This is a genomic window from Marvinbryantia formatexigens DSM 14469 (genome assembly GCF_025148285.1).
Lineage (GTDB): Bacteria > Bacillota > Clostridia > Lachnospirales > Lachnospiraceae > Marvinbryantia > Marvinbryantia formatexigens.
In genome coordinates, this window is the sequence record NZ_CP102268.1 from 2370847 (window position 1) to 2428194 (window position 57348).

At 49.6% G+C, this 57348-nt stretch carries 55 protein-coding genes (2 of these 55 cut by a window edge); 43 read left to right on the forward strand and 12 right to left on the reverse strand.

All coding sequences use genetic code 11. From position 1 onward, the window contains the following. The 11 genes from NQ534_RS11280 to NQ534_RS11330 form a co-directional block, all read left to right on the forward strand. A protein-coding gene (locus tag NQ534_RS11280) for a hypothetical protein (protein ID WP_006859820.1) crosses the window boundary here: on the forward strand, nt 1–38 show its final stretch. 202 nt of this gene lie to the left of the window's left edge; the window shows 38 of its 240 coding nt (coding positions 203–240); its start codon lies off the left edge, out of view; the stop codon is at nt 36–38. Between the two features lie 97 nt (nt 39–135). Beyond that, complete coding sequence (acpP, locus tag NQ534_RS11285; protein WP_006859821.1) at nt 136–369, forward strand: acyl carrier protein; 234 nt, start codon at nt 136–138, stop codon at nt 367–369. After that, nucleotides 369–1295, forward strand: coding sequence for an enoyl-[acyl-carrier-protein] reductase FabK (gene fabK / locus NQ534_RS11290; RefSeq protein WP_006859822.1), 927 nt, complete (start codon nt 369–371; stop codon nt 1293–1295). The genes acpP and fabK overlap by 1 nt, the downstream gene beginning before the upstream one ends. Further along, on the forward strand, nt 1288–2211 hold the full coding sequence (fabD, locus tag NQ534_RS11295) for an ACP S-malonyltransferase (RefSeq protein ID WP_006859823.1): 924 nt from the start codon (nt 1288–1290) through the stop codon (nt 2209–2211). Before fabK ends, fabD begins: the two co-directional genes overlap by 8 nt. Nucleotides 2212–2349: 138 nt before the next feature. Further along, a complete protein-coding gene (fabG, locus tag NQ534_RS11300) occupies nt 2350–3090 on the forward strand; it encodes a 3-oxoacyl-[acyl-carrier-protein] reductase (protein WP_006859824.1) in 741 nt (246 codons plus the stop codon). Next, nucleotides 3090–4322, forward strand: a complete 1233-nt coding sequence (fabF, locus tag NQ534_RS11305; RefSeq protein WP_006859825.1) for a beta-ketoacyl-ACP synthase II — start codon at nt 3090–3092, stop codon at nt 4320–4322. Before fabG ends, fabF begins: the two co-directional genes overlap by 1 nt. Before the next feature lie 113 nt (nt 4323–4435). Continuing rightward, nucleotides 4436–5023 (forward strand): acetyl-CoA carboxylase biotin carboxyl carrier protein, encoded by a 588-nt coding sequence (gene accB / locus NQ534_RS11310; RefSeq protein ID WP_006859826.1) that lies wholly within the window; start codon nt 4436–4438, stop codon nt 5021–5023. Nucleotides 5024–5182: 159 nt separating this feature from the next. Further along, nucleotides 5183–5605, forward strand: coding sequence for a 3-hydroxyacyl-ACP dehydratase FabZ (gene fabZ, locus NQ534_RS11315; RefSeq protein ID WP_040781341.1), 423 nt, complete (start codon nt 5183–5185; stop codon nt 5603–5605). 45 nt (nt 5606–5650) lie between these two features. Then, nucleotides 5651–7006 carry an acetyl-CoA carboxylase biotin carboxylase subunit gene (gene accC / locus NQ534_RS11320; RefSeq protein WP_006859828.1) on the forward strand — a complete coding sequence of 452 codons (1356 nt, stop codon included), beginning with the start codon at nt 5651–5653 and terminating at the stop codon, nt 7004–7006. A gap of 70 nt (nt 7007–7076) precedes the next feature. After that, nucleotides 7077–7961 carry an acetyl-CoA carboxylase, carboxyltransferase subunit beta gene (accD, locus tag NQ534_RS11325; protein WP_006859829.1) on the forward strand — a complete coding sequence of 295 codons (885 nt, stop codon included), beginning with the start codon at nt 7077–7079 and terminating at the stop codon, nt 7959–7961. After that, nucleotides 7942–8736 carry an acetyl-CoA carboxylase carboxyltransferase subunit alpha gene (locus NQ534_RS11330; protein ID WP_006859830.1) on the forward strand — a complete coding sequence of 265 codons (795 nt, stop codon included), beginning with the start codon at nt 7942–7944 and terminating at the stop codon, nt 8734–8736. Before accD ends, NQ534_RS11330 begins: the two co-directional genes overlap by 20 nt. Before the next feature lie 51 nt (nt 8737–8787). Here NQ534_RS11330 and NQ534_RS11335 read toward each other — a convergent pair whose 3' ends face one another. Next, entirely contained in the window at nt 8788–9594 is an 807-nt protein-coding gene (locus NQ534_RS11335; RefSeq protein ID WP_050778252.1) for an acyltransferase domain-containing protein, read from the reverse strand. Nucleotides 9595–9658: 64 nt separating this feature from the next. After that, nucleotides 9659–10534, reverse strand: coding sequence for a helix-turn-helix transcriptional regulator (locus NQ534_RS11340; protein ID WP_006859833.1), 876 nt, complete (start codon nt 10532–10534; stop codon nt 9659–9661). A 194-nt stretch (nt 10535–10728) separates the two neighbouring features. Between NQ534_RS11340 and NQ534_RS11345 the strand changes: the two genes are divergently transcribed. The 6 genes from NQ534_RS11345 to NQ534_RS11370 all read left to right on the forward strand — a co-directional run bounded on the left by NQ534_RS11345 (nt 10729) and on the right by NQ534_RS11370 (nt 18311). Continuing rightward, nucleotides 10729–12036, forward strand: coding sequence for an ABC transporter substrate-binding protein (locus NQ534_RS11345; RefSeq protein WP_242655292.1), 1308 nt, complete (start codon nt 10729–10731; stop codon nt 12034–12036). Nucleotides 12037–12063: 27 nt separating this feature from the next. Further along, the gene (locus tag NQ534_RS11350; protein WP_006859835.1) at nt 12064–13554 is read left to right on the forward strand and encodes a serine hydrolase; all 1491 of its coding nucleotides are present in this window, start codon (nt 12064–12066) and stop codon (nt 13552–13554) included. A gap of 413 nt (nt 13555–13967) precedes the next feature. Beyond that, nucleotides 13968–14765: a hypothetical protein gene (locus NQ534_RS11355; RefSeq protein WP_040781214.1), complete on the forward strand. Its 798-nt coding sequence runs from the start codon at nt 13968–13970 to the stop codon at nt 14763–14765. A gap of 181 nt (nt 14766–14946) precedes the next feature. Then, entirely contained in the window at nt 14947–16296 is a 1350-nt protein-coding gene (locus tag NQ534_RS11360; RefSeq protein WP_006859840.1) for a glucose-6-phosphate isomerase, read from the forward strand. Between the two features lie 13 nt (nt 16297–16309). Beyond that, entirely contained in the window at nt 16310–17266 is a 957-nt protein-coding gene (locus tag NQ534_RS11365) for a D-2-hydroxyacid dehydrogenase (RefSeq protein ID WP_006859841.1), read from the forward strand. Nucleotides 17267–17456: 190 nt separating this feature from the next. Then, entirely contained in the window at nt 17457–18311 is an 855-nt protein-coding gene (locus tag NQ534_RS11370) for a DegV family protein (protein WP_006859843.1), read from the forward strand. Nucleotides 18312–18367: 56 nt separating this feature from the next. Here NQ534_RS11370 and NQ534_RS11375 read toward each other — a convergent pair whose 3' ends face one another. Then, nucleotides 18368–20077, reverse strand: a complete 1710-nt coding sequence (locus tag NQ534_RS11375) for an AAA family ATPase (protein ID WP_006859844.1) — start codon at nt 20075–20077, stop codon at nt 18368–18370. A gap of 180 nt (nt 20078–20257) precedes the next feature. On the opposite strand from NQ534_RS11375, the gene NQ534_RS11380 reads away from it, so the two are divergent. Further along, nucleotides 20258–20848, forward strand: coding sequence for a helix-turn-helix domain-containing protein (locus NQ534_RS11380; protein WP_006859845.1), 591 nt, complete (start codon nt 20258–20260; stop codon nt 20846–20848). Then, nucleotides 20841–21551: a DUF6036 family nucleotidyltransferase gene (locus NQ534_RS11385; RefSeq protein WP_006859846.1), complete on the forward strand. Its 711-nt coding sequence runs from the start codon at nt 20841–20843 to the stop codon at nt 21549–21551. Before NQ534_RS11380 ends, NQ534_RS11385 begins: the two co-directional genes overlap by 8 nt. A gap of 60 nt (nt 21552–21611) precedes the next feature. Here the strand turns inward: NQ534_RS11385 and NQ534_RS11390 are convergent, their stop codons facing one another. Next, entirely contained in the window at nt 21612–22445 is an 834-nt protein-coding gene (locus tag NQ534_RS11390) for an AraC family transcriptional regulator (protein WP_006859847.1), read from the reverse strand. A gap of 393 nt (nt 22446–22838) precedes the next feature. On the opposite strand from NQ534_RS11390, the gene glpK reads away from it, so the two are divergent. Continuing rightward, on the forward strand, nt 22839–24335 hold the full coding sequence (gene glpK, locus NQ534_RS11395) for a glycerol kinase GlpK (protein ID WP_006859849.1): 1497 nt from the start codon (nt 22839–22841) through the stop codon (nt 24333–24335). A 38-nt stretch (nt 24336–24373) separates the two neighbouring features. Here the strand turns inward: glpK and NQ534_RS11400 are convergent, their stop codons facing one another. Continuing rightward, entirely contained in the window at nt 24374–25276 is a 903-nt protein-coding gene (locus NQ534_RS11400) for a helix-turn-helix transcriptional regulator (protein ID WP_006859850.1), read from the reverse strand. 120 nt (nt 25277–25396) lie between these two features. Between NQ534_RS11400 and NQ534_RS11405 the strand changes: the two genes are divergently transcribed. From NQ534_RS11405 to NQ534_RS11430, 6 genes are all read left to right on the forward strand, one after another. Then, complete coding sequence (locus NQ534_RS11405; protein WP_040781221.1) at nt 25397–26788, forward strand: MATE family efflux transporter; 1392 nt, start codon at nt 25397–25399, stop codon at nt 26786–26788. Between the two features lie 63 nt (nt 26789–26851). Continuing rightward, complete coding sequence (locus tag NQ534_RS11410) at nt 26852–27484, forward strand: sugar O-acetyltransferase (RefSeq protein WP_006859852.1); 633 nt, start codon at nt 26852–26854, stop codon at nt 27482–27484. Nucleotides 27485–27497: 13 nt separating this feature from the next. Further along, nucleotides 27498–28124 (forward strand): DapH/DapD/GlmU-related protein, encoded by a 627-nt coding sequence (locus tag NQ534_RS11415; RefSeq protein ID WP_006859853.1) that lies wholly within the window; start codon nt 27498–27500, stop codon nt 28122–28124. 78 nt (nt 28125–28202) lie between these two features. Beyond that, nucleotides 28203–29045 carry a tyrosine-type recombinase/integrase gene (locus NQ534_RS11420; protein WP_006859854.1) on the forward strand — a complete coding sequence of 281 codons (843 nt, stop codon included), beginning with the start codon at nt 28203–28205 and terminating at the stop codon, nt 29043–29045. A 472-nt stretch (nt 29046–29517) separates the two neighbouring features. Continuing rightward, entirely contained in the window at nt 29518–33138 is a 3621-nt protein-coding gene (locus tag NQ534_RS11425) for a CLIPPER-2 domain-containing protein (RefSeq protein WP_006859855.1), read from the forward strand. Nucleotide 33139: 1 nt separating this feature from the next. Next, complete coding sequence (locus tag NQ534_RS11430) at nt 33140–34087, forward strand: hypothetical protein (RefSeq protein ID WP_006859856.1); 948 nt, start codon at nt 33140–33142, stop codon at nt 34085–34087. 30 nt (nt 34088–34117) lie between these two features. On the opposite strand, the gene NQ534_RS11435 is transcribed toward NQ534_RS11430, so the two are convergent. The 5 genes from NQ534_RS11435 to NQ534_RS11455 form a co-directional block, all read right to left on the reverse strand. After that, a complete protein-coding gene (locus tag NQ534_RS11435; protein ID WP_006859857.1) occupies nt 34118–34381 on the reverse strand; it encodes a hypothetical protein in 264 nt (87 codons plus the stop codon). 17 nt (nt 34382–34398) lie between these two features. Continuing rightward, nucleotides 34399–35832: a serine hydrolase gene (locus NQ534_RS11440; RefSeq protein WP_006859858.1), complete on the reverse strand. Its 1434-nt coding sequence runs from the start codon at nt 35830–35832 to the stop codon at nt 34399–34401. A 90-nt stretch (nt 35833–35922) separates the two neighbouring features. Further along, nucleotides 35923–37134 (reverse strand): PucR family transcriptional regulator, encoded by a 1212-nt coding sequence (locus tag NQ534_RS11445; protein ID WP_006859859.1) that lies wholly within the window; start codon nt 37132–37134, stop codon nt 35923–35925. Nucleotides 37135–37159: 25 nt separating this feature from the next. After that, a complete protein-coding gene (locus tag NQ534_RS11450) occupies nt 37160–38044 on the reverse strand; it encodes a LysR family transcriptional regulator (protein WP_006859860.1) in 885 nt (294 codons plus the stop codon). A 39-nt stretch (nt 38045–38083) separates the two neighbouring features. Then, a complete protein-coding gene (locus NQ534_RS11455) occupies nt 38084–38962 on the reverse strand; it encodes a LysR family transcriptional regulator (protein WP_006859861.1) in 879 nt (292 codons plus the stop codon). Nucleotides 38963–39168: 206 nt separating this feature from the next. Between NQ534_RS11455 and NQ534_RS11460 the strand changes: the two genes are divergently transcribed. The 3 genes from NQ534_RS11460 to NQ534_RS11470 all read left to right on the forward strand — a co-directional run bounded on the left by NQ534_RS11460 (nt 39169) and on the right by NQ534_RS11470 (nt 40264). Then, nucleotides 39169–39627 carry a MarR family winged helix-turn-helix transcriptional regulator gene (locus tag NQ534_RS11460; RefSeq protein ID WP_006859863.1) on the forward strand — a complete coding sequence of 153 codons (459 nt, stop codon included), beginning with the start codon at nt 39169–39171 and terminating at the stop codon, nt 39625–39627. An 87-nt stretch (nt 39628–39714) separates the two neighbouring features. Continuing rightward, nucleotides 39715–39867, forward strand: a complete 153-nt coding sequence (locus tag NQ534_RS11465; RefSeq protein ID WP_006859864.1) for a hypothetical protein — start codon at nt 39715–39717, stop codon at nt 39865–39867. Nucleotides 39868–39931: 64 nt separating this feature from the next. Beyond that, complete coding sequence (locus NQ534_RS11470; protein WP_006859865.1) at nt 39932–40264, forward strand: HEAT repeat domain-containing protein; 333 nt, start codon at nt 39932–39934, stop codon at nt 40262–40264. Nucleotides 40265–40341: 77 nt separating this feature from the next. Here the strand turns inward: NQ534_RS11470 and NQ534_RS11475 are convergent, their stop codons facing one another. Then, a complete protein-coding gene (locus NQ534_RS11475) occupies nt 40342–40488 on the reverse strand; it encodes a hypothetical protein (RefSeq protein ID WP_157200706.1) in 147 nt (48 codons plus the stop codon). A gap of 186 nt (nt 40489–40674) precedes the next feature. On the opposite strand from NQ534_RS11475, the gene NQ534_RS11480 reads away from it, so the two are divergent. From NQ534_RS11480 to NQ534_RS11515, 8 genes are all read left to right on the forward strand, one after another. Further along, entirely contained in the window at nt 40675–41232 is a 558-nt protein-coding gene (locus NQ534_RS11480; protein WP_006859867.1) for a cob(I)yrinic acid a,c-diamide adenosyltransferase, read from the forward strand. Nucleotides 41233–41411: 179 nt separating this feature from the next. Then, on the forward strand, nt 41412–42629 hold the full coding sequence (gene pepT, locus NQ534_RS11485) for a peptidase T (RefSeq protein ID WP_040781353.1): 1218 nt from the start codon (nt 41412–41414) through the stop codon (nt 42627–42629). Nucleotides 42630–42720: 91 nt separating this feature from the next. After that, a complete protein-coding gene (gene tadA / locus NQ534_RS11490; protein ID WP_006859871.1) occupies nt 42721–43221 on the forward strand; it encodes a tRNA adenosine(34) deaminase TadA in 501 nt (166 codons plus the stop codon). A 124-nt stretch (nt 43222–43345) separates the two neighbouring features. Then, nucleotides 43346–44233, forward strand: a complete 888-nt coding sequence (locus NQ534_RS11495) for a C39 family peptidase (protein ID WP_006859872.1) — start codon at nt 43346–43348, stop codon at nt 44231–44233. Continuing rightward, the gene (locus NQ534_RS11500; RefSeq protein WP_006859873.1) at nt 44223–44990 is read left to right on the forward strand and encodes a C39 family peptidase; all 768 of its coding nucleotides are present in this window, start codon (nt 44223–44225) and stop codon (nt 44988–44990) included. Before NQ534_RS11495 ends, NQ534_RS11500 begins: the two co-directional genes overlap by 11 nt. Nucleotides 44991–45097: 107 nt before the next feature. Then, nucleotides 45098–46036 (forward strand): AAA family ATPase, encoded by a 939-nt coding sequence (locus NQ534_RS11505; protein ID WP_006859874.1) that lies wholly within the window; start codon nt 45098–45100, stop codon nt 46034–46036. Between the two features lie 68 nt (nt 46037–46104). Further along, nucleotides 46105–47256 carry a DUF58 domain-containing protein gene (locus NQ534_RS11510; protein ID WP_006859875.1) on the forward strand — a complete coding sequence of 384 codons (1152 nt, stop codon included), beginning with the start codon at nt 46105–46107 and terminating at the stop codon, nt 47254–47256. A 21-nt stretch (nt 47257–47277) separates the two neighbouring features. After that, nucleotides 47278–48504 carry a hypothetical protein gene (locus NQ534_RS11515; protein ID WP_006859876.1) on the forward strand — a complete coding sequence of 409 codons (1227 nt, stop codon included), beginning with the start codon at nt 47278–47280 and terminating at the stop codon, nt 48502–48504. Between the two features lie 9 nt (nt 48505–48513). Here the strand turns inward: NQ534_RS11515 and NQ534_RS11520 are convergent, their stop codons facing one another. After that, a complete protein-coding gene (locus NQ534_RS11520; protein WP_006859877.1) occupies nt 48514–50364 on the reverse strand; it encodes a sensor histidine kinase in 1851 nt (616 codons plus the stop codon). Nucleotides 50365–50553: 189 nt separating this feature from the next. Here NQ534_RS11520 and NQ534_RS11525 point away from each other — a divergent pair, with 189 nt between their 5' ends. The 6 genes in view from NQ534_RS11525 to NQ534_RS11550 are tightly spaced (at most 45 nt apart) and all read left to right on the forward strand, a layout consistent with a single transcriptional unit that may run on beyond the window. Next, nucleotides 50554–51495 (forward strand): uroporphyrinogen decarboxylase family protein, encoded by a 942-nt coding sequence (locus tag NQ534_RS11525; RefSeq protein WP_006859878.1) that lies wholly within the window; start codon nt 50554–50556, stop codon nt 51493–51495. 27 nt (nt 51496–51522) lie between these two features. Next, nucleotides 51523–52761: an ABC transporter substrate-binding protein gene (locus NQ534_RS11530; RefSeq protein ID WP_006859879.1), complete on the forward strand. Its 1239-nt coding sequence runs from the start codon at nt 51523–51525 to the stop codon at nt 52759–52761. Nucleotides 52762–52786: 25 nt separating this feature from the next. Next, the gene (locus NQ534_RS11535; RefSeq protein ID WP_006859880.1) at nt 52787–53683 is read left to right on the forward strand and encodes a carbohydrate ABC transporter permease; all 897 of its coding nucleotides are present in this window, start codon (nt 52787–52789) and stop codon (nt 53681–53683) included. Next, nucleotides 53680–54519, forward strand: a complete 840-nt coding sequence (locus NQ534_RS11540; RefSeq protein ID WP_006859881.1) for a carbohydrate ABC transporter permease — start codon at nt 53680–53682, stop codon at nt 54517–54519. The genes NQ534_RS11535 and NQ534_RS11540 overlap by 4 nt, the downstream gene beginning before the upstream one ends. A gap of 45 nt (nt 54520–54564) precedes the next feature. Then, nucleotides 54565–56151, forward strand: coding sequence for a response regulator (locus NQ534_RS11545; protein ID WP_040781228.1), 1587 nt, complete (start codon nt 54565–54567; stop codon nt 56149–56151). After that, a protein-coding gene (locus tag NQ534_RS11550) for a M20/M25/M40 family metallo-hydrolase (protein ID WP_074679980.1) crosses the window boundary here: on the forward strand, nt 56075–57348 show its 5' portion. 121 nt of this gene lie beyond the right edge of the window; 1274 of the gene's 1395 nt are visible here — the first part of the coding sequence; it begins with the start codon at nt 56075–56077; its stop codon lies off the right edge, out of view. Before NQ534_RS11545 ends, NQ534_RS11550 begins: the two co-directional genes overlap by 77 nt.

Here is a 57348-nt window from a genome sequence, read left to right on the forward strand (position 1 = left end):
TTGTATGCAAAAAACATGCACGTATGGGGTCCATGTAATCAGAATGCTGTGCAGGTGCAGACCTGTACAGACAGAAAATGTTGACGAATCAGAGCGGGCGGCATAAAAGAACGCGCGCGGATAAAGGAGAGAACAATGTTAGAAAAATTAATATCAATCGTGGCGGAGCAGTTAAATGTAGAAGAGGAGCTGGTGAATCCGGAAACGGATTTCCGGAAGGACCTCGGAGCGGATTCCCTGGATTTATTTGAGCTGGTTTCCGCACTGGAAGAAGAGTACGAAGTGGAAATACCGTCGGAAGAACTGGAAAAGCTGAACACAGTACAGGCTGTGGCAGATTACCTGGAGGAAAAGGGGAGCTGGAAATAATGAGAGGAACGGCAATTACAGAATTGCTTTGTATACAGTATCCAATTCTCCAGGGCGGCATGGCATGGGTAGCGGAAAGCACCCTTGCGGCCGCCGTTTCTAATGCCGGAGGTCTGGGAATTATCGCGGCGGCAAACGCGCCCTGCGAATACGTGAGGGAGCAGATAAGAAAGGTAAGGGAGCTGACGGACAGACCGTTCGGTGTGAACATTATGCTGCTCAGTCCCTATGCGGAGGAGATTGCGCATCTTGTGGCAGAGGAGCATGTTTCGGCAGTGACGACTGGAGCGGGCAATCCGGGAACCTATATGGCGATATGGAAGGAAGCGGGAATCCGTGTGATACCGGTGGTCGCGTCGGTGGCGATGGCGAAGATGATGCAGCGCAGCGGCGCGGACGCCGTGATTGCGGAGGGCTGCGAATCCGGCGGACATATTGGAGAGACTACCACGATGGCGCTGGTGCCGCAGGTTGTTGACGCAGTACAGATACCGGTGATTGCGGCGGGCGGAATCGGCGACGGACGCGGCTTTGCGGCGGCGATGATGCTCGGAGCACAGGGCGTCCAGATGGGAACACGCTTTCTGGCGGCAAAGGAGTGCATCATTCACCCGAATTATAAGGAACGCGTCCTGCGTGCGAAGGACATTGATACGGCGGTGACGGGACGCACGGGAGGTCATCCGGTGCGCGCGCTCCGCAATAAAATGACGCGGGAATATCTGCGGATGGAGAAGGAAGGCTGCGGCTTTGAGGAGCTGGAAGCGCTGACTATCGGCGGACTGCGCAGAGCGGTGCAGGATGGCGACACCGATAACGGCTCCATGATGGCGGGACAGATTGCCGGACTTGTGAAAAAGGAGCAGACCTGCCGGGAGATAATAGAGGAAATTATGGGACAGGCAAAGGAGCTGCTGCATGAGTAAAACGGCATTTTTATTTCCGGGTCAGGGTGCGCAGTATGTGGGAATGGCACGGGAATTTTATGAGGAATACGAAGAGAGCCGCCGCATGTTTGCGCTGGCGTCGCAGGCGGCGGGCTTTTCCATAGAGGATATCTGCTTTACAGAAAATGAAAAAATCAATGAAACACAATATACACAGCCCTCTCTTCTGACGGCGTGCTGCGCGATACTGAGCGCGGTGAAGAAGGAGGGAATCCGCGCGGATGCCGCCGCCGGACTGAGCCTTGGAGAATATTGCGCGCTGACAGCGGCAGGCAGTTTTTCTTTTTCGGACGCCGTGCATACTGTATGCAGACGCGGCGTCTATATGCAGACGGCGGTACCGGAGGGGGAGGGCTGCATGTGTGCGGTACTCTCCAGAAAACCGCTGCCGGTAGAAGAAATCTGCGCGGAGATAAATGGCGTGGTCAGTCTGGCGAACGATAACTGTCCGGGACAGCAGGTTATTACCGGGGAAAAGGAGGCTGTCCGGGAGGCGTCTGAAAGATTGCTGGCGGCGGGAGCCGCGCGCGTCGTGCCGCTGAAGGTCAGCGGACCGTTCCATTCGCCCATGCTTGCCGGGGCGGGGCAGAAGCTGGCGGATGTCCTGGAGAACGTGGATATCCGGGAGCCGGAGCTTTTGTTTGTCTCCAACGTGACGGCTGAGGCGGTATCCGGTGTGCAGATGCTGCGCCGTCTGCTGGCGCAGCAGGTATATTCTCCCGTGCGCTGGCAGCAGAGTATGCGCTATCTGATTGGAGCCGGGGTGGACACCTTTATTGAAATCGGACCGGGAAAAACTCTCAGCAATTTTATGAAGAAAATTGACGGTTCTGTGAAAATGTATCATATTGAAACGCCCGCAGAGCTGCGTGCCGTGCAGGCGGAGCTGGGATAGAAACCGGCAGAAGGCTGTGCAGAATGCAGGCGGAGCTGGGATAGAAACCGGCGGAAGGCTGTGCAGAATGCAGCCGGAATGAGAGATGGGAGAAGGCTGTGCATGGCGCAGCCGGGATAGAAAGCAGGAGGAATCTATATGCTGGAAGGAAAAATTGCACTGGTGACAGGCGCCGGGCGCGGAATCGGCAGGGAGACGGCTCTGACGCTTGCCAGGTACGGCGCGGATGTTGCGGTAAATTACAGCGGTTCGCGCGAGGGTGCGCAGAATACAGCGGCGGAAATACAGGCAATGGGCAGGCGCGCGCTGGTGGTCCATGCCGATGTCACAAAAGAAGCGGACTGCACCGCCATGTTCCATGAGGTGGAGGACGCGCTTGGAAAAATTGATATTCTGGTAAATAACGCCGGGATTACCAGGGATTCTCTGGCGGTGCGCATGAGCGAGGAGGCATTCGACGCGGTGCTGGACACGAATCTGAAGGGAACTTTTTTCTGCATGAAGCTGGCGGCGGCTTCTATGATTAAGAAGCGCAGCGGCAGAATTATCAGTGTCTCCTCTATCTCCGGCGTGCGCGGAAATGCCGGGCAGATGAATTACTGCGCGGCGAAAGCGGGCGTTATCGGCATGACGAAATGTCTGGCGAGAGAGCTTGCGGCAAGAGGCGTGACGGTGAATGCGGTAGCGCCGGGATATATTGATACGGATATGACGGCGGCTCTTCCGGAACGTGCGAAGCAGGAGATTCTTTCGCAGATTCCTCTGAAACGGATGGGAAGCGCGCGGGACGTTGCGGAAGCGATTGCATTTCTGGCGTCGGACGGCGCCGGCTATATTACGGGGCAGACGCTCCTGGTGGACGGAGGAATGGGAATCTGATGAGGAGAGTAGTTGTGACCGGCATGGGGATTATTTCTCCGCTGGGAAATTCGGTAGACAGCTTCTGGAGCAGTCTGAAGGAGCAGAAGGTGGGAATCGGCACTCTGACGCGGTTTGACACCACGGATTACCGTGTGAAGGTTGCCGCGGAGATTACGGATTTTCACCCGGAAAATTATATGGACGCGAAGCTGGCAAAGAAGATGGAGCTTTTCAGCCAGTATGCGATCGCGGCGGCGGATGAGGCGATAAAGGATGCGCATCTTGCGCCGGAGAGCGAGGATTGCACGCGCATCGGCGTCTCGGTGGGATGCGGCATCGGAAGCCTGCAGATTATGGAGAAAGCGTATGAAAAGCTGCAGAAGCGGGGATCGAAGGCGATTCCGCCGCTGATGGTTCCGCGTAAGATTACCAATATGGCAGCAGGCAATGTGGCGATTCAGTATGGGCTGAAGGGAAAATGCGTGAATGTCGTGACGGCGTGTGCGACCGGAACGCATTCTATCGGGGAAGCCGCCCGCGCGATTCAGTGCGGGGATGCGGATGTGATGGTCGCAGGCGGAACGGAGGCGGCGATCACGCCGCTGGGAATCGGCGGCTTTGCGGCGCTGACAGCGCTTTCTGTCTGCGAAGACCCGCTCAGGGCGTCCCTGCCGTTTGATAAAGACCGCAGCGGCTTCGTGATGGGAGAGGGCGCCGGCGTGGTGGTGCTCGAATCCCTTGAGCATGCTCAGAAGCGCGGCGCGAAGATTTACGCAGAAATCGGCGGATATGGCGCTACCTGTGATGCGTTTCATATGACCTCGCCGGAGGAGAACGGGGAGGGCGCGGCGCGCGCGATGATGCTGGCGATGCAGGAAGCCGGGCTGACGACGAAAGAGGTGCAGTATATTAATGCGCACGGAACCGGAACGCATCATAATGATTTGTTTGAAACGCGGGCGATTAAAAAAGCCTTCGGAGAGGATGCTTATGCGCTGAATGTCAATTCGACAAAGTCCATGACGGGACATATGCTGGGCGCTGCCGGAGCGGCAGAGTTTATTGTCTGCGTGAAGAGTGTAATGGAGAATTATATCCATGCCACGGCTGGTTTTCAGGAAGCGGAGGCAGAAATGGATTTGAATTATACGAAGGAGCCGGTGGAGCGCGAGGTGACGGCGGCCATCAGTAATTCGCTCGGCTTCGGCGGCCACAACGGCAGCCTGCTGGTGAAGAAGTATACAGACTGATGCCAGATGGGACGGCAGGCTGGCACAGCAAAGAGGCAGCCTGCCGGAGAGGTGTGAGGACTGATATGGCATGGAGGCAGCCTGCCGGAGAGAAATTTGCGGGGTGAAATAACATGGAATTCAGTTTAAATGAGATATTTTGCGTAATTGATAAGGTGCAGCAGGCGGGCGTTGCTTCCCTATCCTATCAAGATGCGGACACAAAGCTGCACATAAAAATGCAGGGCGGTGCGGAAGTGGATGGAGACCGGGAGAGCGGCAGACAGGGCGGCGCCGGAGCCAATACATGCAGCGCCAGCGCAGGAATGGAAGCCGGCGGAAGCCGGGAAAGCGGCGGATATGGCGGCACCGGAGCTGATACATGCGGCGCAGGAGTGGAAGCCGGTGAAAACAGGGCGCACGCCGGAAGCACGGCGACCGGCGGAACGCATGAGGAGGCTTCGCAGGAAGGGAAAAAGACCGGAGAAGCCAGATATATAGAATCACCGATGGTGGGCACTTTTTATACAGCTCCGTCCGAGAAGGAAGCGCCGTTTGTTTCTGTGGGCGATACGGTAAAGAAGGGGCAGGTTGTGGCGATCATAGAGGCGATGAAGCTGATGAATGAAGTGGAAGCGGAGTGCAGCGGCGTCGTGGAGGAAATCCTTGCAGAAAATGAGCAGCTCGTAGAATACGGACAGCCTCTTTTCCGGCTGCGGTAGCCGGGCGGGTGCATACATGCTTTTTCCGGCTGTAGTGCGGGGCGGATGTACATACGCTTCAAGATGAAGATAGATGGGCAGGCTTATTCTGCTTAAGTACGGGCGGGTGCACATATGCTTTCGCGGCGGTGTGCCGGAAAACGGGAACAGGAGAACAATATGTTAAATGTAACACAGATTATGGAAATTTTGCCGCATCGGGCGCCATTTCTGCTGGTGGACCGCATCGACGAGCTGGAGCCGGGAAAACGGGCGGTCGGATGTAAAGCGGTAACTTATAATGAACCTTTTTTTGCCGGGCATTTTCCGCAGGAGCCGGTGATGCCGGGCGTACTGATTTGTGAGGCGCTGGCGCAGGTTGGGGCAGTGGCACTGCTGTCCTGTGAAGAATACCGCGGAAAGCTGGCGCTTTTTGGCGGAATCCAGAAGGCGAGGTTCCGTCAGAAGGTGGTTCCGGGAGACGTGCTTTGTCTGGAGACGGAGCTGATTAAATTAAAGGGAACGATTGGAGTTGCGAAAGCAACAGCGTATGTGCAGGGCAAAGTGTGCACAGAGGCGGAACTGACCTTCGTAATCCAGTAGAGGAGCGGCACAGGCGCTTCCGGGAATTTGATAGAGGAAGAAAATATGTATCAGAAGATTTTAGTTGCAAACAGAGGGGAGATTGCCGTGCGCATCCTCCGGGCGTGCCGGGAAATGGGAATCCGGACCGTTGCCGTATGCTCGACGGCGGACAAAATGGCGCTGCATGCGCAGCTTGCGGACGAATGCATCTGCATTGGCGGGGCAAAGCCATCGGAGAGCTATCTGAAGATGGAAAGTATTTTAAGCGCTGCAATCGCCTCCGGGGCGCAGGCAATTCATCCGGGCTTTGGATTTTTGTCGGAGAATGCCCGGTTTGCCAGTCTGTGCGAGCGCTGCGGAATTGACTTTATCGGTCCGTCCGCGCAGTGTATTGCAGATATGGGCGATAAAGCGGAGGCGCGCCGGAAAATGCAGCAGGCTGGGATTCCGGTGATTCCGGGAACGGAAAACGCGATGACAGATGCAGATGCCGCCCGGCGTTTTGCGGATGAAATCGGTTATCCCGTTATCATTAAGGCGTCTGCCGGAGGCGGAGGAAAAGGAATGCGCGTGGTAGAGCAGCCGGAGCAGTTTGAGGAAGCCTTCCGGCTGGCGCAGCGGGAGACGCAGCTTGCATTTGGCGACGACCATATGTATGTGGAAAAATACCTCCATCCGGTACGTCACATAGAGTTTCAGATACTTGCGGACAGGCAGGGAAATACGATTCATCTTGGAGAACGCGACTGCTCTATACAGCGCAGACATCAGAAGCTTGTGGAGGAAGCTCCGGCGGTATTTCTGTCTGAAGAGCTGCGCGAAGAAATGGGAAAAGCTGCAGTTGACGCCGCAAAGGCAGCAGGGTATTACAGTGCCGGAACCGTTGAATTTCTGGTGGATTCCCGGAATCATTTTTATTTCATGGAAATGAATACCAGAATCCAGGTGGAGCATCCGGTCACGGAGATGGTGACGGGTGTGGACCTGATAAAGGAAATGATACGTATTTCGGCGGGAGAAAAGCTCTCTTATTGCCAGAGTGACATCTGCGTGCGCGGACATGCGATTGAGTGCCGGATTACGGCGGAAGATGCCGGGCGCGGATTTCTTCCCAGCACGGGAACCGTCACCGAGTTGCATATTCCGGGTGGAAATGGAGTCCGTGTGGATACGATGCTGTATAACGGCTGTGAGATTCTTCCATATTATGATTCCATGCTTGCCAAGGTAATTGTATGTGGCAGAAACAGGGAGGAAGCTATCAGCAAAATGAGAAGTGCGCTGGGTGAGCTTATTATAGAGGGTGTCACAACAAACCGGGATTTCCAGTATGAGCTGACGGGCAGCGATGAATTTGCAGCCGGAGATATAGATGCGATAAATGAACGCTTGCAGACGGAGGATATGCGGCGCCGGTGAATGGGAAAAGATGTGAGCAGGAAAAACGGCGGACTGGCGGACAGGAATTTGAGGAAGGGACAGGAATGCGATGCTGAAAGAACATTTTAAGAGACAGGCGGAGGAACCGGCGGAACTGACGAAAAAAAAGAACCGGCCGGCGGGCAGAGGACAGGTACCGGACGGCATGTTCCGGAAATGCGACGGCTGCCGGAAGGTCGTCTGCGAGGAGGATGTGCAGAAGAATCTGTATTGCTGTCCGGAATGTGGAAAACATTTCCGGATTGAACCGCGCGTGAGGATAACTCTGACGGTGGATGCGGACAGCTTCCGGGAGTGGGATGCCGGGCTTGTCGGAAAAAATCCGCTTGGGTTTGACGGCTATGAGGAGAAGCTGCAGCAGGTCAGAGAGAGCACAGGACTTTCCGAGGCGGTTCTGACCGGGGAAGCGCTGATTGGCGGCATCCGCACAGCAATCGGCGCAATGTCGGCAGATTTTCTGATGGGAAGCATGGGAGAGGCGGTCGGAGAAAAAATCACCCGCATGGTTGAGCGGGCGACCAGGGAGCGGCTGCCGGTTATTCTGTTCTGCTGTTCCGGCGGTGCGCGTATGCAGGAAGGAATTTTCTCTCTGATGCAGATGGCAAAGACCGCGCAGGCGCTGAAAAAGCATGATGAAGCCGGGCTTTTATATGTTCCGGTGCTGACGGATCCGACGACCGGCGGTGTGACGGCAAGCTTTGCGATGCTTGGTGATGTGATTCTCGCGGAGCAGGAGGCGCTGATTGGCTTTGCCGGACCGCGCGTGATACGGCAGACAATCGGGCAGAAGCTTCCGGCGGGTTTTCAGAGCGCGGAATTTCTGCAGAAGCATGGTTTTGCGGACCGGGTGGTAAAGCGGCGGCAGCTCAGAAAAACGCTTACGATACTTTTGCAGAGCGCAGGAGGAAAAGAATATGACGGAAAAACAATATGATGCATGGGAGTGCGTGCAGAAGGCGCGCAGTACGAACCGCCCATACGCCAGAGAGTATATTGCGCAGGTTTTTGATGGCTTTATGGAGCTGCACGGGGACAGGCTGTACGGAGATGACCGTGCGGTAATCGGCGGCATTGCTTCCATAGAGGGGCAGTATGTCACGGTAATTGGACAGCAGAAGGGGCGCAGCGCAAAGGAAAATAAGCACCGGAATTTCGGAATGCCCAATCCGGAGGGCTATCGCAAGGCGCTGAGGCTGGCAAAGCAGGCGGAAAAATTCGGCAGACCGGTGATTTTTTTTGTGGATACGCCGGGAGCTTTCTGTGGAATTGAAGCGGAGGAACGCGGACAGGGGGAGGCGATTGCGCGCAATCTCTGTGAGCTTTCGGACCTGCGTGTGCCGGTGCTTTCCATCATAACGGGCGAGGGCGGCTCCGGCGGGGCGCTGGCGCTCGCGGTGGCGAACGAAGTCTGGATGCTGGAAAACGCTGTTTATTCTATCCTGTCGCCGGAGGGCTTCGCGTCCATTCTCTGGAAGGACGGAAAGCGTGCGCCGGAGGCAGCGGCGGTCATGAAAATGACGGCGGCGGAGCTGGCGGATGCCGGAATTATAGAAAAGGTGATTCCGGAAGCGGTTCCGGCGGATAAGGACGATATGGGAGAACTGGCGGCCTGTCTGCGGCAGGAGATTTTAGAATTTCTGAAAAAATACCAGGGTAAATCGGGAACGGAGATTGCCGAAGCGCGGTATCAGAGATTCCGCAGGATGTAAGGCGCAGTATCCTGTGGACGAGCTGAGGCTGGAATACTGGAAGAAACAGTTTTACCGCATGACGCCGTATGCGGAACCGATGTTATCCCCTTCGAGCAGCACTTTTTTTACTTTTCTCTGCAGAGAGGTATCTTCTTTAAGCTTGCGGCAGTCCGTTTCTGCGGATACGTGAAACAGCCATTGGATAAATTCCCTATCGTCGGGGTTCGTGCTGATAAGGTCGAACCGGCGCTGGAATTTCCGGATATTGGAGCTTTCATCCAGCAGGGCGCCAAGCTTTGGCGATAGCAGCCAGGAATCGCAGGTATACCGGCAGCCGGTATATTCCGGATAGTATTTTTTGCAAAATTCGACTGACTGGCGCAGGGATTCCTCCACAGATGCATCACGGAAATCCGCATCGGAGGGAATGTGGACTGCGATTGCCGGTTTGTTTTCATAACGGGTCCACTCGTACTCAAGAGCACCAATCCGGAATAAGGTCATGGAAAGCTGACGGTATGTCCACCAGCCGCGGTCAAACGCATATCTTCCCGTTTCGGCGTAACATTCACCGATAAATCTGGTAAAGCATTTCATGGTATCCACGTAAATTTCATCGGGGATATGTTTCTGCCTGTATTTTTCATAATCTCTTGCCGCACATTCCAGACTGCATGCAAGAAGAGAAAGATTATCCGGGTCTTCGCCGAAATAATTTTTCAGCTCTTCATAAGCTTCCGGGGCTGTCCGGATGTCCGTCAGCCGGTCAAGCTGGTCTGCCAGAACCGGAAAGTGGATGTTTTTTACAACGTCATAAAGTCTGCTGACGACTTCCTTCTGCAACTGAATTTTTCTGCACAATTCAAATAATTCCATTTTCTTCTCCTCCTGCCTTATTAAATAAAACCATTGTAGCATACAAAGTTTCTTCTGAAAACTCTTAATCGGGCTTCCATATGGATTGCAAGGCTGATTTTTTGCTGGTGGAGGAAGATAATTGTCGAAGCCATTGCGAAGGCGTACATCCCATATGGCGTTTGAAGGTCTCGATGAAGGACTTCACATTTGGAAAGCCGTTGTTCAGCGCGGCGTCCGAAAGGTTGACCGAGACGTTGCGTTTGATATCGTCAATACAATGCATAAGACGGATATCTTGAAGATATTGATAAAAATTGCAGCCGGCATTGTTTTTGAACATCCGGGACAAGTGCTCCGGGGTGTAATGAAATTGCTGTGCGATAGAGGACAGAGTAATAGAGTCCGCATAGTGTCTGTTCAGATATTGCAGAATCGGGCGGAGCTTCTCAAGGCTGTCGCTGTTTACCTTGCTGTCTTTGGCAGCGGACTGTATGCAATATTTTTTCAAAAGAACCATAAAATGAAAGACCTGCTCCATCCCTTCCAGACTTTCAAGAAGCTTCTGATTATCCAGCTCTCCAAACCGGAGGATACTCTTCGCAATCGTTTCTCTTGCCTCTTCGTTTTCCGGAATCTGGAAACGTGTGTCATTTCCCAACCAGCAGTCAAAAAGATTTTTTGAAAAAAGAACGGTGAAGCCTTCGTAGAAATCGTTTGTCTGAACCCAGTAATTTCCATGCAGTTCGCCGCTGTTGACCACATTCCATTCTCCAGCCATCTGCTCCCGTTTTTTCCCGGAGATGAGAGTCAGGATTCGTCCGCTGGTTGTCAGATTAAATTCCACGCTGGTATGCCAGTGGAGATATGTATAAATATTTTCACCTTTTAATGAGTGAAAGTAGACTTTGACCGGCACATTCGCAAAAATATAGTCTTCTTTTTCATACAGCTCGTACATGGGAATTCTCCTTTGCAAGGCAGTTTTTATTATTTTACACCGTCTTAGCGCAGAAGCGCAAGCTATGGATAAAATACATCAAAATATGACAATCCGATCATCAAACATAAACAAGATACAAAAGGAAAAGAATGCTAATATAGAGGCAGCTTCAGGGTGGACGCAAACAATAATTTTATTTCAGGGAGGTTATTATGCAAAAAAAACGATTATTGCAAATGAAGAGGACAGGGGCATTTCTTCTGACAGGGACAATGCTTGCAGTCTGGATGACGGGGTGCGGGAGTTCCACTGGCGATTCGCCTGCGTCTGATGACGGGAAGGTTGCCATCACAATCTTTAATACGAAGTCGGAGATTCAGGACCAGATGGTGGAGATGGCAGAAAAATATTCCAAAGAGAAGGGGGTCAGCGTGGAGGTCTATTATTCCAACGACCCTCCGGCAACGCACCTCAGCACGAAATATGCATCGGACGATCCTTACACCATCAGTATGGTCGACGCTAAAAATATTACCACGTTGGGAGCGGAGCATGGGATCGATTTATCTGATGAAAAATGGGTAGATGACACAGAAATGGAAATACGCATTGACGATAAGGTTTATGGATTCCCTGTTTGCGTAGAAGGACGGGGTCTTATGTACAATGCGGATGCAATCGAAAAGATTACTGGAAAAGCCTTTGCCCCGGAAAGTATTACGAATCTGGATGAGTTTGAGGATTTGCTGGAGGAGCTCGCTGCGGGCGGAATGAAAAGTCCGGTTGGCATTCAGAAAGAGGATTGGTCTCTTGCGGCACATTACCTTGCGGAAATCTACGATAAGGCAGAAAATCCGGACGCGTATGTGGAGGGACTGCACGATGGCTCCATTAATATTGCAGAGGACGACAGCTTTAACGCTCTGATGGATACTTTTGATGTGCTCATGAAGTACAATTATGCGAAGGATTCTGCCGTTGCCGCTGAACGCGAACTGACAGAGCAGAAATTTGCGGAAGGCGAGATTGCATTTCTGTACGGAGGCAACTGGGACTGGTCCCTTATTAATGCCTATGATTACACGGAAAATATGGGGATAATGCCCGTGCCGGAAAACATAGAATCCGATACGAAGGATCAGATTGCTGGCGGTGCGACAAAATTCTTTTATATTGATTCCTCTGATGAGATTTCTGATAAGGAACGCGAAGCAGCCAGAGACTTTCTGAACTGGCTTGTCTATGATGAAGAAGGGCAGAAGTTTGTTACGGAGGACTGCAATATGATTTCTCCGTTTTCGACCAACAGTACACTGGAAGTGTCGGATCCTCTGAGCAAATCTGTTCAATCATATCTTGAGGCGGGAAAGATTACCGGAATGTATGATTATCAGCCGGACGATTACTATACAGTAGTAGGAGCGTCTTTCCAGAAATATCTTGCGGGTCAGATGAGTCGTTCTGATTTCGCAAAGGATATTCAGACCTACTGGAAAAATACGGCACTGGTGGAACATTAGTTTTTGCAAAAAGGAAAAGGGAAAAATATGGGAAAAATATATGCAGAAAAAGAAGGAATACCGAGTCTCTGGCTTACGAATATGATGGAGCGGTGGGAAGGACAGCTCTGCCATGTGCATGGTTATATCATTTTACGAAATGGAAATACTGTAGCAGAAGCATACCGGTACCCGTATACCAGAGAGAGCAGAAGAATCCTGCATTCTGTCAGCAAGACAATAACGGCAATCGCGATTGGTATGGCGGTAAGCGAAGGTTTGATTTCCGTAGATGATAAAGTGTTATCCTTCTTTCCCGGATATGAGCCACAGCAGAAACCGGATGATTTTCTGAAGGAGCTGACGATTGCTCATCTGCTTACAATGTCAGTCGGACATCCGGGAGACGATCTGAATAGTATTTATGCAGAAAACCGACCAGTATGGAAAACATTTCTGGACACGGAGATGGTATGCCGACCGGGTTCCAGATTTGTTTATAACAGTGGAGCTACATATATGTTATCTAAGATTCTGACTATGGTGACCGGGGAAAAGCTGCTGGATTATCTGCAGCCCCGCCTGTTTGAACCCCTGGGCATTACGGATGTGGACTGGGATGAGATAGACGGGGCGAGCACAGGCGGATGGGGCTGTATGCTTTCACTTCCGGATATGGCAAAAATCGGACAGCTTTTGCTTCAGAAAGGAAGCTGGGACGGACAGCAGCTTCTGCCGGAAACATGGGTGGAAGAAATGACAGGATGGAAGATTGCTTCCGATGAGACCAATGTCCTGGCGGACTGGAGATGTGGTTATTGCTATCAGATGTGGCGCTGCTCGCGGGAAGGGTGTTTCCGGGCGGATGGAGCTTTCGGGCAATATATTCTGGTGATGCCGCCAAAGAAAATGGTGGCCGTAATCTGGAGTGAGGATGCATATTCTCAGGATATGCTGGATTGCTTTTGGGAGGAGGTTTATGATAAAGCGGATGACAGAATCTACGGAATAGATGGAAGAGTTTATGAAGTTTTTCATAAAAAATGCCGTGAATGGGCTGCGCCGCTTCGGCTTGCACCGTCCTGCTCTTTTAAGGAAACGCAAATCTCGGATAAAACGTATCAGTCAGTGCGGATGGGAGCTTTTATAGACAGTATGAGTTTTTCTTTTTCACAGGAAGGATATTTAAAAATAACGATGGGAAAAGGGGAGAAGGTATCAGAAATCTATGCCGGTAATACGGAAATGTATCTGGGAGAGGGAAAAATGAATTTTGAGATTGCTTCTTATATCCGGCTGGGAAAGAAGCGGCTGGAGCCTGCAAAATATGGAGCGGTGTATCAGTGGATATCAGATCGAGCTCTTAAGATTATGATTAATTGGCTGGAGACGCCCCACAATATGGAAATTACCTGTGTATTTGGAGAGACTTGCGTAACAGCGGTTCTTTCTGTGAGCTACAGAAAGCTTTTGCTGGAGTTTGATGATTCGGCATCGATTTTTAATGTTGATGAATGTTTTGTGGGGGAGATTTTATAACTAATATAAAGAACAGAGCGGATTCGAGTGGAGGAAAAGGTATCTTTGGATGCGCCAGCGGCGGTTCATGCTGATACTTCAGGGAGAAGAATTTCTCGACAGCAACCGTCATTTGTCCGGGCGTCTGCCCCAGGCGGCGCGAGGAAGCGGCGGCAGCCGGAATCTGCACAAAACCGCATTACTCGAAGTGCTTTAAGCATATAAATGGATGAAGCTTTACATAAAATTCCTGCAGGTTCATGTACCGGTAAAACCGGCGCCTGCAGGCTTTTTTTGTCGAGCGGAAATGCTTTTCAAAACCGGATTTGTGCTTTATACTCTGCAAGTGACGGCGGACATGCAGTTACCCGGGGATGATGCGTGGGACGACCGTCAGAAACCAAATTTCATAAAAATTAAAAAGGGGGATCACTATGATACGCACAATCATAGAAACAGGCACATTACTTTACGCGATGGCGGCAGTCGGGATGCTGGGGATACTTTGTCAGCTCATTATTAGCAGGCGCTATAAGCTGCTGATACGGGAGGCGTCGGACACACAACTGGAAAAGCGGGATTTTATGAAACAATTGCGGTACAAATTCCGGATGGACAAAAAGCGGAGCAATGAAAATGTAAACATTCCCGTCTTTGTACGGCGGAGCATGTGTGATTACCGTTTCATGCGCATGACCTTCCATCAATGGAAGCGGCTGGCCGGCGGGCTTTATATCATTAGTATGGCGGCAGCCGCGGCGGGTCTTATTTATTGTTTCCGGACGGGATTATCCGATACATATATACAGAATGTCCTGTGGACGGCAGGCGGCATAACGGCGGCGACCGTGGCATTTGGCTTGTGGACAGACCTTCCGTATAAGGCGTCCTACCTGCAGATGGAGCTGGAGGATTATTTCTTCCACAGCGGAGCGGCGGTCGAGTACCAGGAGGCGGAAGCAGAGGTGGCGGCTGCAGCTGTTGCAGCCCCTGTTAAGGCAAAAGTGCCGTCTGTGATCGGCATCCGCAAAAAGAAGGGAGAACAGGTGGAGACGAAGGCGCAGCGGGAAAAGCGGGAACTGAAAACGAATCTGGCAAAAATAAAAGAAGGCGCGCGGGAAACGGCTGTTTCAGACAGCGACCGGGAACGGAACCGGGAGCTGTTGCGGCAGATGGATTCCAAAGAACAGGAGCGGATTATCCGGGACGTGTTAGCGGAATTTCTGGCCTAAAAACCGGGCATGCGCCCTATGCTGCTTGTTTCAAAACATCCGGCGTGCAAGCAAGCTTGCGCCGTCTGTTTGAAAAAGCAGCGCACGGCTTTATGGGTATGCACTTTACATTTCTCGTGCAGTCTGATAAAATAAACGTATTGAAGGGCAAAGCCCAAATGAGAAAAAGGAGCGAATAACAATGGGAAACAGAGTAACGTTCGATTATTCAAAAGCAGGGAAGTTTATCAGCGATGCTGAGATGGCGTGTATGGAGAAGACCGTTGCGCTTGCGAAGGAGACACTGGTGTCTAAGTCCGGCGCGGGCAACGATTTTCTGGGATGGATCGACCTTCCGGTAGACTATGACAAAGAGGAATTTGCCAGAATTAAAGCGGCAGCCGAGAAAATCAAGGGCGACAGCGAGGTGCTGGTCGTTATCGGTATCGGCGGTTCTTATCTGGGTGCGAGAGCGGCGATTGAATTTTTACGTCACAGCTTCTACAACACGGTTTCGAAGGAAATCCGCAAGACACCGGAAATTTATTTCGCGGGCAACAGCATCAGCAGCACGTATCTGAAGCATCTGATTGATGTGATCGGAGACAGAGATTTCTCTGTAAATATTATTTCAAAATCGGGAACCACCACGGAGCCGGCGATTGCTTTCCGTGTATTCAAGGAAATGCTGGAAAAGAAATATGGCAAGGCAGAGGCTGCAAAGCGTATCTATGCAACGACCGATAAAGCCAGAGGAGCGTTAAAAGGACTTGCAACAGAAGAGGGATACGAGAGCTTTGTGGTTCCGGACGATGTGGGAGGACGTTTCTCTGTTCTTACCGCGGTAGGTCTGCTTCCAATCGCGGTGAGCGGAGCGGATATTGATAAATTGATGGAGGGCGCGGCTGCAGGCAGAAAGCATGCGCTGGAGGCGGATTTTGCCGACAATGACGCGCTGAAATATGCTGCGGTGCGCAACATCCTGCTTAGAAAAGGAAAATCTGTTGAAATTCTTGCAAATTACGAGCCGAGCCTGCACTATGTATCCGAATGGTGGAAGCAGCTCTATGGCGAGAGCGAAGGAAAAGACCAGAAGGGTATTTTCCCGGCATCTGTTGATCTGACGACCGACCTGCATTCTATGGGACAGTTCATCCAGGATGGCGCGCGCATCATGTTTGAGACGGTTCTGAATGTGGAGGAATCACAGTGTGAGATTACGATCGGCGAGGAGCCGGTGGATCTGGACGGTCTGAATTATCTGGCGGGCAAGACCGTAGATTTTGTAAATAAGAGCGCCATGAACGGAACGATTCTTGCGCATACGGACGGCAACGTGCCCAACCTGATGGTCAATATTCCGCGGCAGGATGAATATACACTCGGCGAGCTGTTTTATTTCTTTGAGTTTGCGTGCGGCGTAAGCGGCTATATTCTGGGCGTAAATCCGTTCAACCAGCCGGGCGTTGAGAGCTACAAGAAGAACATGTTTGCACTGCTTGGCAAGCCGGGATACGAAAAAGAGCGTGAAGAACTTCTGAAACGCCTGTAAGGAGCACAGGAACATGAAAATAGTTATGCTGGAGCGCAGCTCCCTTGGAGAGGATATTGATTTAACGCAGTTTGAAAATCTGGGAGAACTGGTGATGTATGACCAGTCAACTGCAGCAGACACGCCGGAAAAGGTAAAGGATGCGGATATCATTATCGTCAACAAGGTCCCGATGAACCGGGAAACGCTGGAGGGCGCTGCTAATCTGAAGATGATTGCCATTACAGCCACCGGATACAACATCATCGACAAAGCTTATACGGACAGCAGGGGAATCGCGGTAGCCAACGTGGGCGGGTATTCGACCGATTCCGTTGCACAGCATACCTTTGCGCTGGCGCTGTATCTGCTGGAACAGCTGGATTATTATGATAAGTATGTAAAGTCCGGCGAATATGTAAAATGTGATATTTTCTGTCATATGGACAGGAGAATTTCCGAGCTGGCGGGAAAGACCTGGGGCATTATCGGGCTTGGCGCGATCGGAAAGCGTGTGGCGCAGATTGCGCAGGTGTTTGGCTGCAATGTCATATATTATTCTACTTCCGGGAAGAACAGGGACAGCGTTTATGAATCGGTATCCCTGGACGAGCTGCTTGCACGGGCGGATGTGGTGTCCATTCACTCACCGCTGAACACAGCGACGGAAAATATGATGAATATGGAACGGTTCCGCAAAATGAAGCCGGAAGCGATTCTGATTAATGTGGCAAGAGGTCCGATCGTAAACGAGCGGGATCTTGTCACGGCACTGAATGAAAACCTGATTGCCGGAGCCGGGCTGGATGTTATCTCGGCGGAGCCTATGAAAGCGGGAAATCCACTTCTGGAGATACAGGACAGCACAAAGCTGATCGTAACGCCGCATATTGCATGGGCAACGCGCGAGGCGAGAAGCCGTCTGATGGATGAGGTATATTTGAATATCCAGGCATTTCTGCGCGGGGAGAAGAGAAATCTGATTCCGTAGCAGGGCGCCGGGAATATTGCGTGCGCCGCACGGCAGAGGAACCTGTCGTGCGGTGTTTTTCCGTCGCCAGGCATCTAAGGGGAGCGCCGGTGGCTGGTCCTGTAGGCTGCCAGGCATCTGAAAGCCTGAAATTAACAATAAAGGATAGAAACGGAGACATCCGGGAAAGGAAAACGTTAAGGAGAAAATAATGAGTGTAAAGATTATATCGGACAGTACCTGCGATTTATCAAAAGAACTGATTGAAAAATATAAGATACAGATTTTGCCGCTGCATGTGATTCTGGGAGAGCGGGAATGTCTGGACGGCATCAATATCAGCCCGGATGAAATTTACCGGTGGGCGGATGAGAACCGCTCCGTGCCGGGTACGTCGGCGCCTTCTATAACGGAAACCATGCAGCTTCTGCAGAAATGCGGCTCGGATGGCAGTGAGATAGTCTGCTTTTCTATTTCGGAAAAGATGTCCACTACCGCCAATGTGATGCGGCTTGCCGCCAAGGAACTGGATATGGAGGACCGTGTTTTTGTGGTGGATTCAGAAAATCTGTCCACCGGAGTGGGATTGCTTGTACTGGAAGCGGCAACTATGGCGTTGGAGGGCAGAACGGCGGGAGAAATTGTCACGCAGATTCAGAAGCTGAGACCGTGCGTGAGAGCAAGCTTCGTTGTCGATACGTTAATCTATCTGCAGAGAGGCGGCAGGTGCGGCAGCGTTACAGCGCTGGCAGGGGGCGCTCTGAAGCTGCATCCCCGGATTGTCGTTTCCAATGGGGAGATGCAGGCGGACCGGAAATATCGCGGAAAAATGGAGAAGGTTCTGCTGAATTATGCGGATGATTTGAAGCCGCAGCTTTTAAATGCCAGAAGAAACCGGGTATTTGTCACGCATTCCGGCTGCAGCGCGGAAATTGTGGAGCTGGTCTGCCAGCACATTAAGGCGCTGGGAATATTTGAAGAAATCCTGGTGACCAGAGCCGGCAGCGTCATTTCCAGTCATTGCGGTCCGGGGACGCTGGGCGTGCTGTTTATTGAACGCGGATAAGCATTCCCACGCTTAAGGTGCGCAGGGCACTAAGCGGTGGAATGCGAATATTTGCTTTACAGGGAATAAAGCGGGCTTCCAATCAGCACGGTTTTTCCCCTGAAGGCAAAGCCATATTTCCGGATCCGGCTCTGCGGTATCCCTCTGGCTTCCAGTACAGAGGTATATTCTTTATCCTCAATCTGCTGCAGGGCGGCTTTTACGGTGTCGGCTAACGTTTTTTCATCCTCCGGGTCCTGCACCTTGAATTCCATGATAATGCCGGCGTCCTGCGCATTCCGCGGTTCCATGAGAACATCATATCTGCCGAAGCCGCTTTCACGGTTGGAGGTAATGATGTAACGGTCTTCCAGCGTCACCATCAGTCCGAGTACAAAGCCGTGATAGAAGCGTTCCGGTTCACTTTCCTCTGAGGGGCGGTTTCCGCTGTCAAAATAGCTGAAGGTTGTTTTTGTGATGCGGTTCATGTAGGCATTCATCGCCTTCAAATCATCTGCCAGAAGCCCTTTGATAAAATCATTATAATTTGATGCGGAGGAGGCAAACCATCCTTTTACCATATTCCGGAACATGATTTTCGTTTCATAATTGGTAATTTCCAGCTCGTAGACCTGTCTCCAGCCGGAGTATGCCGTTTTTTCCGTTCTGCGGTTTTTTACCCGGAGATAGCCGCTTGCCAGAAGCAGGCTCCAGATTGCGCTTTCATCCAGATTAAGCTGATTATATACAATCTGTTCATCAATTTCTGTACAGATGGAACCGCCATCCAGTAGCTGCTGAAAAGAGTCCTTTACCTGTTTTGTACCTTCGCGGATCAGCTTTCCTGCCAGACTGTTGCTGCTGGTATTCGCCCAATAGGGGGAAAACTGCTGTTTGTCCAGAAAATTGATAATGGACCACGGATTGTAAATGTCTGCTTTATGCCCAAATATAAAACCGTCGTACCAGTCTTTCACTTCTTCTTTTTTGTCAGAGAGACAATATTCGTCCAATGCGGAAAAAACCTCTTCCTCCGTAAAACCAAAGCAGTCTTCATATTTATTGGAAGTGGTTGTTATAATTTCCAGATTGTTCAGGTCAGAGAAGATAGATTCCCGGCTGACCAGCGTGATTCCGGTCATAATTGCGCGCTCCAGATAAGGGTTTCCCTTAAATGTGGCATTAAATAAACTGCGGGTAAAAGCCGCCAGTTTTTCCCAATATCCATTTACATAAGCTTCCTGCATGGGAGTGTCATATTCGTCCAGAAGAATGATGGCTTTTTTTCGATATCTGCGATACAGATATTCGGACATTCTGCGCAGAGAAATCGTAATTGCGGCATCATCGCTGTCTGAGGAGAGCGCGTTGTAGTATGTTTTTTCTTTTTCCCCTAACGTATCGTCTTCGGCAAGAAAGGCATATTTGTTATAGATATCTATAATGGACTCGCAGATTTTTTTCCGCGCCTGTTCATAGGAGACCTCTTTAATATCGGCGAAGCTTAAAGATATCACCGGATACGTACCCTGCAGTGTCCGGCAGGCGCAATCTTTCCAGATATTTGTGTTTTCGAATAATTTGCTGCCGGCATATTCGACGGAGAAGAAATGCTCCACCATGCTCATGGTAAGTGTTTTTCCAAAACGGCGCGGGCGGGTGATTAATGTCACATCGTCCATAGATTCCCACCATTCTTTGATAAACAGCGTTTTGTCTACATAAAATACATTCCGGGTAATTATTTTTTCAAAATCCTGGATTCCGATTCCTATTGTTTTTGCCACACGGACACCTCCTTCTGCTGCATAGTATCCTTATTCTGATATTATAGACTTTCTTTTCCGTCCGCACAACCACAATTTCGTTATTATTTTGATAGTTTTACGGTTAAGGAATACTGAAAATGCCACTTGAAAATACTTCGGCATACCGATATAATATAATCAGAAAGGAATGGATGAAGTATGATTATTGATGATTTGCTTCTGGAGGCTAAAATGAGCCGTTATAAGTTAAGCAAAGAAAGTGGTGTTGCACAGGCAACGATATCAGATATTTGCAATGGAAAAGCGTCAATGGAAAAATGCTCTGCAGGAACGCTGTACAAAATTGCAAAAGTTTTGAATGTGACTGTGGATTCGCTATTAGAGGCAGAAGGGCAATCAAATGCAGAAAATAAGGAATATCGCAGTTCTTTTGAAACATTCAAAAGTAATATTTGTCATCATGTGAAGGATATGGGGGATATTGACTTTATCATTGAGATACTTGAAAGCGATAAAATTCGGAATTTATATAAAAAAAAGTGGTATCCGGAATCGCTGTATCTGCTGGGCATGGTTGACTACCTTTCTAAAGTTAACGATTTGCCGATATGTACGAATTATAATGATATCCGGAAGCATAAACTGGCGCAAACGGTGTATCCTTCAAGTGTGTTGATTCGGGCAGCAGTCATGCATAGCGAAGAGGTTAAAGCGGAAGCGAGAAGAAAAGCAATTCCGGAATTCATGCGGTTTAATATAGTGGAAAGCGAGGTAAGAAATCTTGTCTGAAGTTTCTTTTACGAAAGATAATCTTGACGGTTATTTGAAAGAACTTTCCAGGGAATTCCGTAAAATGAATGGGACGCGGATGCCTGCGGAGATTATTCTGATTGGCGGCGCGGCTGTTTTGATTAATTATGGATTTCGTGAAATGACCTATGACATAGATGCAATTATACAGGCATCGTCTACAATGAAAGACGCAATTAACCATGTTGGAGACCGAATGGGGCTTCCCAATGGCTGGTTGAATACAGATTTTATGAAAACGACATCATATACGCCTAAGCTGATTCAGTATTCCAGATATTATAAGACTTTTTCAAATGTGCTGAGAATACGGACTATATCGGCTGAGTATCTTGTTGTTATGAAACTAATGGCAGGAAGACAATATAAAAACGATTTGTCGGATGTGGCAGGAATCCTGTTGGAGCAGAAAAATGCTGGGAAAGAAATCAGTTTTGAAAGCGTAAAGAGAGCAGCCGGGGAGCTCTATGGAGGTTATGATAACTTGCCGGAAACCTCCCGGACATTTATTGAGGCTGTTTATCAGAATGCGAATCTGGCGGAGCTCTATACGAAAATCTGTGAGGAGGAGAAACAAAATAAAAATATTCTGCTGGAATTTGAGGATGATTATCCGGAGGTTCTCAATGGTGATAATCTTGCTGAAATACTGAAAGCCGCTAAGGCAAAGAAAAATAGATGATATATGATATAGAAAAATAAAGGAAATATTTTATTTTCAGGCGGCCGCGTGGCGCACCGCCTATTGCGCTGACAGGGACACCATGTGTTCTCCGGAGGGCGCCGCCTGGTTCAGCCGCCGGTATTCCCGCGGCGTCATGCGGAAGCGCTCCTGGAAAACGCGGTTAAAGGTACGCTGGCTGGAAAAGCCGGCGTTTTCATAGGCTTCTGTGATGCTCTGGTCCGTGTGGCGGAGCAGATGGCACACGTAATCAAGGCGGACATCGTTGAGATAGCCGTTAAAATTGGTGTGAAATGTTTTAGAAAATACGCCGGAAAGCGCGCAGGGGCTGTATCCAAGAGCCTTTGCCATCCCGGAAAGCGAGAGTTCTTCTGTAAAATGTCCTGCAATGTAGGCGACGGTACGGTAGATTATGTCGTTGCTGCCGACAGAGCTTTTTTCAGCAAAGCTGAAATGCGGCATGGCTCTTGCAAGGATGATTTGTGTATAGGACTGCTGAAGTACGGCAGTCTCTTTTTCATAAGCGGTTTCGGACAGCCGGTTCAGCGCATAGGGAATATCCGGGTGAACGGCGTCGGCTCTGATAACCGGATACCGGGGACAGAACTGCTGCAGGGCGGGCTGGTAGCTTCCGCATAATGCGGGGGATGCGAGAAGATAAATTGCTTTGCAGGGGCGGCTGTCGAATACCTGGTAGTGGTGGATGAGCTCCGGAAATACGATTCCGAAGTCATGCGTATCCATGTGATATAATTCCTGTCCGACACCAAGCTCCAGCGACCCCTCCGTTACATAAATGAACTCGGCGGACTTATGAAGGTGCGGAGAAACATGGCGGGATTTTTTATGGAAAATCTCAAGATTGTTTTTACAATCCTTATAAACAGGCAGCATAGCAAAACCTCCTCATAGAATTTGGCTGGTTTTTCATGGGATTTGACACGTATTATACAGAAAAAACGGCTATAACGCAAATGTAAAAAGAAAAGAAAGAGAGGTTTTAAGTATGTGGAAAAAAATAAAACAGTATTTCAGAGAGTGTTATGAGTATTATGCAGAGTTAAGCTGCAGAATGTACAGATAAGGACAGAACACCGATGAAAACAGAAGACAGAAGAGAATAGGGGCAGCCACAAATTGGGAGAGATTTGCGGCTGTCTTTTTTGTTTCCATGCATCCGAAGGGAGCTGCCGGCGGCAGGTCCTGCAGGTACGGAAAATCCCCGGTTGCAATGAAACGCAATCCGGGTTATCCTATAGTTAAAAAACGAGAGGAACGAAAAGTCTTATGGGTAAGTATATTATGGCGCTGGATGCAGGGACGACCAGCAACCGCTGTATTTTATTTGATGAAAAGGGAAGAATGTGCAGCGTGGCGCAGCGCGAATTTACACAGTATTTTCCAAAGCCGGGATGGGTGGAGCACGATGCGGATGAAATCTGGTCCAGCCAGCTTGGCGTTGCGGTGGAGGCAATGAGCAGAATCGGCGCGGAGGCGGGGGACATCGCCGCCATCGGTATTACGAATCAGCGTGAGACGGCAATCGTGTGGGATAAAAATACCGGAACGCCGGTGTATCATGCGATTGTCTGGCAGTGCCGCCGGACTGCAAAATACTGTGATTCGCTGAAAGAAAAGGGACTGGAGGAAAGCTTTCGCCAGAAAACGGGACTGGTGATTGACGCTTATTTTTCCGCCACAAAGATTAAGTGGATTCTGGATAACGTGGAAGGCGCAAGGGAGCGGGCGGAGCGCGGCGAGCTTTTGTTTGGAACGGTAGAGACATGGCTTATCTGGAAGCTGACAAAGGGAGCCGTGCATGTGACAGATTATTCCAATGCCGCCCGCACGATGCTGTTTAACATCAATACGCTGCAGTGGGACAGAGATATTCTGAAGGAGCTGGATATTCCGGAGTGTATGCTGCCGGAGCCGAAGCCGTCGAGCTGCGTGTACGGGATGGCGGACGCGGCGTTTTTCGGCGGACCGATTCCGATCGCCGGGGCGGCGGGCGACCAGCAGGCGGCGCTTTTCGGACAGACCTGCTTTACCGCCGGGGAGGCGAAAAACACTTATGGGACAGGCTGTTTCCTGCTGATGAACACCGGGGAAAAGCCGGTATTTTCCAAAAACGGTCTGGTGACGACCATTGCCTGGGGGCTGGACGGAAAGGTAAATTATGCGCTGGAGGGTTCTATTTTCGTGGCGGGGGCGGCAATCCAGTGGCTGCGTGATGAGATGCGCCTGATTGATTCCGCCGAAGATTCGGAGTATATGGCGACAAAGGTTAAGGACACCAACGGCTGCTATGTGGTTCCGGCGTTTACCGGTCTTGGCGCGCCCTACTGGGACCAGTACGCCAGAGGCACGATTGTCGGCATCACCCGCGGCGTCAATAAGTATCATATTATCCGTGCCACCCTGGATTCCCTGGCATACCAGGTGCAGGATGTGCTGGAGGCAATGCGGGCGGATTCCGGCATTGAGCTGACGTCTCTGAAGGTGGACGGCGGCGCCAGCGCCAACAATTTTCTTATGCAGACGCAGGCGGACATTACCGGAGCGCCGGTGAACCGTCCGAAATGCGTGGAGACGACTGCGATGGGCGCCGCTTACCTGGCGGGACTGGCAGTGGGCTACTGGAAATCAAGAGCAGACGTCATTAAAAACTGGAATATCGACCGCACCTTCCAGCCGGAAATTTCAAAAGAGGAGCGCCAGAGGCGCATCCGGGGATGGAAAAAAGCGGTGCAATATGCATACGGATGGGCGAAGGAAGAATAGATACTGCCGGGCGCTCAGGCGTTTGACGGAGGCAGATATTATCCGGGCGTCTGTGCCTGGTGTGCCGCCTTTCGGTACTCTGTGGGAGTACATCCGTATTCCCGGCAAAACAGCTTAGAGAAATAGCTTAAATGGTTAAACCCGCAGGATACCGCAATCTGGGCGATGCTGGAGCGGGTGTTTGCCAGCAGATACCGGCTGACCTCCAGCCGGTATTTGTTTGCAAAATCGATGGGCGATTGCCGGAGATAGCGTTTGAAGATAATGCAGCATTTGCTGCGGCTGATGTTTCCGGAGGCGGCTATGGCGTCGAGCGTCAGTGTGTCCTGGTAATGTTCGTATATGTATGAGACCATTTTTTTCTGCAGGGTCAGGTCGCTGTAATCGTATGCGGGTTCCTGTTCCAGCAGGGATTTGTGCTGCAGAAAGAGAATACGCCACAGAAGATAAAGGGTGCTTATAGCCTCCAGCTCATAGGCATCCTTTTCTTCCGTTTTCAGCAGAAGTATGCGGTTTAGCAGTGCCTGCACCTGTTCATGATTCGCAGAATCCGCCGCATAGTGAAAATATGCGATATTTTTATTTTCGATAAAAGGAGCCACGTAATACTGATAAATCTTTGGGCTGGCGTTTAATAGTCCTGGGTGAAAAAGAATGCAGATAAACCGGCATTCGCGGCGCAGGTGGGCGTAGCCGTAATGAAGCTGCCGGGAGTTGACGACCAGACAATCCTTTTCCTTCAGCAGAATATCACGGTCATTTATACGGTAATTCATTTCACCTTCGATCACATAAATCAGCTCAATATCCTCATGCCAGTGGCAGAGGGCTTTCATGTCCGGATAGTTTGACAAAATGCCGGTCCGGATGTAAAGCGGGACGCCCGGATTATCATAGTGGACGATTTCTGACGCATCCTGCATAATATCAGTGTTTATCATCTGTATCCCCTTCCCTGAATACGATTGTTATAAAAATTAAAGCGGAAAATGCTAGATATCCGCTGCCTGCTTTACTATTATTATAGCAGCGCAAAGATAAACCGGCAAGGGAGAGACGGCATGAAATACAGGGAAAAGGCAAAAAGAAACGGAGAATTTTATAAAAAGCTGTTTGCACTGGTGATGCCTATTGCGATGCAGAATCTTATGTCTGCAATCGTGAGCGCTTCGGATGCCCTGATGTTGGGAATGCAGGGACAGACGGCGCTCTCTGCGGTCTCTCTTGCAACGCAGGTTTCGTTTGTGCTGAATCTGTTTTACGCGGCGCTGACAATCGGGGCGACTGTCCTGGCGGCGCAGTACTGGGGAAAGGGAGACCGGCGGGCGGTAGAGCAGGTGCTGGCAATCGTGCTGCGGTTGTCTGTTATTGTTTCCGTTTTGTTTTTTCTGGCGGCGGTCTGCTGTCCTAAGCTTCTGATGCGGATATTTACAAACGGGACGGAGCTGATTGCTCCGGGGGCGTCTTATCTGCGCATTGTGAGCGGCTCTTATCTCTGTATGGGCGTGTCGCAGATTTATCTGTGCATTATGAAAAACAGCGGAAGAACCATGAGAAGCACCATATATGGCTCGTCTGCCGTTGTAATCAATCTGATATTAAATGCGGTGTTTATCTTCGGGCTGTGCGGCTTTCCGGTGATGGGAATCCGGGGAGCAGCGCTGGCAACGCTGATTGCGAGGATAGCGGAGCTGCTTCTGGTCCTGTCTGAAAACCGGAAGGAGGAGGTTGTACGTATCCGCCTGCAGTACCTGAGAGCCCCGGACTCCGCGTTAAAAAAAGATTACATCCGCTATACGACCCCGGTTCTGGCAAATGAGCTGGTATGGGGATGCGGTTTTACGATGTTTTCCGTCATTATGGGACATCTGGGAAGCGATGCGGTCGCAGCTAATTCCATCGCGAATATTGTAAAAAATATTATCGCCTGCTTCTGTCTTGGCATTGGGGCGGGGAGCGGGATTATTGTCGGAAACGAGCTGGGCAGAGGAAACCTGGAGAAGGCGAAGGAATACGGGCGGAAGCTGTGCAGGATTGCGCTTGCGGCAGGGGCGCTGTCCGGAATCGTCCTTCTGGCGTTAAGCCCGGTGATCTTCCTGTTTGCGTCGAATTTAAGCCTTTTGGCAAAGGAATATTTAAAAGGGATGCTGCTTATCTGCAGCTATTATCTGATTGGAAAATCCATCAATTCCACGGTGGTGGCGGGTATCTTCTGCGCCGGGGGAGATACGAAATTCGGATTGTGCTGCGATGCGGTGACGATGTGGGTGATTATCATACCGGCCGGAGCAATAGCGGCGTTTGTGCTGAAGCTGCCGGTTCTCTGGGTTTATTTCTGGCTGAATCTGGATGAATTTGTGAAGCTGCCGGCGGTTTATCATCATTATAAAAAATACAAATGGGTAAAAAATCTGACCGTGGAAAACGCGGGAATGGACAGCGGACAGGAATAGCTATGTTTTTACATCCGCGCGAGAGCGGCGGAAAATCAAGTAGAAAGGAAAGGTGTAAAGAAAATGACAAACAAAGAAAGAAGAGACAGACAGTTACCGTATATTTCTGACAATGAGGTTTTTGAGGAACAAAAACGGGCGCGGAGGCTGACGCAGGAGCTGAATACGGCGGACAGGTCCGATTTTGACAGAATCAGTGAAATTGTAAAGGAGCTTCTGGGAAAATCAGACGGGGCTTTTATCAATCCGCCGTTTTACTGCGATTACGGCACGCACATTGAAGTCGGAAAGAATTTTTTTGCAAATTATAATTGCACGATACTGGATGTGGCGAAGGTGATAATCGGGGACAACTGCCAGATGGCGCCGAATGTGGCAATTTATACGGCGGGGCATCCGGTGCATCCCGATACCCGCAATACTGCGTATGAATACGGAATAGAGGTAACGATTGGGGACAACGTCTGGATTGGCGGAAATACCGTTATCTGTCCGGGCGTGCATATCGGGAGCAATACGGTAATCGGAGCCGGAAGCGTAGTGACAAAGGACATTCCGGAATGGGTGATTGCGGCGGGCAATCCGTGCAGGGTTATCCGTAAAATCACGGAGGAGGACAGGAAATATTACTTCCGTGACCGTGCGTTTGATGAGGAAGCCTGGACGGAAGTTGAAAGGATACTTAACGAAAAGTAGAGGAGAATATGCTATGAACATGCATGAGAGAATCCGTGACGGAAAGTTGTTTACGGATATGTGCGAGGGGTTGCCGCAGGAACGGCTGCAGGGAAAGCGGTACATGAAGGAGTTTAATGACAGCGCGCCGGATGAACCGGAGAAAAGATGTGAGCTTATCGGCAGAATGCTGAAGCAGGGAAAAGGGATATGGATTGAGCCGCCGTTTTATTTCTGCTATGGAAGCCATATTGAAATCGGAGAGGGCTCATACCTTAATGTAAATTGCAATTTTATCGACGATGGAATGATAACGGTCGGGAAAAAGGTGATGTTCGGTCCGGCGGTTACGATTGCCACGGTGGGGCATCCAATCTGCCCGGATATGAGGGAGTATATGTATGCCGCCCCGGTAAAGATAGCGGATAATTGCTGGATTGGTGCCGGTGCCGTGATATGTCCGGGCGTGACGATTGGGGAAAATTCGGTAATCGGAGCCGGAAGTGTGGTAACGCATGATATACCCGCAAACTCCGTTGCGGCAGGAAATCCCTGCCGTGTTATCCGCCCGATTGAAGAACGGGACAGAAAATATTATTTCCGGGACCGGGAAATTACGGAGGAGGATCTCCTGGAAGAGGCAGAACTGCGAAAAGGGTAACATAATAAATTACAAAATTTATCATATGAAATTCCGTATGGGGTAAAATAATGAAAACACCCAAAGGAGGAATTTTATATGGAGCACCAGATAACGGAAACGGATATTCGTGATTTTCAAAAATATCTTTATGAAGAAGAATGCTGTGAAGGAACGATTAAAAAATATATCAGAGATGTGAGAAGCTTTCAGAGATGGGTTTTAAATCAGACAATCCAGAAGGAAACAGCCGCCAGATGGAAAAATCATCTGCTGGAAGCCGGTTATGTATCAACGACCATCAATTCTATGGTGTCGGCGGTCAATCGCTTTTTTGATTTTATGGGATGGACAGAATGCCGGGTAAAGTTTTTACAGATTCAGCGAAGGGTATTCCGCGAGCAGACGAAAGAACTGAGTGAGAAAGAATATAAAAAGCTGCTGAGGGCGGCAGAGCGGAAAGGACAGGAGCGGCTGGAGCTTTTGATGGAGACGATTGGAAGCACCGGAATCCGCGTGTCGGAAACGACATATATTACGGTGGAAGCGGCGAAAACAGGGCGCGCGGAAATATCGCTGAAAAGAAAGGTGCGTGTGATTTTGCTGCCGAATAAATTATGCAGAAAGCTGCTGCGGTATGCCAGAAGACAAAATATTGCAGCCGGACCAATCTTTCTTACAAAAAGCGGAAGATGTCTTTCGCGCAGACAGATCTGGTATGAGATGAAACAGCTCTGCAAATCTGCGGGGGTAGAAGAGACGAAGGTATTTCCGCACAATCTGCGGCATTTGTTTGCAGTTATTTTTCATCGGGCGTGCAATGACCTGGTAAAGCTTGCGGATATACTTGGACATAGCTCGATTGAGACAACCAGAATTTATCTGATTTCAACGGGAAAAGAACATGCGGCACAAATAGAAAAGCTTGGATTGGTTATTTGACGAAATCTATATTTTGTCTATTGGATTCATCACGAAATGATAGTCTACATATAATCATCTACATTATAGCATATGGCATAATAGAAGTGCAAGGCAAATTTTTGCTTTAAGTGGAAGTCTTTTGAAAAAACGGACATAAAAATAAAGGGCATAGACGCTGTTTAAAGACAGTTTTATCTTTTATGCCCTGATATAGTAAAAAATGAGGTGGAATCGAACGGATTCCATCTTTTTTAATGCAAAAATCTACTCAGATTATGACTAAAAGAAAAACGATACACCGTGAGCAGACTGACAATGGACAAAATATAGATTTCGTCTAAAAAGGTCTGAATTTGTCCGAAAAGAAAGCTTCGGAGGGGAGATGGTGAACAGGAGTAGTAACCGTCGGGTGTGGATATTGAGCACATACATGGTGCAGGCTTGTAGACTGCCTTGAAAAGTCTAAATAAAAAAGAAGGGAAAAGGGAAAATGAAGAAACAGAAAAGAAAATTGATGGCTGTTGTACTTGCGGTCATGATGCTCTTTACGGTAATGCCTTCAGAGATATTTGCGGTGGAAGAGCCTTATGCGTCTGATGAGAATGTGATATTGACGGAAACCCAGTCAGAAAACACAGACGTGACAGAAAGTGAAACAGAAGAGGTGACGGAACAAATAGACGGACAGCACGAAGGGCTGGCGATGATGGAACCGGAAATGGTGTATGAAGGTGATTCTATACTGGAGAAAGGTCCGGAAGTGATGGAGCCGGAAGAGCCAGTCAGCACGGCTGTTATGGCAGACGAACCGGTTGCTTATGCGAATGATTATATTGAGAAACGGGTAGGAGAAACTGGCTTTTCTATACAGCGCCCGTCTGTCTCTTATACTTGTCCAAGATGCGGGGGCGTTTTGGTAGAACTGATACCGGACAGAAACGAATATGGAAATTTACAGTATAGTCTGTCTGATAATACAATACTTGGAAACTGCAACTTTGCTGTAGCTACCTATAGTGATGGATATCCATGTCTGCGATTTGATTTTACAGCAGTAAAGCCAGGTACGACAACCGTTACACTGACATATCAGTATACTTATGGATATTACGGGGAAACCGGGAATTGTGGAAATTGCGGTAAAGCAGTTCAAGTACCAGCCAATTATAACTGGCAGACTGGAAGAGCAACCTTCACAGTCTATGTACCTGGCAGACAGTACACAGTGACTTATACTGACGGTGTGGAGAACGAAGAAATTTTTACGGACCAGGTATATACGGTTACGGAAGGCACGACTACTCCGGAATTTGAAGGAACGCCGGTTCGCAAGGGATTTACCTTTGAAGGATGGGCTCCGAAAGTAGCGGAAACGGTTACAGGTGATGCTACTTATACTGCGGTATGGAAGGCGCAGGAGACAAAGCCGGAATGGGATAAACTGACCATTACAAAGACGGCAAATAAGACAAATGCGAAGCCGGGCGAAGAAGTTACTTACACGCTTACTGTAACGAATAATACTGGAAAGGACTTGACGGGAATTACTGTTTCAGAAAAGCTGGATGGTAATCTGACTTTTGTTAGTGCAAATCCAGAGGGTGTATATGATTCGGTAACTGGTGTCTGGACGATTGCTTCTCTGGCAAATGGAGCGTCTTCTATACTGACGATTACGGTAAAGGTAAACGATGGTGTGGAGGATGGAACAGTTATTTCGAATAAAGCGCAGATTACAGATGCAAAAGCAGGTCCGGATGGTCTGCCAGATGATGTAAATCTGAGCGATGAGGAAAACATAACCGTAAAAACGGAAAAATTGCCTGTTACATTAACTGTAGAAAAGGTGTTTGACGGAATTGTAGCCACACAGATTCCGGCAAATTTTGCACTTAATTACACGATAACACCGGATGATGGAAGCGATGCTCTGGAAGGAAAGCTTATAGCGGCAGATGCAGAATGGGAAACGGACGCCGAAGGAAATCCGATGCTCAAGTGGACTATTACCGGATTTTATAGTGGAGGAAACGGTACTCTTATAGGAAATAGCTGTGTATTCACAGAGGAAAATGCAGAGCTTGAAGGTTATAAGTTGACAACGACAGGACTGGAATTTAAGCTTGGAGATTCTATTTCGAGCGCAACAAGAAGGATTACGAATACTTATGAGAAAAATACGAATCCGCCTGTTGAAGAAACCGATTGGAGCGGTCTTTCTATTACGAAAAGTGTGGCTCCCTCCGGTACAGTAAAACCGGGTGATACGGTTACTTATATAATCCAGGTGAAAAATGATACCGGGAAGAAACTGACCAACATCTTAGTTTCGGAAAAATTGGATGAGAATCTTGTTTTCATCAAGGCTTCATTCTATGGAAAGTATGCTATAGCAAAGGGAACCTGGACGATTCCTGCACTGGAAAATGGTGCTGAGGCAGCTTTGACGATTACTGCAATGGTAAAGGCAGATGTAGCAGACAAGACAGTTATTAAGAACACAGCTACAGTCACAGATGCTGAAGCGGAAGATGGAGAGATGCCGGCGACCAGCAGACCGAGTGCCGGAGCAGATGTGACGGTAGACAATCCGGAACCGGTCATACCGACAGAGTGGGGCAAGCTTTCCATCAGTAAGACGGTAGACCCGACAGGTACAGTAAAGCCGGATGATACGGTTACTTATACAATCCGGGTGAAAAATAATACAGGAAAGAAGCTGACTAACATAGTAGTTTCTGAGAAGCTGGATGAGAATCTTGTTTTTGGCAGTGCGGTGGGCAATGGACAATATGATGTAGTAAACGGAATCTGGCCAATTAATGAACTGGAAAATGGTGCTGAGGCAACCATGACGATTAAGGCAATAGTAAAAGCAGATGTGGCGGACAAGACAGTTATTAAGAATACTGCCGCAGTCACAGATGCTGAAGCGGATGACGGAAAGATTCCGGCGACCAGCAGACCGAGTGCCGGAGCTGACGTGACGGTAGACAACCCGGCACCGGAGACCCACAAGTATATGCTGACGTACGATGCAAACGGAGGAACAGGCGCACCGGAAGCGGAGACAAAAGAGAGCACGGAAACTTCTGCAACCTTTATAATTTCAGAGGTACAGCCGGTAAGAGACGGCTATACGTTCCTTGGGTGGTCTACTTCGGCTTCCGGAACGGTAAACGTTGGAGCAACCATTACGATTTATGCGGATACGACTATTTATGCAGTATGGCAGAAAGACCCGGAACCGGTCGTACCGACAGACTGGAGCAGGCTTTCCATCAGTAAGACGGTAAATCCGACAGGAAATGTGAAGCCGGGCGAAACAATTATTTATACAATCCAGGTGAAAAATGATACCGGAAAGAGACTGACTAATATTGTAGTTTCTGAAAAACTGGATGAGAATCTTGTTTTTGTCAGTGCTGCAGGTAACGGACAGTATGATATGGTGCAGGGAACCTGGACGATTACTGCCCTGCCGGATGGGGAAGCGGCTTCTATTGAAATCAGGACGACGCTGAATGAGAATGTGGCAGATGGTACAGTAATTAAGAATATTGTTACGATTACGAATGCTTCTGCAGACGATGGAAATCTGCCGGATGGAAAGAATCCGGAGGCGGGCACGGAAATTACTGTTAAGCAGCCGGAAACGGAAAGCGAGAGCGAATCAGAAACAGAAAGTGAATCGGAAACGGAAAGCGAGAGCGAGTCAGAAACAGAAAGTGAGACTGAATCTGAATCAGAAACTGAGACAGAGACAGAAACGGAGCCGATGACAGAACCGATAACGGAGCCGACGACAGAGACAGAAACGGAGCCGATGACAGAGACGGAAACGGAACCGGTGACAGAAACAGAGACGGAAACCGAGACTGAGACGGAAACGGAAACAGAAAAAGCAGATAAGCCGAGTGGTTCGAACAGTCAGAACAATCAGGGGAATACGTCAAACCAGAATGCAAATCAAAATGCAAATGCGAATCAAAAAACACCGCAAACGGGAGACAGCACGAATAGTATTCTGTGGATGATGCTTCTTATAGCGGCAGGCTGTGTACTTCTTGTGATGACTGTTTCAGGAAGAAAGAGAAGCGAGAAACGTTAGAATGGCAGGAAAAAGCAGTGACTTGACTGGAAAGCGATTTGGCAGACTGTGCGTTCTGGAAAAAACAGACGAGCGGTGGAGCGGTTATATTGTGTGGAAATGTGTGTGCGACTGCGGGAATGAAATACTTGCAGACACCAGACGGCTGAAGCGCGGAACAATCAGAGATTGTGGATGTAGTTCCAGACATTCGGCAAATGGCGGGAAAAAGGCGGAAGACCTTACCGGACAGCGCTTTGGAAATCTGACCGTGATTTCCAGAGCGGAAAACCAGAAGAAACGCGTTTGCTGGAAGTGTCGCTGTGACTGCGGAAACGAAAAGATTATAGCGGCACGGAAATTAAAAGCGGGAACGGCTCAAAGCTGCGGCTGCCAGGACATGGGATTCAGACATGCAAAGCTGGACCTGGCGGGACAACGTTTTGGAAGGCTGACGGTTTTATATCCGACAGATGAAAAAAACAAAAAATTGTCTCTGTACTGGCATTGCCGCTGCACCTGTGGAAACGAACTTGATGTATCGCGCGATGCACTGCTTAGCGGTGCGAAGAAAAGCTGCGGCTGTCTGCAGCAGGAAGCATGGGATGGCATCAAGAATCAACTGACACGAGTGGACGGTACTTGTATTGAATGGCTGGAAAAAAGGAAATACCGCTGTGACAATACGAGTGGATTCCGCGGTGTCAACAGAATGAAACAGGGCGGATACCGGGTAACAATCGGTTTCAAAGGAAAACGGTTTTATATAGGAAAATACCGTTCTTTCCAGGAAGCCGTACAGGCAAGACTGGAGGCAGAAGAGCTGGTTCATGAAGGATTTGTAAAACGGTACCGGTTATGGCAGCAGAAAGCAGCGCAGGACGCCGAATGGGGAACACAAAATCCGCTTATATTTGAAGTGGAAAGAAAAAACGGTAACTTGCACATTATATCAAATATCAATTCATAATTTTGGCGGGGCATTCAAAGCCCCGCCGATTTATTCCTCAATGACCTGTATTTCTAAAAAATCGAACGGAATCTGTTCGATGAAATTGTCCTGGGTGAACCGCGTCTTGCTGTGGCGCTGGAATTCGCGGATGTTGGAGTCCAGCCAGATGGGCTTGCCCAGGTCAAACTGTGTGCAGATTTCGTCAAGCGCACGGAAAATTTTGTGGGTGCGGGTATCCTGTGAATCGTCGCAGATGGTGGTATCCCGCTGCAGACGGTTGTCCTGCCAGATTTTTCCCCATAAACGGAACATAATGTTTTCTCCTCTCGTTACTCTTCTGTTTCAACGGAGACTTCCGCCCATCCGTCGTCTGTCAAATCTACTGCAACGCTCCATTCTACTTCGCCGGAAGCGTTGTGAACGGCATAGGGAACCAGCAGCCCGTTTTCGGACGGTTCTGCGGAGGAATCCGTTTCTGTGAGAACATACGAAGCATTTTCCTGCGTGGGTTCCACGAGAACATACGGGTCACTTTCCTGTGCGGGTTCCACGAGAACATACGGAACATTTTCCTGTGCTGCATCCACAAGAACATACCGGTCACTTTCCGGCTCCGCTTCCACAAGAACATATTCGTCGGGATAGAGTGCATTTCCGCAAAAATAATTGTAAATCAGCCGCGTAACCTCGTGGATATGTTCCACGGCAGCGTCCGTATCGGTTAAATCAGTTGACATAATACAGAAGATATAATCGCCGTATGGCGTGTAAATGATTGCCGCGTCGTTTTCGGTGTCGTCCACCTCGCCGGTTTTGTGGGAGATGTGCACGCCTTCCGGAAGCCCGTCCGGAATTTTGTAATTTACCTGCTGACGGTTTAACAGTGTTTCGAAGCGGAAGGAATAAAAGTGCGAAACCAGCTCGCCGTTGTAAATCATTTCCAGCAGGCGTCCGCAGTCCGCCGGGGAGGTCATGTTGACGCGCCCGTCAGAGACCCAGAGAGACGGATCGGCGATGCCGTTTACCTGCTGCGTGCTGGAGAAGCCGTAACGCGCGATAAAATCATTTACCTTTGCAAGTCCGGTCTGGAAATCACCGCTTTCGTCGCACAGCTGGCGCACCAGTACATTGGAGGATTCGTTGTCGCTGACGGTAATCATGGCGTCCAGCGAGGACAGAATCGTATCCGTTTCCTGCAGATTGCCGAGAGCAATCTGCTCGTAAATAGCGCCCGCAATGTAGAGCTTAATCAGACTGGCGGATTCCATGCTGTGCTCGTTGATTTCCATCGTTCTGCCGGACGAGAGGTCCTTCAGATAAACGGACCAGTCCCCCTGATAAGAGGAGAGCATTTCTGTAATTTCCTCCTCCAGGGATGTCCACGAACGGCGCATGATCAGATTCCCGTTGACGGAATGAAGCTCATAGCCGCTGTTTGGCATGTAATTCGGAATGTTGTTCATACTGTTCAGGAAAAAAGAGCCGGTGTAAAGGAGCGGCGGCAGATTTCCAAAAGCCTCCAGCAGGTCCTCTCTTGTAAGAAGCCGCGCCGGAGTATCCGCGGATGAGCCGCTGTCTTCTTCTGCGGACCCGGAGGCATCCGCGGATGTCCGGGAGCGCAGATCGGGCCATTCCGACAGGACAGTGTCCGTCAGACCTTCGGCGGCGCTTTCTATGGCAAAAACGGACTGCAGCGGACCGGCGGCAAAAATAAGCGCACTCAGGGCGCAGCCGTACAATTTTGGCAGATTTCTTAAAAACATTGCGTTAATCCTCCCCTTTTCAGACCATACATAAAAATATCATACACGAAAGCGGTTTTTTTGTAAATAAAATAATTGGGGTGTCCGTGGTCAGGGGTTTAATAAACGCAGAATCCTCAGCGATAGCTGCAGGGAAAGGCAGGTTTCTTCGTCCTCGAAGGAAAAAGAAAACAGCTCCTCCATTTTGGAAATTCTGTAATACATGGAGTTTTTATGTACACACGCTTCTTTTGCCGCTTTGTTAATATTTTTTCCGCAATTCAGATAAATGATTAAGTCATTGAGATATTCCGTATGGTATTGCTGATCATAGGAGCGTATGGCAAGCACGACCGGGTCGCAGAGAAAATGCAAATCGATTTCTTTTTCGGCATACAGCAATAGCTGGTAGATTTTCAGGTTTTTGTACAAACACAGCCGCCCCTCCATTTTAATAAGACCGGCAATGCGGATGGAATCGGAAGCCTGCTGATAATAAACCGGAAGATTCTGCAGACCGGAAATGAGATTGCTGACGCCGATCCGGTAGTCGGTGCTCGTTTCGTAGCCGGAAAGATTCTTTTCCAGAAGATGATGTTCTATGACCGCCTCGGAGGTCAGCAGGATTAACTGGTTTTTATATACGATGCTCAGCGTGTCCGGGAGATTCTGTGCCAAATATTCCCGGATATAAAAAATACTGGTCTGTACCGTGCTGCTCAGAAAATCAATGATTACCAGATGCATCTGCGGCGGAAGATGAAGCTGCAGGCATTTCAGCCGCATCTGCAGCTCCTGTTCGTCTGTCAGATTCCCTTCCAGCAAATCGGCAAGCAGCGTATAGTACGGGATTTCGTAAGGCTTCGATATGCCTCTGTACAGCATTTCATACGAAATGACCTTGCACAGGAGAACCAGCAGATCATTATCCTCTGCGCAGAAATCACGCCTGCTTCCGTATATACAGACGTGTCCCAGCACATGGCTTCCGTCACGGATCCTGGCGGCCAGGAAAGGAAATTCCGCAAAAGAATATTTCCCGATAAGCGGCTCGTCCGTGGAATAGATTCTGGCAAAATCCCCGGTGCGCATAATCTGAATCATCTGTTCGGGGATGCTGTAATTGTAATTTTTTACATACTCCCAGAAATCATCGTATGTTGCATCATGGTCGCTATAGCATAAGATTTTATATCCCAGGTCGCAGATGAAGACAGAATTGCCGAAAAGCTCTGCGGCGGTATCGACGATGTGCTGCATACCGCACCGGTCAATTAATGCCTTCATCAGTTTCGTTTCTTTTTGTTCATAATTTTTATCCATGACAGTTACTCCTTAAATCATTTTATCACCTGGAAAACAGCTTTAAAAATTTGTCCAGCGCGGAGCTGGTATTACGTTTGTGATAAAAAACCCCGAATGAGAGCTCTATATTTTCGGAAAGAGGCACGGCGGCGTATTCCGGAGAATCCAGGGTCAGTATCTGCGGAAGCACGGAAATTCCAAAACCGGACGCGGCAAGACAGTGCGCAATCTCAATACTGTTGCAGTAAAGGATTTTGTCCGCGGCATGATGTCCGGACAGCCGCCGCTGGAAGGCGGAGGTGGAAAGCGGGGCGTTTAGCGGATTGCAGGCGATAATGGTCGTATCCTTTAAATCCTCCAGAGAAACGCTGTCCCGTCCGGCAAAGGGGTGCGTTTTCGGCATCAGGCATATCATCCTGTCCTTTTGCAGCTCGATAAAGTGGATGCTGGTTTTTTTAGGCATATTTTCTCTGTAATAAAAAAGAACATCTAATTTGTTCTCCAGAAAAAGATTCAGAACGATTTTATAGCCAGGACATTCGATATCCGGGCGGATATCCGGAAATTCAGAATGAAATCTTGTTAAAACCGGCGTCAAGAAAAAAAGCGCCGCGGGATTGCTCAGTCCGATGCGGATAGAATCAGAGTTTACATATTGCTTCTGCACGCGGGTGATGGCCGCCTCCGATTTCATGACGATATCTTTGGCGTCCTTATAAAAAGACATCCCGGAAGGCGTAAGCTCTACATGCCGGGTGGAACGGATGAAAAGCGCTACGCCAAGCTCGTGCTCCAGCGTGTTGATCTGCTTTGCGACTGCCGGCTGGGAGATGTAGAGCGCCTCGGCAGCTCTTGCAAAGCTCAGATTTTCGGCGACCAGGATAAAGCACTTTAAATTGTCGATGGTCATTTCATTGCCCCCTTTCATAACCGCCTGTTATGAATAATAGCATATTTTTCATGAGAATCAGCGGATTACGGTGTCGTTGATAATGGAGATAAATTTTTTCAGTATGCCGCCGGAAGAAGCGCTTTTGTAGAAAAAGCCATAGGAGAGCGGTTCTGTATTTTTCAGAGGAACGTAGCTTATTTCGGAAGTCATGTAATTCAGTCTGGGCAGCACAGAGCATCCGTATCCGGCTCTGATCAGCGTGAGAAGAACCTGCAGGCTTTCGCAGATATAGGTGCATTCCGGCGCAACATGCTGGCTGAGCTGCTCCCGGATAGCCACTGCCCTGGAGGGAATGGCATAGGAATCACAGATAATAATGCCTTCCGAATAGAGCTCCTGCACATCAATTTCTGACCTCCGGGCGAAAGGGTGTCCGTCTGGCAGCGCACAGCAGAGCGGGATTTTGATAAGCTCCTGGTAGATGATTTCATCCTTGAGCGGAATATCGTCTTTAAAACCAAACAGCAGCTCCAGCTCATTCTGATAAAAGAGATTCAGAATGGCGCGGTGGGGAATGACCCGTATAAACGGATGCAGCTCAGGCATCTGTTCCCGGCAGGGCTTCAGAACCTGACAGAGAAAGTCGAGAACGGCATCGTTTTCGCAGCCAATGGTTAATACCTGCACGTCGGAAGTATTGCTGCGCTGTATTTTTTCTGTGGCAAGCCTCAGTCTGCCCACAACGTTTTTGGCGTCTTCGAGAAAGCAGAGCCCGGCGGGCGTGAGCGTAACGGTTCTGGTCGTGCGGTGTAATAATTTCGTTCCCAGCTCTTCCTCCAGAGAGTGAATCTGGCGTGATACGGCGGACTGGGTGATGTTGAGGATTTCGGCGGCGCGCGCAAAATTCAGATTTTCCGCCACCTGGATAAAGCTTTCTAATTGTGCAGTATTCATTCTTCCTACCTCGATTAATGCGGTTTTGTCATTGATAATACCATTTATTCACTTCACTTTCAAGAAGAAATATGATTAAATATTCTTTGAAAGAAAATAGTTTGACTGTAAGTAGTTTGGCGGGGCTTCGTACAGAAGCCTGTTTTTTTACAAATATATCAGCACCCGGAGCAGACAGGTGCTGATACACGGGAGTGATAGGGAAAATGTCGGAAAAGCAATGTGCGGGCGCAGTCCTGGGACTGGCGAACCAGATTCGCAGAAAATTTAATATGATAACCGACAAAAATGCAACACAGACCCATATTCTGTATTTTCTTTTTCATGATGGCGCGTGCAGGAAAATCTATCAGAAGGATATAGAGGAGGCGCTGAACATCAAAAGCGCCAGTCTTTCCGTGCAGCTGAAAAAAATGGAGAAGAGCAATATGATTGCCCGCAGAAAGGTTTCCGGCGACGACCGGTTAAAGGAGGTCTGCCCGGCGCCGGCAGGCATCGCTTTAAAAGAGCAAATCAATGATGAAATCAATCTGCTGGAGGATATTCTGACGGAGGGAATCTGCAAAAAAGATTTGGACACATTTTATGATGTGGTACGGAAAATGTCCGAAAATATATCGTCCAATGAAAAAAACTATGTGCACAGGGGAGGCGGAAAACAGTGAAAGCATTGAAAACCAGCAAAACGCTGTAAAGAACAGAAAGTCTGACAGACAGAGAGTATACAGAGCAGAATAAAGGAGGAAAAAAGGATGAACAATCAGGAAAAAGTGCGGTTATTAAAACAGAGGCTTCAAAATCTGGAAATCAGCGGAAAAGAGAACGGAGGTGTGCAAAGAAGAATCCGGAGAGACATACGGAATCTGGAGAAGGGCATGACGGAGGAGGAACGCCGGAGCTGTTAAAGGAAGATGGTGCAGAAAAGCGCATCGCCGGAAGGAATAAGACAAGAAAGGGAAGGACAGAGAAATGGGAAAACTGGATAAGATTCAAAAATATGTAAAAAAGGGAAAGGCAGATAAGCTCGCTGCAATCGCTTACGAGAAAGATAAAGAAGCCCGCCTGGCGGCGATTGAAGGGCTTGGAGAGCTGATCAGCGATGAAAAAGCATTAAATACCCTGGTGGCGATACTGGAAGATGAGGACGCGGATGTCCGCAGAGCCGTTGCCACTGCCCTTGGAAAGTCAGAAGGAAGCTACGTGGAAACACAGTTGCGTTACTGTCTGGGACATGAAAAGGATGAGACGGTACTGGAGGCAGCAAGAAAATCCCTGGAAAGAATTAAAGAAAAGAAAGCATAAAGAGAAAGAAAAAGGCGGTTCACCAACGGGAGTGAGCCGCTTTTTTGTCTGCAAAATATTTCCGGTCAGGACAGGCTTTATTTTTTTCTGCCTGCCAAAAGAGATATAGCGGCAACAAGGCAGGCAACAAGAACATAGAAAAACCAGTCCGGGGCAAATATGCCGACTGCCAGCAATACGATAGCGATAATAATGAAAGTAACGGATAACGTGCTTCGTTTCATAATGGAACCCTCTCTGAAAAAAATCCCCTATATTAAATATAAGTATAGCAGATGGTGGAAGGCTTTTCAATTCCTGTTTTTTATGATAAGATAAAAGAAATTGTGTGAAAGCTTTGCGGGAAAGAGGGAAAAATGAGAGAGGGCTGCGAAAAAGCCTGCAGGGAGTTTTGAGGAAAATATAGAAGGATGAAGAAAGGGAGCGGGAAGATGGCGATTAAGACGACAGGACTGGTTCATATTTACTGTGGGGACGGCAAGGGAAAGACAACTACCGGCATGGGGCTGTGCGTGCGCGCGGCCGGATATGGCTACCGGGTTCTGATTTATCAGTTTATGAAGAATAACCGCACCAGCGAGCGGAAGGTGCTGGAAAAGGTGGAAAATATTACGATTGTGGATGGGCTGGAGGAAGAGAAATTCAGCTTTCAGATGACAGAGGAGGAGAAGCGCGAGCGGCGGCTGTTTTACGCGCAGCAGTTGAAGACAGTGACGGAAAAGGCGTGCAGGGAGCAGTTTGACGTTCTGTTTCTGGATGAGGTGATTTATACCATCCAGGCGGGATTGCTGGATGAAGCGCTGGTGCTTGAATTCCTGGACAATAAGCCGGAAAAGCTGGAGGTCATCCTTACCGGACAGGGACCGGATGAGGCGCTGCTGGAGCGGGCGGATTACGTTTCGGAAATCTGCATGAGAAAGCATCCGTTCCAGAAAGGGCAGCCGGCGCGGGACGGCATTGAGCGCTGAAAAATCCGCGGGTGTATGGCGGCGGCCTGCTTTCCTGCATAGCGGCGGCTGAAGAAAGGGCAGAAGCGATGACCAGGCGGCGGTTGGCGGTGCAGCAGTTGCAGGCGCTGGAAACAGTAAGTGTAAAGAATCTGCTGCAATCAGGAAAATGATTAATGAGAAGAAGACAGGAGGAAATTATGAGAGCATATAAGAGACTGTTAAACTATGTAAAGGTGCACACGACGAGCTGTGATGAGAGCGAGACGACGCCCTCGACGCAGCGTCAGTTTGATCTGGGGAACCAGCTTGTACAGGAAATGAAGGAGCTGGGGGTCAGCGATGTGCGCATCGATGAAAAATGCTATGTGTACGGCGTGATTCCGGCGACGCCGGGGAAGGAAGACGCTCCGGCAATCGGTTTTATCGCCCACATGGATACGGCGCCGGATTTTTCGGGTGAAAATGTAAACCCGCAGATAATCGAAAACTATGACGGCGGCGACGTGACGCTGGGCGGGGGAAGAGTGCTGTCAGTAAAGGATTTTCCACACCTTGCCGGTCTGCGCGGACGTACGCTGATTACGACGGATGGAACAACGCTTCTGGGCGCGGACGACAAGGCGGGCGTTGCCGAGATTATGACGCTGGCGCAGGAGCTTCTGGAGGGGAATCTTCCGCACGGAAAAATCTGCATCGGTTTTACGCCGGATGAGGAGGTCGGGCGAGGCGCCGATTTCTTTGATGTGGAGGGATTTGGCGCGCAGTTTGCCTATACAATGGACGGCGATGCGGAGAACCAGATCGAATATGAAAACTTCAACGCCTGCGGGGCAGAGGTTACTTTTAAGGGGTTTTCCGTGCATCCGGGAAGCAGCAAGGATACAATGATTAATGCTTCCCTGGTGGCGATGGAGTTTAACAATATGCTTCCGTCCGGCGATACGCCGCGCGACACCGAAGGATACGAGGGCTTTTTCCACCTCTGCAGCATGAGCGGCGACGTGTCGGACGCGAAGCTGGAATATATTGTGCGCGACCACAGCGCGGAAATGTTTGCGTGCCGGAAGGAAACGCTGCGGCACATTACAAAGCTGCTGCAGGAAAAATACGGCAGCGGTGTGGTGACGCTGAAAATTACAGAGCAGTACCGCAATATGAAAGAGAAGATCGAGCCGTGTATGCATCTTATTGAAAACGCAAAGCAGGCGATTACAGATGCCGGGATGGTGCCAGTCGAGGTTCCGATTCGCGGCGGCACAGACGGCGCAAGGCTTTCCTATATGGGGCTGCCCTGCCCGAACCTTGGAACCGGCGGTCACGCTTTTCATGGTCCGTATGAGCATATCACGGTGGAGGGCATGGACCTGGCGGTGGAAGTGATGAAGGGCATTGTGAAACGGTACGCAGAAATATGAGGAGCCGCATGCCTATTTGGTATGAGGAATATTCATCTGCTGCGGGACGACGGGAAATGTACACAAAACGGCGGCAGGGAGATACAGGCACATGGAAACAACAGACAGTAAAATTCATGAAAAATTTATGCGAGAGGCGATCCGGCAGGCAAAAAAGGCGTATGCGCTTGACGAGGTGCCGATTGGCTGCGTGATCGTGCAGGACGGAAAAATCATCGCGCGCGGCTATAACCGGCGCAATACCGATAAAAATACGCTCTCTCATGCCGAGCTGATTGCCATTAAAAAGGCGGCGAAAAAAACAGGCGACTGGCGCCTGGAGGGATGTACGATGTATATTACGCTGGAGCCCTGTCAGATGTGCGCCGGAGCGATGGTGCAGGCGCGCTTGACAGAGGCGGTCATCGGCAGCATGAATCCAAAAGCGGGCTGCGCCGGAAGCATCCTCAATATTCTGGAAATGCCGGAATTTAATCATCAGGTGCAGGTGACTCGCGGCGTGCTGGAGGAGGAGTGCAGCGAGCTGCTCAGCCGTTTTTTCCGGGAGCTGCGTCAGAAAAAAAGTGTTAAGAAATTGTTGGGAAAATCGTAAGCTTTTTACGAAAAAATTTAAAGAAGTTTCCTTCGCGGGTGCGGTATAATTTTTATGGGTCCCGGACGGTTCGGCTTCAGGAATTCCGGGACGAATGCGACACCCGGCATTACGGAGGAAATTTATGAGACAGAAGAGGAAAACAGATATGAAAATACCGGTTGCGCTCTGCGTTCTGATGGCGGCTTTTGTGATTTACGCGGAGGCATCAAAAACACAGACCGATTACGCAAAGGAAACGGCTGCGCAGACAGAGGTGCAGCAGACGGAGCTGGCTGCTGAAACAGAAGAGGTGCAGACGGAGACAGAGACGGAAGATTTGCTGAAGGATTATCCGGAAAGTCTTGTCGCATTTATGGAGAAATATCCGGAAGCGACGCAGTTTGTGCTGGATTATCCGAAATATAAGGATGTACATAATGAAATCGACATCAGCGGCGAGGTAAAAAAAGGAGAACTGCCGCTGTTTCTGCAGTGGGACGTGCGCTGGGGATACGAGCGGTATGGAAGTGATTTTCTGGCGGTGACCGGCTGCGGACCGACCTGCCTTTCTATGGTGCAGTGCGGACTGAGCGGAGAAACCATCTGGAATCCCTACGAGGTGGCGAAGATGGCGGAGCAGGAGGGCTACTATGTCAACGGGGAGGGTTCCTCCTGGGACCTGATGAGCGCCGGGGCAGAAAAGCTGGGGCTGCAGGTATACAGCGTGACGCTGAGCGAGGAGGATATCACCGATACACTGCGCAGCGGGAAGCCGGTCATCTGCTCCGTCAGAGCGGGAGATTTTACGGACAGCGGTCATTTTATCGTGCTTGCGGGGGTCAACGCGGACGGAAGCATTAAGGTCAACGACCCAAACAGCAGAATAAACAGCGAAAAGAGCTGGGACATCGGGCGGATTCTGCCGCAGATTAAAGGAATGTGGGCGTACAGCTTTGGTGATACGGAAGAAGAGGAAACGCTTTATGCGGACGAGACGGGAGAGGGTACCGGAGAGTACCGTGGATATTAGAAAAAACAGAAAAAAACGCGGAAGAGGGCGCCGGAGGCGGCTTTTGTTTCTGGTACTGGGTGCGGTTCTGGTGATAGCGGCGGTCTTTGCCGTGCGCTCCAGGAAAAAGCAGAGCACGGTTCCCGCCTGGATACCGATGGAAGGGGAATATCCGGTCAGTATGCTGGAATTTATGGAGAAATATCCGCAGGCAACTGACTTTGTCATGGCTTTTCCGGAAAAGAAGGATCTGCATCCCAAAATCGACATTACCGAAGATGTCCGGCAGGGCGGCGTACCGCTGTTTCTGCAGTGGGATGAGCGCTGGGGCTACGAAATCTACGGGGATGATTTTCTCGGCGTGAACGGGTGCGGACCGACGAGCCTTTCTATGGTGCAGTGCGGACTGAGCGGGGATACGAAGTGGAATCCTTACGAGGTGGCAAAAATGGCGGATGAAAACGGCTATTATGTGAGCGGCGTCGGCTCCTCCTGGGAGCTGATGGACGCCGGAGCGCGGCAGATGGGACTGCAGGTCTCTGAGGTGCCCTTCAGCGCGGAGGGGATTGTGGATACACTGAGGTCCGGCAGGCTGATTATCTGTTCAATGGGACCGGGAGAATTCACCTATTCCGGTCACTTTGTCGTCCTCACCGGGGTGGATGATGACGGACGGATTTTCCTGAACGATTCCAACAGCCGCGAGCGCAGCCAGCAGACCTGGGATGCGGATTATCTGCTGTCACAGGCGGTCGCCATGTGGGCGTACAGCTATTGACGGGGACGGCAATGCTGAAAGTGGACGTTACATGGGTGTATAATTATTAAAGGCGCGGCAGGATGCGTCGGACATTCCGGTGCGGAGACAGAGATAAGAGGACATATATGGAAATAATCAGACATTTGAAAGAAAATATTGCAAAGGTAATGATAGGCAACGAGCGCACGACGGAGCTGGTGCTTGCCTGTGTGCTTGCAAAGGGGCATGTGCTTCTGCAGGATGTGCCGGGCACGGGAAAGACGATGCTGGCGAAGTCGCTGGCAAAGTCCATTGATGCGGATTTTGGCAGAATCCAGTTTACGCCGGATATGCTGCCGTCGGATATCACCGGGTTGAATTATTTTGACGCAAAGAGCGGAGAATTTGTGTTTGCGAAGGGACCGGTGTTCTGCAATATTCTGCTGGCGGATGAGATTAACCGGGCGACGCCGAAGACACAGAGCAGTCTTTTGGAATGCATGGCGGAGCGGCAGGTGACGGTGGACGGCACAACGCGCGTTCTGGAAGAGCCGTTTCTGGTGATCGCGACGCAGAATCCGCTGGAAACGCTGGGCACGTTTCCGCTGCCGGAGGCGCAGAAGGACCGTTTTCTCATGCAGATTTCAATGGAGGACCTGACGCCGCCTCTGGAGCAGAGCCTGCTGGAGCGTTTTCTGGCGGGGCATCCGCTGGAGGAGCTGGAGCCGGTCTGTGAGAAAAAGGATATTGCAGAGCTGCAGATGCGGTGCAGCGGAGTTTATATCCATGAGGACCTGCTGAAGTACATGATCCGTCTGGTACATGCGACGCGGGAGAATCCGCAGGTGGAGCATGGTGTCAGTCCGCGGGGCTCACTTGCGTTTGCACGGGCGGCGCAGGCGTTTGCGATGGTGCAGGGCAGAGATTATGTGGTGCCGGAGGATATCAAGACCGTGGCGGTTCCGGTTCTGGCGCATCGTCTCGGACTGTCCGCGGCGGAGGACAGCGACCGGGCGCGGGCACAGGTGATACGGGAGCTGCTTTCCAGGGTGCCGCTGCCGACGGAGGAGTGGAGCAGACGGTGAAAGACGGTTTCTGACAGGATATACTGCCTGCAGAGGAGTGGAACAAACGGTAAGAGGACGGTTGCGCGATGCTGCTGATAATGCTGTTTTTAGGCGTGGGAATCGCCTGGTGGCTGCAAAAGAATATATACCGGCGTCTCTGGAGCCGGAAGCTGGAGACGACTGTTTCCTTTGAACGGAAAGCTGTTTTCGAGGGAGAGACCTCCGCATTGCGGGAAGAAATTACGAATGGAAAGCTGCTTCCGCTTCCGGCGTTGGAGGTGCGCCTTTCCATGAGCCGGAATCTGGAATTTTCCAGCGAAGCGAAGGATAATTCCAGCATTTCGGACCTTTCGTATAAGAGGGATATTTTTTCGCTTTTCGGGCGGCAGAAAATCGTGCGCACGCTCCCCTTTGTGTGCAGAAAACGCGGATTTTACCGCATTCAGAGGGCGGGAGTGATTGGCTATGATTTCTTTTTTAACGAAGCCGGGTATCTGGATGCAGAGCAGGATACACAGCTTTTTGTGTATCCGCGCCCGGTGGACACGGCGCGTATCCGTCCGGTCTGCCGTGCCATTTCCGGGATGGTGCTCTCCAGAAACCGTCTTTATCCGGATCCGTTTGAATTTTCCGGTCTTAGGGAATACCGCCCGACAGACCCCATGAATACCATTAACTGGAAAGCGTCGGCAAAGAGCGGCGGTCTGATGGTCAACCAGTATGATTCCACCACCAGCATTCATCTGACGATTCTCCTGGATATTGCAGACGAGGGTATCTGGAAATACGGGGAGCTGACGGAGGAGAGCATCCGCATTGCGGCATCGCTGTGCGCGCGTCTGGCGGCGCAGAATATGGAGCTGGACATCCTCAGTAACGGCATTTGCGTTTATCCGGGTGAGGAGGAGCGGCAGGAGGCGTTTGCCATGCATCTGAAGGCGGGCAGCGGTCAGATGCCGGAGCTGAATCGCGCTCTGGCGTGCATGGATACCCGGAAGGCGGCGTGCTCCGCCGCAGAGCTGATATCTGTGGAAGCGGCAAAGCGCCGGAGAGAGCATATCTATCTGCTGATTTCCAAAAACCAGAGCGGAGTGCTGCTGCACGACCTGCGCGCCCTGGCGGGAAATGACAACCAGATTCTGTGGATCGTGCCGCTGCATCCGGCGATGGAGCTGACGCTGGAACGGGCGGCGGGAATCGGGATTATGCGGTGGGATACGCAAAGGGCACAGAATTAGGGGAAAGCGGGAGGTGACGACATGAAGCTGCGCAGCAATTACGTGACGACCGGAATAGCGTGCCTGCACGCCGTTCTCTTATTTGCGGGCTGTTATGTCATCGTACCTGCGGTTCTGGGAATGGAACCGGCGCAGACCTGGCGTTATTTTGCCGGCAGCCTGTGGCTTATGGTGCCGGTCGCTCTCAGCCTGCTCTGCATCCGGAAAATAAAACAGCCGCTGCTTTATCTGCTGGCGGGCGCGGTGGTCACTGCGGGGATGAAGCTGCTTTCCGGCAGTCTGCTGACGGGCGTTCTGACGGCGTTTATCTTTTTAATGCGTGGGTATACGCGTATCAGAAAGGGGAAGTTGAAGAGCATGCTGAAGGAAATGCCGAACGCGCAGGAGGAGCAGCTTGACAGAGAGCTGCGGGAAATGCCGTCGCTGCTGGATGCGCCGCAGGCGCAGCACTGGCTTATCTTTGCCGTTTATTATGTGATTTTATTGTGTCTGAAAAAAGAAGAGCTTCTGAAATGGATTTTATATATGGCGGTCGCCGATGTTTTTCTGGTATTTGTCTCGGAATACCTGTCTTCGCTGCGCATCTTTCTGGAGGAACATGAAAAAATAGCCAACCTTCCCAAAAGAAGTGTAAAAAAAGCGGGACAGATGCTGCTTGCACTTATGCTGCCGCTGCTTTTTGCATTTGTGCTGCCTTCCCTGCTTTCCGGAAAGGAGCCGCTTGCGGAGCTGGAATTTGAAATCAGCGGGGCTCCCGCTGTGCAGGAAACAGAAGCGTTCCCGCAGGCCGATGGTGCCGCCGGGAACGATTGGATGAATATGCTCCGCGAGGATGTGCCGGAGACTCCCGCCTGGATGGAAGCGCTGTCTGCGGCGCTGATGTGGATTTTAATGGCAATTATCCTCGCCTTCTGCGTAGTGCTGCTTTACCGCCTGTGCAGGCAGGTTATGAAATCCTTTGCCGCGGGCGGGGACGATAAGGTGTATTTTTCAGAGGACAGTGAAGAAGAGCAGGTGCAATCTGTGCCGCGCCGGAAAAGACGTCTGCGGCAGCCGCGAACGGACGCGGGCTGGAAAATCCGCAGACAATATAAAAAAGCCATCAAAAAGCATATGCCCGGAATGCCGGGCGGCTGGGAAACGCCCGGCGAACTGGAAGAAAAAGCAAACGTACAGACAGAGGCGGTTTCAGAAGAACTGCATGAGCTGTACGAAAAGGCGCGTTATGGAAGAAATGAAAGGGGATAGTCCTCCCGGTTACGGAAGAGCCGGAGGACTATCCTCTGTATTTACAGAGGTTATATGTACCGGTGACGGCAGCGTTACGTCGATGATGGTTCCTTCGCCGGGACTGCTTTCCAGATACAGACCGCAGGAAGAACCAAAGTAACTGCGCAGCCTCTGACTGACATTTTTCAGTCCGATGGAATGATGCCCGGAGGAGGATTCGACCGGTATTTTTTCATCACACCGGCATTCTTCATTTAGGTGCGCCAGCTTTTCGGGAGGGATCCCCTGCCCGTTATCTGCAACAAAAAGATGGAGAACCCGGTCATCCATCTGGCAGGTAATACTGATGTAGCATCCTGTTTCCATCGAGGAAAAACCGTGCTCGATACAGTTTTCGATTAAAGGCTGCAGGACGAACACAGGCGTTTCGATTTCAAGATATTCCGGCGGAATCTGGATATCCAGCGTAAATTTACCCGGAAAACGAAGGTTCTGTATTGTCATGTAGCGTTTGACCTGACAGAGCTCTTCCTTAAGCGGCGCTACCGGAAACTTTTCCAGATTATAGCGGATTAAGTCGGACATACAGAGCGCAATCGTTTCAATCTCCGGCACATTATGAAGATTTGCCAGAGACTTAATACTATTCAGCGTGTTGTACAGAAAATGATGATTAATCTGAAACTGGAGCATCTGGATTTTTAACTGCTGTTTTCCAAGCTCCGTTTCATAGTTCTGCTGCAGGCTGCGCATGAGACGTCTGCACAGAGAATTAAAGCTGCGCACAAGCCGCAAAAGCTCCTGGTTAGAACCGCAGGCTTTTTCATCAATAAGACCGCCATCCTCCGGATTGAGCGAATCAATGGAGGCGCAGAGACGGGAAACCGGGCGTGTCAGCGTTCTGGACAGGATAGCGGAAAGCAGAAGACCGAGCAATGCGCAGAGAAGAAACGCACTGAAATGGGCAGCCAGATTTTCACGGTACGCAAGAGAAATAGCATCGTTATTGACGAGCTGGATAAGACGCCATTTGGTGGTGGCATTTACGCAGCCGCTGACAGCATAGTCGCTCTGTCCGTCGCTGAGCTGTAATTGTGCGTCAGACGTATCATTCATTTCTTCCAGAGAGCTGCTGAAAGCCGAGATATCCGCCAAAAGCGCAGAGCTGCTCTCATCCTGTGCGAAGGACGGACTGGAGGAATAAATCAGTTCATTTTCCGTGTTGTAAATGAGAAAAGTATGGTCTGTCAGCTGGGAAGAATCGAAAATATCTGCAATCGGACGAAAATCAATTTCGCAGTAGCAGACACCGATTTCGCTGTAATTATAGCCATCATAAACGATTTTAATCATTGGCAGAAGCGTTTTTCCGTTAGAGCGTTCCTGCAGCGGCGCAAAGTAAGTGTGATTGGAGGATTCTCTGGCGGCAGGAGCCCAGTTACGTATATTTTCTTCGATAGTCTGCTGCTGCTGGTAACTGTTTACGTTGTATTCAAAAAAATAACCGTGGCGGTTTTCAAATACACAGGTTATCAGTGCGGAATTCAGACGGTTGGTCAGCTTAAAAACATCGCGGAAACGCGTGGAATCCTGTGCATAGACGAGATACTGGTCCGTATAGTCCGTAATCATGGCTTTGTAAATATCGTTATTTAATAAAGGCATCGTGGTAATTTTGCCTGCATCGGACAGGAGCGTATCCAGCGTAAGGTCCATCTGGGAAAGCATGGCGGAGGAAGCGCTGTGGTATTCCTGGGAAATCCGGGATGATGTTTTATTGGAAGCCCAGACGCTCAGAAGAATCGAAGGCAGAACAATAAGCAGAACCGAGGATAAAAAAATCTGGGTCTGAAAGGAGAGAGCCTTTATTTTTTTCATATGAATTCCAATTCCTTTCTGTAAAAAAACAATATGTTTCTGATTCTCCCATCATAGCATGAAAAGAAATGAAAAGATAGAAAAAAGAACGAATATAAGATAAGTTCTATTTTTTATTCAAGATTTTTTCTATTTTTATGAAAAGGCTTTTGTTACTATTGCATTATCAAATACAGGGAGGTGCAGGGAATGACCCGGAAAGAACGAGTAAGAGCGGTAATGAACAGGCAGCCGGCAGATTATGTCCCGGCCGGCTTCTGGTTTCATTATAAGCCGGATTACAGCGTACAGGAAATGATAGATGCTCATATGAAGCTCTATCGTGAGACCGGTGCGGATGTCATCAAAATCATGCAGGACTACATGTACCCGGTTAAAGGGACAATTACATGCGCGGACGACTGGTATCATATCAGCGTCGGAGGAACGGATTCCGAAGAATTTAAAAAGCTGGAGGCTGTTATCAGAGGAATCCGTCAGGAGGCAGGCGAAGATGTTCTGCTGTTTCAGACCATGTTCGGACCTTTTAAGGCGGCGTCGATTGCATTCGGGGATGACGTATTAATGAAATACAGTAAAGAAGCCCCGGAAGCGGTGAGCGCCGGAATAAAAATCATTGCGGATGCGCTGGAAGAATGGGCGCGCGGCTATCTGAACGCCGGAGCGGACGGCATTTACTATTCTGCGCAGTTCGGAGAAGAGGGAAGATTTACAAAGACAGAATGGGAAACGCTGGTGAAACCGTATGATTTGCAGATTCTGCAGGTAGCGCAGCAGGCGGAGGAGAAATACAACATTTTACATATCTGCGGCGAGCCGGAATATCATTTCCGCACGCATGTGGACTGGTTTGCGGATTATCCGGCAGACCTTGTAAACTGGTCAGTAAAGGATAACGGATATAGTCTTGAAAAGGGACGCGAAACGTTTTCCTGCGCGATTCTTGGCGGAATGAATAACAAGGGAAATATTTTAAATGGTCCGGTAGAAGCGATTGAAGAAGAGGTAAAGGAAATTCTGGATGCGTTTGGGACAACCGGCATTATGATTGGAGCGGACTGTACCATCCAGGGGGAAAATATCAGACCAGAATATATTAAAGCGGCAGTGGATGCGGCACATCAATATTAAAAGGAAAGTGTGAAAGGAGAAAACGATATGAAGAAAATTACATTGGCAGTATGCGCGGCAATGGCGGCATGCATGATTCCGGGAGCAGCAGTAATGGCGGAGGAGCCGCTTAAAATTGAATTTTTCCAGCAGAAGTCAGAGGAGGGACCGCAGAAAGGATATCAGACGCTTATAGACCAGTTTAATGCGGAAAATCCGGATGTTGTTATTGAGATGAATACGGTGCCGGACCCAGGTACGGTACTTACCTCCAGAATATCTTCCGGTGACATTCCGGTTATCTTCAGCGATTATCCGACGCAGACACAGTTCCGTCAGAAGGTGGCAAACGGATACGTGCAGGATTTATCTTCCCAGGATTTTCTGAGCAATGTTAATGAGAGCTCGCTGGAGATGACGAAACAGGAGGACGGCGGGTATTATGCGCTTCCATATACGCGTAATTACGTCGGCGTATATTATAATAAGCAGATTTTTGCGGATAATGGTCTGGAGATTCCGAAAACATGGGAGGAATTTATTGCTGTCTGCGACAAGCTTAAGGAGGCAGGAATTACACCGTTAGGTCTGCATGGCAAAGACCCTGGACGCGTTGGTCACGATTTCCAGTGCTCACTGGTTGCCTGGGCTCCGGATGGGGTGGAGATATTTGAAAAAGCGGCTGCAGGAGAAACCAAAATTGAGGATGAACCGGAAATCAGAACGGTGTTTGAGAAAATGGCGACGCTTCTTTCCTATGCAAATGAAGATGCGCTGGCGCTTTCGGATACAAACTGCTATGAGAATTTTGTAAACGGACAGTATGCGATGTGCATTACCGGTTCCTATGCGCGCGGCACGATTGCGTCCATTAAACCGGATTTGGAGACCGGCGTATTCCCGCTTCCTAACGACACCTACGAGGATACAAAATGCCTGTCCGGTATTGACGCGGCAATCTGCGTTTCCGCGCAGGCAAGCGATGAAGAAAAAGAGGCGGCATATCGCTTTTTAAGCTTCCTGGCAGAAACAGAGAGTGCACAGACCTTCTGCGATTATGACGGTGCGCCCTCCTGCATCAACGGAGTGGTAAATGATGATGAGGGCATTGCGCCGATGACAGAGATTATCAATGCAGGACAGACGCATGACTGGATGGCTTCTACGATTGACAACAATATTATTACAGATTTGTACAACGTAGTGCAGGGCTTCTGGGCAGATAAGGATGTAGACAGTGTTCTGAAGAATCTGGATGCGTCTATTGCAGTGACAAGCGCGCAGTAAACATATCTGCGCCACTGGAGGCATTATGAAAAGTGGAACAAGAGCAGGAAAGAAACGGCTGTCCGGAAGAGTGACATTTTTTCTGTTTACAATTATTCCGGTAGCATTGTATACATTTTTTTATGTAGTATCAGTGGTAAACGGTGTCCGCTACAGCTTTACAAACTGGGATGGAGTTTCTAAGACATATGATTTTGTTGGCTGGAAAAATTATGTGAATCTGATGAAGAATCCTTATTTCTGGAATTCAGTGAAAACGACGGTAATCTACAGCGTTCTTCTGGTCATAGGCGTGATAGGGCTTTCGCTTTTGCTGGCGCTTTCGCTGAATTCGCTGAAGCGGTTCAAGACACTGATAAAATCTATTTATTTTGTGCCGGCTATGATTGGCGGGATTACCATTTCACTAATCTGGGACCAGATATATTACCGGGTAGTTCCGGTGATTGGAAAAGCACTTGGCATCGGGTGGCTGTCTAACAGCCCCCTGATGTCGACGGAAACAGCACTGCCTGCAGTTGTGATTGTGCAAATCTGGCAGGCAGTTGCTCTTCCGACCGTTATTTTTATTGCCGGACTACAGCAGATTCCGGATGAGCAGTATGAATCCGCCAAAATAGACGGGGCAACGGCATTTCAGCGGTTTCGCTATATTACGATGCCGTATCTGCTGCCGACAGTGACCGTCAATCTTGTGCTGACAATTAAACAGGGCTTTACTTCTTTTGACTTCCCGTTTGCGATGACGGGCGGCGGACCTGTCCGCTCGACAGAAGTAATTGGTATTCTGATATATAATGATGCATTTAAAAACATGCGGTTCTCGGTGGCGAACGCGGAATCCTGCATATTATTTGTAATTGTGGCTTTTTTCTCGCTTACACAGCTGAAGCTGACAAGTAAAGGAGGGGTGCGCGAATGAGACAGAAAAAAGACGGACGTATCTGGTACTGGCTCAGAAATCTGCTATTGCTGGCAGGGCTGGTAATGATATTATTCCCTCTCTGGCTGGTAGTTATAAATTCTTTCAAACCTCTTGAGGAGGCCAGTGCAAACTTTTTCGCGCTGCCCAAAAGCATTAACTTTCAGAATTACCTGGAACTATTTACAAACAGTAACTACTGGATTTATCTTAAAAACTCCATTATAATAACAGTAACGTCTGTTGCGCTGATTTTGATTTTTGTTCCGTCGGTATCTTACGCAATCGCGCGGAACTTTGAGAGACGGTATTACAAAGCGGTGTATTATTATCTGCTGATGGGACTGTTTATTCCCTCGCAGGTTATTTTACTTCCGGTGACAAAGATGATGTCAAACCTGAATCTGCTGAATCATCAGGGACTGATTATTTTGTATGCGGCATTCAGCCTGACACAGGGTGTATTTCTTTTTGTAAATTATATCCGGGGACTTCCTTATGAAATTGAGGAGTCGGCGCAGATGGACGGATGCAGTGTTTTCCAGACCTATGTAAGGATTGTGCTGCCGCTGGTAAAGCCAATGATTTCCACGATTCTGATCATGGATGTTTTGTGGATATGGAATGATTTTATGCTGCCGCTGCTGATTCTGAACCGCTCACAGTCAATCTGGACGCTGCCGCTGTTTCAGTATAATTTTAAGACAGAATATTCCTTTGATTATACGATGGCATTTACGGCGTATCTGCTGGCTATGCTGCCGATGCTGATTGTTTATTGTATGGGGCAGAAATATATTGTAAAGGGACTGACAGCGGGTTCCGTAAAGGGCTGATTGTGCAGAGGAGTGACCACAGGGGCTGACAGGGAGGGAACAGATTTGAAGCTTCTTGTAGTGGAGGACGAATTGTATGCCAGGGAAGCGCTTGTGAGAAAAATCCGACAGTACGATACAGCAGGTGATTTTCAGATTCTGGAGGCTTCTAACGGAAAAGAGGGCTTCGGATTGTACAGGCAGGAGCAGCCGGAGCTTGTTATAACAGATATACGGATGCCGGGAATGGATGGACTTGAGCTGCTGGAAAACATCCGGCAGCTCGGACAAAAAACGCAGGTGGTTATTCTGAGCGCATATTCGGAATTTGCGTATGCGCAGAAAGCGATTCAGTACGGAGTATCCGATTATCTGCTGAAACCTGTCAGTGATGAAGCACTGGAGAATTGTCTGGATAAATTTATGCAGCGTCATAAAAAGGAGCGCGGGGAAGCGCTGATTACCGGAAAGGATATGGTTACAAGACTTCTGGCGGCGGGAATCCGGGAAGAAAATACAACAGGCTTTGTAGAACGGAGTATGTTCCGGAAAATATTTCCGTCCTGGCAGATTGTTGCGGTATATTTTGAACGCGGGCGGCCGGAGAAGGAAGAATTTCTGGCGGAGATTGAAAAAATATATGGGAGTTCCTTCTGGACCAGAGCGCGTTTTCTGGAGCTGAAAACGGATTTCTGGATTCTTCTGTTTACGGCAGAGCAGGAAAATGTATTTTTGCTGAGAAAGATACGCAGCCGTATCAGCCGGGAAGAGGATAAGGTCTATATGGGCGTCAGCAGGATACACCGGAGCGAAAATGAGGTGCATGATGCTTATCAGGAAGCACTGAATGCTTTGAAAACAAAGGTGTATACGGAAGAAACGCTGCTTTTTGCCGAAACAGCTGAGCCGGATACAGCAGCGGAATATTATCTGCGTGCGGAAAAAGAAGAGCAGCTTCGGAGCGCACTTGCAAAGGGCAGGGAAAAAACGGCGTGCAGCGTGATAGAAGAAGCCTTCCAGGAAATTAAGCAGGCGGGGCGTATTAAGATAAGCTGTCTGGAGCAGGTATATTATCATATTTTGCTGTCCTGCCAGCAGGAAATCGGCATTGAAAAAGAAGATTACGGGCTGGCAGGGATGTCGGCGGGGATCCTGAAATTCCGGTCTCCGGAAGAAATCCGGGATTATCTGTGCAGAGTTGCCGGTGAAATCTGCAGGCTGAAGAGAAACGAAAAAGAAGAATCGCATACGGAAATTGTGAAGCGGATGACAGATTATGCAGAGCAGCATTATTTTGAAAATGTGACGGTAAAGGATCTGGCAGAGCATGTTCTGTATATGAATCCGGACTATCTGAGTCATATTTTTGCGGAAAAGAAGGGCATTAATTTTTCCACGTATCTGCAGCAGGTGAGAATTGAGCATGCCAAAGAGCTTTTGGAAAAGGGCACCTGCTCTGTGACGGAAACAGCTCTGCTGGTCGGCTATAATGATGTGTCGAGGTTTATCCGGGTGTTTAAGCAGGAAACCGGAATGACGCCAAAGAAATACTGCAGCTTGAAGGAGGAAGACGGGGATGAGAGCGGCGGAAAACGGAGCGCCGGAGACGACGCTGAGGAACTGGATAAACGCAAGGGAAAATCAGCTTTGTGAGGATGTATGCGCGCTCGTGCAGATTCCGGGAGTTGCATCCGCGCAGGAAACGGGAGCTGCAGGGGCGCCGTTTGGAGCCGGATGTCGTCTGGCACTGGAAAAAATGCAGGAAATAGCGCGGCGGGAGCATATCCGCCAGGAAGATGCAGACGGCTATTGTCTGATTCTGGAAGCGGGAGAAGGAGATACGGTTATCGGTATTTTCAGTCATCTTGATGTTGTGCCGGCGGGAGAAGGGTGGACATATCCGCCGTTTGCCGGTGTCAGAAAAAACGGGTATCTGATTGGACGCGGCGTACAGGATAATAAAGGACCGGCGATAGCGGCTTTTTATGCGCTCTGCTACTGCCGGGAAAAAGGGCTTCTGGACGCAATCCGGGTACGGCAGGTGCTGGGCTGTCAGGAGGAATGCGGCATGAAGGATGTCGCATATTATCTGGAGAACTATGGCGCTCCGGCATATTCGTTTGTGGCAGACTGTGCGTTTCCGGTCTGCTGCGGAGAGAAAGGAACGCTGCGGATTGAACTGGAGGCAGTACAGAAAACGGAGGAGATTCTGTCACTGTCAGCCGGAACGGTGTGCAACAGTGTTCCGGCTTTTGCAGAAGCGGAAATATTGACGGACGGAAAAAGAGAACATCTGCAGGCAAAGGGAATCGGAGGACATGCAGCCTTTCCGGAAGGAACGGAGAATGCACTGAAGCCTCTGATGGAAAAGATAAGCAGACGAAATCTGTCGGGAAGAACGGCAGCGCTGATACACTTTCTGGAAATGCTGGCGGCAGACGGATACGGAGAGGCAGTTCAGATTGCCTGCGAAGACGATATTTCCGGAAGACTGACCTGCAATCCGGGGATTGTGGGAATCAGAGAAGGAAGATTATATCTGAAAATAGATATCCGGTATCCGGTGACTGTAAAAACAGAAGAATTTCTGCCGGTGCTTTTGCGTAAAGCGGAAAAAGCAGGATTCAGAACAGTGAGCATAGAGGACGATGCTCCGTATTACATGGAAAAGACGCATCCGTTTGTGCAGGTGCTGATGCATGCATGGGAAGAAGAAACCGGAAAAAAGGGAGAACCATTTGTGATGGGCGGCGGAACCTATGCGAGGAAAATTCCGAATGCAGTGGCTTTTGGTCCGGGAATGGAGCAGGATTTTTCTACATTGGAACTGCCGGAAGGACACGGCGGATG

What these genes read in the sequence shown, in the direction of transcription:
- NQ534_RS11510 (WP_006859875.1), top strand. Translation starts at nt 46,105, where the DNA reads ATGCTGCTGATAATGCTGTTTTTAGGCGTGGGAATCGCCTGGTGGCTG.
- NQ534_RS11400 (WP_006859850.1), bottom strand. Translation starts at nt 25,276, where the DNA reads ATGATAAACACTGATATTATGCAGGATGCGTCAGAAATCGTCCACTAT.
- NQ534_RS11445 (WP_006859859.1), bottom strand. Translation starts at nt 37,134, where the DNA reads ATGGATAAAAATTATGAACAAAAAGAAACGAAACTGATGAAGGCATTA.
- tadA (WP_006859871.1), top strand. Translation starts at nt 42,721, where the DNA reads ATGGAAACAACAGACAGTAAAATTCATGAAAAATTTATGCGAGAGGCG.
- NQ534_RS11475 (WP_157200706.1), bottom strand. Translation starts at nt 40,488, where the DNA reads ATGAAACGAAGCACGTTATCCGTTACTTTCATTATTATCGCTATCGTA.
- NQ534_RS11365 (WP_006859841.1), top strand. Translation starts at nt 16,310, where the DNA reads ATGAAAATAGTTATGCTGGAGCGCAGCTCCCTTGGAGAGGATATTGAT.
- NQ534_RS11470 (WP_006859865.1), top strand. Translation starts at nt 39,932, where the DNA reads ATGGGAAAACTGGATAAGATTCAAAAATATGTAAAAAAGGGAAAGGCA.
- fabK (WP_006859822.1), top strand. Translation starts at nt 369, where the DNA reads ATGAGAGGAACGGCAATTACAGAATTGCTTTGTATACAGTATCCAATT.
- NQ534_RS11430 (WP_006859856.1), top strand. Translation starts at nt 33,140, where the DNA reads ATGGCAGGAAAAAGCAGTGACTTGACTGGAAAGCGATTTGGCAGACTG.
- accB (WP_006859826.1), top strand. Translation starts at nt 4,436, where the DNA reads ATGGAATTCAGTTTAAATGAGATATTTTGCGTAATTGATAAGGTGCAG.
- NQ534_RS11520 (WP_006859877.1), bottom strand. Translation starts at nt 50,364, where the DNA reads ATGAAAAAAATAAAGGCTCTCTCCTTTCAGACCCAGATTTTTTTATCC.
- NQ534_RS11415 (WP_006859853.1), top strand. Translation starts at nt 27,498, where the DNA reads ATGAACATGCATGAGAGAATCCGTGACGGAAAGTTGTTTACGGATATG.
- NQ534_RS11505 (WP_006859874.1), top strand. Translation starts at nt 45,098, where the DNA reads ATGGAAATAATCAGACATTTGAAAGAAAATATTGCAAAGGTAATGATA.
- NQ534_RS11340 (WP_006859833.1), bottom strand. Translation starts at nt 10,534, where the DNA reads ATGTACGAGCTGTATGAAAAAGAAGACTATATTTTTGCGAATGTGCCG.
- NQ534_RS11450 (WP_006859860.1), bottom strand. Translation starts at nt 38,044, where the DNA reads ATGAAAGGGGGCAATGAAATGACCATCGACAATTTAAAGTGCTTTATC.
- fabZ (WP_040781341.1), top strand. Translation starts at nt 5,183, where the DNA reads ATGTTAAATGTAACACAGATTATGGAAATTTTGCCGCATCGGGCGCCA.
- NQ534_RS11405 (WP_040781221.1), top strand. Translation starts at nt 25,397, where the DNA reads ATGAAATACAGGGAAAAGGCAAAAAGAAACGGAGAATTTTATAAAAAG.
- NQ534_RS11525 (WP_006859878.1), top strand. Translation starts at nt 50,554, where the DNA reads ATGACCCGGAAAGAACGAGTAAGAGCGGTAATGAACAGGCAGCCGGCA.
- NQ534_RS11335 (WP_050778252.1), bottom strand. Translation starts at nt 9,594, where the DNA reads ATGGAATTATTTGAATTGTGCAGAAAAATTCAGTTGCAGAAGGAAGTC.
- accC (WP_006859828.1), top strand. Translation starts at nt 5,651, where the DNA reads ATGTATCAGAAGATTTTAGTTGCAAACAGAGGGGAGATTGCCGTGCGC.
- NQ534_RS11440 (WP_006859858.1), bottom strand. Translation starts at nt 35,832, where the DNA reads ATGTTTTTAAGAAATCTGCCAAAATTGTACGGCTGCGCCCTGAGTGCG.
- fabD (WP_006859823.1), top strand. Translation starts at nt 1,288, where the DNA reads ATGAGTAAAACGGCATTTTTATTTCCGGGTCAGGGTGCGCAGTATGTG.
- NQ534_RS11540 (WP_006859881.1), top strand. Translation starts at nt 53,680, where the DNA reads ATGAGACAGAAAAAAGACGGACGTATCTGGTACTGGCTCAGAAATCTG.
- fabF (WP_006859825.1), top strand. Translation starts at nt 3,090, where the DNA reads ATGAGGAGAGTAGTTGTGACCGGCATGGGGATTATTTCTCCGCTGGGA.
- NQ534_RS11355 (WP_040781214.1), top strand. Translation starts at nt 13,968, where the DNA reads ATGATACGCACAATCATAGAAACAGGCACATTACTTTACGCGATGGCG.
- NQ534_RS11460 (WP_006859863.1), top strand. Translation starts at nt 39,169, where the DNA reads ATGTCGGAAAAGCAATGTGCGGGCGCAGTCCTGGGACTGGCGAACCAG.
- NQ534_RS11455 (WP_006859861.1), bottom strand. Translation starts at nt 38,962, where the DNA reads ATGAATACTGCACAATTAGAAAGCTTTATCCAGGTGGCGGAAAATCTG.
- acpP (WP_006859821.1), top strand. Translation starts at nt 136, where the DNA reads ATGTTAGAAAAATTAATATCAATCGTGGCGGAGCAGTTAAATGTAGAA.
- NQ534_RS11380 (WP_006859845.1), top strand. Translation starts at nt 20,258, where the DNA reads ATGATTATTGATGATTTGCTTCTGGAGGCTAAAATGAGCCGTTATAAG.
- NQ534_RS11360 (WP_006859840.1), top strand. Translation starts at nt 14,947, where the DNA reads ATGGGAAACAGAGTAACGTTCGATTATTCAAAAGCAGGGAAGTTTATC.
- NQ534_RS11410 (WP_006859852.1), top strand. Translation starts at nt 26,852, where the DNA reads ATGACAAACAAAGAAAGAAGAGACAGACAGTTACCGTATATTTCTGAC.
- NQ534_RS11390 (WP_006859847.1), bottom strand. Translation starts at nt 22,445, where the DNA reads ATGCTGCCTGTTTATAAGGATTGTAAAAACAATCTTGAGATTTTCCAT.
- glpK (WP_006859849.1), top strand. Translation starts at nt 22,839, where the DNA reads ATGGGTAAGTATATTATGGCGCTGGATGCAGGGACGACCAGCAACCGC.
- NQ534_RS11480 (WP_006859867.1), top strand. Translation starts at nt 40,675, where the DNA reads ATGAAGAAAGGGAGCGGGAAGATGGCGATTAAGACGACAGGACTGGTT.
- NQ534_RS11435 (WP_006859857.1), bottom strand. Translation starts at nt 34,381, where the DNA reads ATGTTCCGTTTATGGGGAAAAATCTGGCAGGACAACCGTCTGCAGCGG.
- NQ534_RS11350 (WP_006859835.1), top strand. Translation starts at nt 12,064, where the DNA reads ATGGGAAAAATATATGCAGAAAAAGAAGGAATACCGAGTCTCTGGCTT.
- NQ534_RS11535 (WP_006859880.1), top strand. Translation starts at nt 52,787, where the DNA reads ATGAAAAGTGGAACAAGAGCAGGAAAGAAACGGCTGTCCGGAAGAGTG.
- NQ534_RS11465 (WP_006859864.1), top strand. Translation starts at nt 39,715, where the DNA reads ATGAACAATCAGGAAAAAGTGCGGTTATTAAAACAGAGGCTTCAAAAT.
- accD (WP_006859829.1), top strand. Translation starts at nt 7,077, where the DNA reads ATGCTGAAAGAACATTTTAAGAGACAGGCGGAGGAACCGGCGGAACTG.
- fabG (WP_006859824.1), top strand. Translation starts at nt 2,350, where the DNA reads ATGCTGGAAGGAAAAATTGCACTGGTGACAGGCGCCGGGCGCGGAATC.
- NQ534_RS11530 (WP_006859879.1), top strand. Translation starts at nt 51,523, where the DNA reads ATGAAGAAAATTACATTGGCAGTATGCGCGGCAATGGCGGCATGCATG.
- NQ534_RS11495 (WP_006859872.1), top strand. Translation starts at nt 43,346, where the DNA reads ATGAGACAGAAGAGGAAAACAGATATGAAAATACCGGTTGCGCTCTGC.
- NQ534_RS11370 (WP_006859843.1), top strand. Translation starts at nt 17,457, where the DNA reads ATGAGTGTAAAGATTATATCGGACAGTACCTGCGATTTATCAAAAGAA.
- NQ534_RS11515 (WP_006859876.1), top strand. Translation starts at nt 47,278, where the DNA reads ATGAAGCTGCGCAGCAATTACGTGACGACCGGAATAGCGTGCCTGCAC.
- NQ534_RS11420 (WP_006859854.1), top strand. Translation starts at nt 28,203, where the DNA reads ATGGAGCACCAGATAACGGAAACGGATATTCGTGATTTTCAAAAATAT.
- NQ534_RS11425 (WP_006859855.1), top strand. Translation starts at nt 29,518, where the DNA reads ATGAAGAAACAGAAAAGAAAATTGATGGCTGTTGTACTTGCGGTCATG.
- pepT (WP_040781353.1), top strand. Translation starts at nt 41,412, where the DNA reads ATGAGAGCATATAAGAGACTGTTAAACTATGTAAAGGTGCACACGACG.
- NQ534_RS11345 (WP_242655292.1), top strand. Translation starts at nt 10,729, where the DNA reads ATGCAAAAAAAACGATTATTGCAAATGAAGAGGACAGGGGCATTTCTT.
- NQ534_RS11330 (WP_006859830.1), top strand. Translation starts at nt 7,942, where the DNA reads ATGACGGAAAAACAATATGATGCATGGGAGTGCGTGCAGAAGGCGCGC.